Genomic DNA, 53548 nt, shown 5'->3' on the forward strand with positions numbered 1-53548 from the left:
TTTTTATCCTTATAATTAAACCCAATACAAACCCTCCATATCCTTCTGACAACAGAAAATCCTGATTTTGATTTCTTCCTTATATAATAAAACAAGCCAATTGTTATTGATAAACATAAAATAAAAACCATTTCTTTGTTAAAGATTGATGATACATAAGATATTGATGTCTCAAATGAAATTGGCATTTTATTTATCATCCGCTAGTTAAATTGAGAATAAATTTTAATAAAAATTATGGCTGTAAACAATAGTGTTGTTACCTTTTATATCTCAATTTTTTATCAGCGATAACCTTCATCAGGATGATTTTACTATCTGCATCATTGTTCCGTGAATTTACGGAGATTAGTTACTGCTTTCAAAATCTTTGACCCGGGTAAAAGATATTATTTGTCACTGCGGTACATTGACCCTGTGCTTAATAGGTTCTATTAGTCAGGAGATAACATCTCCATAACGGAGTCATATAATGTCCGCAACAAAAATAATTATCATCATTTCCGGTATTATTATAGGGATCAGTGCTGTAGTCCTTGGTATATACGGAAACCCGCCAAATATGGGTGTTTGTGTCGCTTGTTTTATCCGGGATAGTGCAGGCAGTATGGGATTGCATAATACCGAAACCGTCCAGTATCTTCGTCCTGAAATTTTTGGTTTTATTCTCGGCTCATTCGGGGCTGCGGTTATTTTTAAAGAATTTCAGTCCAAAGCCGGTTCTGCACCGGTGATCCGCTTTACACTCGGTTTTCTGATGATGGCCGGTTGTCTGGTTTTTTTAGGATGTCCGCTGCGGATGATCCTGCGGATTGGTGCCGGTGATTTAAATGCGGTTGTCGGGTTATTAGGCCTGGTCGCCGGTATTGGTATCGGCAGTCTGTTTATTAAGAAAGGATTTTCATTACCGCGTAATTATCAGCAGTCTGCCGCTGAAGGCTTAATATTACCGGCGGTGTGCCTGGTCTTATTTGTGCTGTTTATTATCGACAGTTCCATTTTCAAATCCAGTGTCAAAGGGCCGGGAGCCGCTCATGCTCCGGTCTGGATGGCAATAACCGCCGGGCTTATTATCGGGGTGATTATTCAGCGTACCCGTTTCTGTTTTATCGGTATGGCTAAAAATATCTTTCTGTCCCGCAATTACACGATGGCAATCGGCGTTCTCGCCCTGCTGCTGGTTGTTATTGCCGGTAATATGCTCACCGGAAAAATCAATATCGGGTTTGATAATCAGCCGATTGCCCATAATGACGGGCTGTGGAATTTCCTCTCCATGTCACTGGTCGGATTATGTGGTGTCTTTATTACCGGCTGCCCGCTGCGGCAATTAGCCAATGCCGGACAGGGTAATACCGATGCGGCTGTCAGTGTGCTGGGGATGCTGACCGGCGCGGCTTTTGCGCATAATTTTTCCTATGCCTCAAGCCCTGCCGGTGTGACTGAAAACGGTAAACTGGTTGTTATTATTGGCCTGGTACTGACCATCGCCGTCGGCATTATTTATACCCGGCTTGCCAATAAAAAATCCGGAGCTGAGAATGCCGCATAACGGTCTGTTTCATAACTATCTGTTTCTGTTCCATGTGCAGCACGGATTAAAAAAACTGAAAATCCGTTTGCAGGAAGATTCCGTGGCATCATCCGTTATTGATGCGCCGCGCAGGATCACCACGGAATGTGAAACAGCGCTGGCTGCACAATTTTCCGCTGAAAATGATTATCTGAAGTATACCGGTGAAAATATCCGTGAAATCTGGCGGACGGACGGTTCGGATTATCAGCGGGTGTGGGCTGACGAAACGATGTAATATGGCTTTTTTGTGCCGTTATACTGACAGAAGGCTGCTGCCGGTTGCAGCCTTTTTTGATCCTGCTGCGCTGTTCAGCTGAAAACAATTTACAATCAGCGGCAATCAGTTCACTATCAGCTATTTCGTATTATCTGCTGTTTATTTTAGAAAATCCGGTGGTCATCCTGTGATATCAACCCGTACCCGAGTCATTATCCATCTGAGCAGTTTTCTGATAGTGATTTACAGCCTGACACTGCTATTACCGATGCTGGTTGCGCTTATTGCGCAGGAGCAGAGTTTTTTCGCGTTTGCCGGCAGTTTCCTGATTTTCTTTCCGGCCGGGTTAGTGTGCTGGTACCGCAGTAAAACCACCGGGCTGCAATTACAGACGCGGGACGGCTTCCTGGTTATTGCGGTATTCTGGCTGTTATTTTCTGTTATCAGCGCCATGCCGTTCTGGCTGGATGACCATCTGAATATGGCTTTTGAGGATGCCTTATTTGAAGGTGTTTCCGGTATTACCACCACCGGCGCCTCAGTATTTCACAATGTCACTGATTTGCCCCGCTCGGTTTTATATTACCGCGCCCAGCTTAATTTTATCGGCGGTCTGGGGGTTATTGTCCTGGCGGTGGCGATATTTCCGCTGCTGGGTATCGGGGGAATGCGTTTATATCAGTCTGAAATGCCGGGTCCGTTTAAAGATGAGAAATTAACACCCCGTTTAGCCAGTTCTGCCCGCAATTTGTGGTTCACCTATTTATTACTGGGATTTTGCTGCACGGTTGCTTTTAAACTGGCCGGAATGACCTGGTTTGATGCCTTATGCCACGGGCTGTCGACCGTCTCTCTCGGCGGGTTTTCCACTTACAGTGAAAGTATCGGCTATTTTAACAGCTCCGCGATTGAGTTAGTGGCAGGGGCTTTTTCATTATTATCCGCCGTCAACTTTACCCTTTATTTTGTGGCGCTGGCAAAACGCAGCCTGAAGCCCTTATTCAGTAATACGGAATTGCGTTTCTATTTTGCCGTGGCGGCATTGATTATCGGGCTGGTCTTTTTTGAAGTGTGGCGGGCAAATATGTATTCGTCCGCAGAAGAATCCTTTGTGCATGCTTTTTTCCTCACCAGCTCCATGCTGACAGATAACGGGCTTGCCACCGGTGATTATGCACAGTGGCCGTCTCATATTATTGTTCTCTTATTATTTGCCAGTTTTTTCGGTGGTTGTGTCGGCTCCACCTGCGGCGGAATAAAAGCGATCCGGTTTTTAATTCTCTCCAAACAGAGCTGGCGGGAAGTCTATTCCCTGATCCACCCGAAAGCACAAACCCTGATTAAAGTCGGTGATACCGTTGTGCAGCACCGGCTGATTAATTCCGTCCTGAGCTTTTTCTTCCTTTATGTTATTTGCACCTGCTTTTTTATCTGGTGCCTTAATCTGATGGGGTACGATTTAATGACCTCATTTGCCAGTGTCGCCGCCTGTATTAATAATATGGGGCTGGGGTTCGGGTTAACAGCACCCGGGTTCGGGGAGATCTCTCCGGCGGCAAAATATCTGCTCTGTTTTGCTATGTTATTAGGCCGCCTGGAGATATATACCCTGCTGGTGCTGTTATCGGTCAGTTTCTGGCGTAACTGGCCGTAGTTCACATCACATTCCGGACGCAAACACATTGGTTTTCCCTGTCGTTTTGATTACCGTGATCGGTAGTCAAAATAAGAAACAGGGAAAGCCGTATGTCTTCATCTGATAAGATCCTCCGCAAAATCACCACCCTTCTGGATAATCACCACGCCCGCTATGAAATAATGAGTCACGATGCTCTCGGGTTTACCTCTGATGAAGTTGCTCAGGTACGCGGTGTTGAGCTGGGGCAATGCTCCAAAGCCGTGGTGTTAAAAGTGAAAGGCAATGGCGTGAAGAAAAATGTGCTGGCGGTATTGCCCGGAGATGAAAAAATTGACAGCGAAAAACTGGCCGGTTTTTTCGGTGCGAAAAAGATTTCCTTTGCCACCGCTGAACAGGTGAAAACACTGACTGATTGTGTTCCCGGGGCACTGGCACCCTTTACATTTAATCCGGAACTGGAGCTGGTGATTGACCCGGTTTTGTTTGAACGCTACACCGATATCGCCTTCAATGCCGGGACGCTGACAGAAACCATTGTGCTGAATGCAGAGGATTACCGGACGATTGTGAAACCACAGGAGTTCAGTTTTATTCTGTGATACGTTTCAACAACCGCCGGTAAAAATTACAGTAAAATCAAATAATAAGTAAATCATATCTGTTGCTTGTGTTGTTTTATTTCAGAATTAATATCACCCGCTGATTTTATTTTGTGATTTAAATCACATTAAAGTGAAACAAATTCTATTGTTGCATTATAAACAATCGGTTCAGCGCGATTTTATCGTAAGTCATAAGTATTTTTACAAATGTCAATAAAAATACTTTCCGTATGGCAATAATAAAACGCATGAATTGTTTTTATTTGTGGGTTATTTTGTTAATTTTATGTTTCATTGATATGGTTTCATGTAATTTAATTACAAGCAACGTCAATTAAAACAATTTGGCATCAAGTTGATAACACAATCATATCAATAGTGGGCGCAGATCACATTTTTCAGTTCTTCCTCCCCTTTTTATCATCCCTGCTCCTATAGTCAGGCTTCTATTTGGTCTCCCTGCAACACTCTCTGTATCCATATAAAAAGGGTTATTACCGATGAAGAAATCATTTTTTAAAGTTGCGGCATTATCTGTTGCACTCTTTTCCGCCAGCGTCATGGCAAAAGAATACGAAATCGTCAACGTCGTCAAAGTCTCCGGGATTCCGTGGTTTAACCAGATGGATAAAGGGGTTCAGCAGGCGGCAAAAGATCTGGGCGTCAATGCTTACCAGGTCGGGCCTTCCACGCCGGATCCGGCTCAGCAGGTAAAAATCATTGAAGACCTGATTGCCAAGAAAGTTGATGCCATCACCGTGGTACCGAATGACGTGACTGTTCTTGAGCCGGTCTTTAAGAAAGCCCGCGAACAGGGAATCATTGTGCTGACCCATGAAGCACCGGACGGCCATAACGCCGACTGGGATATCGAAACTATCGATAACGATGCTTATGCCAAAGCAACCATGGATGAACTGGCGAAAAACATGGACGGCAAAGGCGGCTATGTGATTTATGTCGGCTCCCTGACCGTTCCTCTGCACAACAACTGGGCAAACCTGGCAGTTGAGTATCAGAAGAAAACCTATCCGGAAATGTTTGAAGTGACCAGCCGCATGCCGGTTGCGGAAAGCATTGATGCCTCTTTCGCGGCAACCAATGACCTGATGAAAGCCCATCCTGAAATGAAAGGGATTGTTTCTTACGGTTCACTGGGCCTGATTGGTGCCGGTGAGGCCATCAAGAAAAAACGTGCGAAAAACAAAATCAGCACCGCGGGTATCCTGATGCCTGCACAGGCTGCACCGTATCTGAAAGGCGGCGAAATCAAGAAAGGTTTCCTGTGGAACCCGGCTGATGCGGGTTACGCGCTGGTGTCTGTCTCCAAAGATATGCTGGACGGCAAAAAAGTAACTGACGGTGTGGAAGTCAAAGATCTGGGTAAAGCTGAAATCGATACTCAGAAACAGGTGATAAAATTCAATAAAATCCTGGAAGTTGACGGCAATAACGCCACCTCGCTCGGTTTCTGATCCTTCTTTATTTTTTGTTAAAAAGGGCAGCATCTATGCTGCCCTGTCATGGGCTGGTATATGTCAAAAGACGCACTGATTACCTTAAAACAGGTTTCCAAACACTTCGGCTCCGTCATTGCACTCGATAATATAAATCTGACGTTTAACCGGGGTGAGGTTCATTGTCTCGCCGGCAAGAATGGCTGCGGCAAAAGTACCTTATTCAAGGTGATCTCCGGGGTTCATCCGCCGGAAAAGGGCGCAGAAATTATTATTAACGGGCAAAGCTACAACAGGTTAACCCCGCAGCAATCTATTGAGCAGGGTATCCAGGTGATTTACCAGGATCTCTCGCTCTTTCCTAACCTGACCGTTGCTGAAAACATTGTGATTCAGGAACATGTTAAGTGGTACAAAGGGCTGGCTAACCGCCGCCGCCAGATGAAACAGGCGCAGGAAATTATCAGCCGCATTGGCTTGTCCCTGCCCCTGCATAAACGTGTTGAACAACTTTCCATTGCTGAATGTCAGCTGGTTGCTATCTGCCGCGCGATGGCAAATGACGCCCGGCTGGTGATTATGGATGAACCGACAGCCTCACTGACGCGCAGTGAAGTCAATCAGCTGATCCGCGTGGTCGCTGATCTGAAAGCCAACGGCGTCACCGTGGTGTTTGTCAGCCATAAGCTGGATGAAGTGATGGAAATTTCCGACCGGATCTCCGTGATCCGTGACGGGAAACTGATCGGAACATATGATGCGGATAAGATGAACAGTGATGAGCTGGCGTATCTTATGACCGGTCAGCGTTTCGAGTTCACACCGCTTTCTGCGTACAACACCGGGGGACTCTTACGTCTCAGCGCAGAGAAACTGACAAAGCAACATCAATTTTATGATATTGACCTGAAGCTGCATGCCGGCGAAGTGGTCAGCATTACCGGGTTGCTCGGTTCCGGACGCACAGAGTTGTGTCTGTCACTGTTCGGCATGACGAAACCGGACAGCGGCACCCTGCTGATCAACGGTTCACCGGTTAAGCTGCACTCCAACCGGGATGCGATTAACCACGGTATCGGCTATGTGTCGGAAGACCGCATGAGTACGGGGCTGGTGATGGCGCAGTCCATTCACGACAACACCACCTCCGTGATGCTGCCGCGTCTGACCCGCAAAGGCGGACTGCTCGATCACACCCGGGCGCATGAACTGGTCAGCGGACTGATTGAGGCACTGCAGATAAAAGTGTCCGACCCGGCGCTGCCGGTTACCAGTCTGTCCGGCGGGAATGCCCAGCGCATTGCGATCGCCAAGTGGATTGCGGCAAAACCGGATATTCTGATCCTCGATTCCCCGACAGTCGGCGTGGATGTCGCCAATAAAGAGAGTATTTATCAGATCATCAGAATGCTGGCCGCCGAAGGCATGGCGATTTTAATGATCAGTGATGAAATTCCTGAAGTATTCTATAACAGTCACCGGGTCATTGTGATGAAAGAAGGTCGTTTTACCCATGAGTTCAATCCGTTAACCACAACGGAGCAGGCAATCACGGAGGCGGTTAATGCTTAAGTCATGTCGTCATCTGTTTGCACATCATGAGTTCTGGCTGGCGGTATTAATTGTGCTGCTCAGTGTGTTTCTCAGCATCACCAATGTAGATTTTATGACATTGGGCAATGTGTTTGATATGACCACCAGCACCGCCATTCTGGCGATTATGACCTGTGGTCTGTTTGTGGTGCTGGTCTCCGGCGGGATTGATATCTCCTTCCCGGCCACGGCGGCCACCGCGCAGTATGTGATGGCTACTTATGTGCTGTCACAGGGCGGCAATTTCTTTATCGCCTTTGCTATCGCGGCGATTGTTGGTTTACTGCTGGGGCTGATCAATGCCCTGCTGATTTACCGCCTGAAAGTACCGTCTATTATTATCACCATTTCCACCCTGAACATCTTTTTCGGCCTGCTGATCTATTTCACCAACGGCGAATGGCTGTACGGTTTCCCGGAGTGGTTTATGGATGGGGTTGAGGTGATGTCATTTACCGGCAGCGACGGTTATGACTACGGCCTGTCCCTGCCGATCCTGACCCTGATTGCCGTGATTATTTTCACCGGTTTTCTGATGAGCAAAACCCGTATCGGCCGTCAGATTTATGCGGTCGGCGGTAATGCGGATGCCGCGAAGCGTGTCGGTATCAGCATTCTCGGCGTGATGCTGTTTGTTTACGGCTATATGGGCGCGCTGGCGGGGATTGCTTCTGTGGTGCAGACACAAATTACTCAGTCCGTTGCACCGAATGCCCTGATGGGCTTTGAACTGACAGTGCTGGCAGCTGTGGTATTAGGCGGTGTCAGTATGACCGGCGGCAAAGGCTCTCTTACCGGGGTTATCCTCGGGGTTGCCCTGCTGGCAATTGTCAAAAACGGCCTGACCCTGGCCGGTGTCCCGTCTTACTGGCACACCGTACTGACCGGGCTTATCATTGTTATCAGTATCAGTTTCACCGCGTATAACGAAAAACGCCGTGCCGCTGCGGGAGGTCATCTGTCATGATGTCAATGCTGAATCTGCGGAGTGACCGCAACATTATTTACCTGCTGGTGATCATGGCCGCAATCCTGCTGTTGCAGGGGATGTTTAATGCAGGTGCGTTTTTCTCTGTTTCCAACTTCCAGTCAATGACGTCCCAGATGCCGCTGCTCGGTATGCTGGCGCTGGCAATGTCTGTCTGTATGCTGACCGGCGGGATCAACCTGTCCATTATCGCCACCACCAATGCCTGCGGGCTGGTGATGGCGAGTGTGATGGCGATGAGCCCGGGTGATGGCGCCATGTTACTGCCTGCCCTGCTGGCCGGGCTGGTCACCGCCGTGATTATCGGTCTGATTAACGGTTTTCTGATTGCGTTTGTCGGAGTGTCTCCGATCCTCGCCACCCTCGGGATGATGACCTTAATCAACGGCCTGAATGTCCTGATTTCCGGCGGTACCGTAATTTCCGGCTTCCCGCCGTCACTGCTGTGGCTCGGTAACGGTACCCTGCTCGGGATCCCGATGCCGCTGATCCTGTTCCTGCTGTTTGCGTTCCTGCTGTGGGGATTGCTGGAATATACGCCGCTCGGCCGTACCGTTTATCTGATGGGTTCTAATGAAAAAGCAACGCGCTTTTCCGGCCTGAACACACAGAAAACCATTATGGCAGTGTATGTGATTTCATCTGTTCTGTGCTGGGTGGCCGCGATTATTATGATGGCTAAGTTTAACTCTGCCAAAGCGGGATACGGGGAATCTTACCTGCTGATCGCTATTCTCGCCTCTGTGCTCGGCGGCGTGAACCCGGACGGCGGCTTCGGACGCATTATCGGCATTGTGCTGGCCCTGTTTGTCTTACAGATGCTGGAAAGCGGCCTGAACCTGCTGGGTGTCAGCAGTTACCTCATCATGGCACTGTGGGGCGGTATTCTTATCTTATTTATTGCATTGCAGAAAGCCCGGTCATAAGGGAGCGGATTATGAGTGTCTATTTTATTGGTGTGGATGTCGGGAGCGGCAGCGCCCGGGCCGGGGTTTTTGATGCTGCCGGACGCAAAAAAGGCGAAGCAAAGCGGGATATCCGTCAGTTCAAACCACAGGCGGATTATGTGGAACAATCCTCCGATGATATCTGGCGCAGTGTGTGCCTCGCGGTAAAAGATGCGGTGGCACAGGCACGTATCGACCCGATTCAGGTCAAAGGCCTCGGTTTTGATGCCACCTGCTCCCTGGTGGTGCTGGATAAACAGGGTCAGCCGCTGACGGTCAGCCCGACCGGCCGCAGCGAGCAGAACATTATTATGTGGATGGATCACCGGGCTATCAGTCAGGCGCAGCGGATCAATGACACCAAACATCCGGTGCTGGCGTATGTCGGCAACCGCATCTCGCCGGAGATGGAAACACCGAAACTGTTATGGCTGAAGCAGAACATGCCGACCACCTGGGCGAAAGCGGGCTATTTCTTTGATCTGCCGGATTTTCTGACCTGGAAAGCAACCTATACCAACAGCCGGTCACTCTGCTCCACCGTGTGTAAATGGACCTACCTCGGCCATGAAGATCGCTGGGATACCCATTTCTTCCGCCAGATTGGCCTGGAAGATCTTCTGGAAAACGATGCGCAGATTATCGGCCGCGAAATCCGCCCGATGGGTGAGCCGGTCGGTAACGGCCTGACACCAAACGCAGCGGCAGATTTGGGGCTGATCCCGGGCACGCCGGTTGCCACCTCGATTATTGATGCACACGCCGGCGGTATCGGCGTGCTGGGTGCCGCAGATGCCACCGGCGCACAACCGGATTTCAACACCCGGCTGGCGCTGATCGGCGGTACTTCATCCTGTCATATGGCGGTATCCAAAAATGCCCGCTTTATCGACGGGATCTGGGGTGCCTATTACAGTGCTATGATTCCGGGTTACTGGCTGAATGAAGGCGGACAATCCGCAACCGGCGCGCTGATCGACCATATGATCACGTCACACCCGCAGTACAGTGACGCGAAAAAACTGGCTGAACAGAACCAGCAGACGGTGTATCAGCTCCTCAACGACCGCCTGCTGGCACTGGCGGGTTCAAAAGAGGATATTGCCCTGCTGACACGGCATATCCATGTGCTGCCTTATTTCCACGGCAACCGCTCGCCGCGTGCAAACCCGAATCTGCGCGGTGTGGTGACCGGTCTGCGTATGACCCAGACCCTTGATGATCTCGCGCTGATTTATCTGGCGACCATCCAGGCGATTGCGCTGGGCACCCGTCATATCATTGAAGAGATGAATAAAGCCGGATATGCCATTGATACCATCATGGGTTGCGGCGGCGGCACCAAGAACCCGATCTTTATTCAGGAACACGCTAATGCCACCGGATGCGCCATGCTGCTGCCGGAAGAGAGTGAAGCGGTTCTGCTGGGTTCGGCCATGCTCGGCTCTGTGGCTGCGGGCTTTTATGCCTCTATCCCGGAAGCGATGCAGGCCATGAGCCGGATCAGCAAAACCGTGACACCGCAGACAGAGAGCATCAAACAGTTTTATGATGCCAAATACCGCGTATTCCATCAGTTGTATCATGATGATCAGCGTTACCGGCAACTGATGTCCGAAGTATAATATTCTGGTTTTATCTGCAGAGGCGCGTTTTTTAACGCGCCTTTTTCTTTGCCTCTGATTTGACCCTCATCACAAAATCACTGCGCAATCCTGTTGCTTATAACCTGCATGAGTGCACAATTCTGTTGCTTTTCGTGATAATCCTCACAGTTTACAGGGGTAACGCGTGTGTCACCTTCAGGGTTTCCATCGGCACTTCCGTTTTAACGCTTTGAATACTTGGGATTTGTGTCAGATGATCGGCATGAAAGCGGCGGTATGAGGTCAGGTCTTTGGTCACAATGCGGATCATCGCATCGCATTCACCGGCCATCAGATGACACTCCACAATCTCCGGCATTTCATTAATGGCCGCGACAAAATCATTGATAGTCTGTGCGTCCTGCCCCTTAAACCAGATACGGGCATAGAGCATCAGCCCAGCGCCTATCTTGCTGCCGTCCAGAATCGCCGCATAGCGCCTGATAACGCCGGTTTCCTCCAGACGACGTACCCGTCTCAGACAGGGTGACGGAGAGAGCCCCACTTCGCGTGCCAGCTCCACATTCTGCATTCTGCCGTTACGTTGCAGCTGGTCCAGGATCCGCCGATCCATCTTATCCAGTTCAATTGACATTTAAATCACCACCTGATAGTTTCCGCGCAATAATATTGCTAAGAATAGTTTTTTCGGGTCAATTTAACAACCTAATTTCCCGCAAAGCCCCGTATAATTTGCATAACAAATCATGACGTCACAATATTGAATTAAATTCTTAATATTCAACAGATTGTGAATTATTCATATATTTTTTGAACTTGGGGTGTCGTATGGTCATAAATACATTGATGGTGTTTGGCGCAACCGTGTTACCCATTGTATTTGCTCCCGGACCCGATATTTTATTCGTTTCATCACAAGGTCTCGCCAGCGGTTCCCGCGCGGCACTGAAAGCCAACATGGGCGTGCTGCTGGGTTACGGTATGCATTCCATTCTGGCGGCATTCGGGCTGGCAGCCGTTGTGGTGGCATCCCCGGTTCTGTTTAACGGCATGCGCTGGTTCGGCGTGGCCTATATTGCGTATCTGGCTTTCCGTATGGTGATGTCTGCCATGCACAAGAGCGAAATGCCGCCGATGCAGCCGGCAGCAAAATCGGTTATCACCAAAGGCTTTTTTACCAGCTTCCTGAACCCGAAAGGCCTGCTGGTCTACTTTGCTATCCTGCCGAACTTTATTTCCGGCAGTGAGAGTGTTGCGATGCAGTCCCTGTTGTTATCCGGTGTGTATATCGCCAGCTGTGCCATTGTTTACAGCGGTGTGGCACTGATTTTCGGCCAGATGAGCAAAGGGGAATATAACGACAAACGCCGCCGTATCGGTGAAGGCGTTGCCGGGGGATTACTGGCCACCGCTGCAATGAGCCTGGCATTCAGTTAATCTGCGGAAAGTCAGCGTAATCAGCAAAACGGGCACTGAAAAGTGCCCTTTTTTATATCTGTGCCATGACAAATTTGTATTACCCCTGTGTTTTCTTCAGTACATGACACAGCTGCCCCAGCACTTTCATGGCGTTATCCAGCCGCTCATTCCATTCAAATGAGCAGTTCAGGCGGAAGGCGTGATTAAACTGGTCACTGGTGGAAAACATCGAGCCGGGCGCGATACTGATCTGCTCATTGAGTGCCATACGGTACAGTTTGACGGCATCAAACGGCGGTTCAAATTCCAGCCAGAGGAAATAGCCGCCCTGCGGGCAGTTGACCTTCACATCTGACGGGAAATATTCGCTGATGGCATACAGCATCCGGTGCTGGCGCTGCTCCAGTTGCTGGCGCAATTTTTTCAGATGTGCATCATAACCGCCCTGGCCGAGATATTCCGCAATCGCCTGTTGTGTCGGCATACTGGCGGATACGGTACTCATCATCTGTAACTGCTGGACTTTGCGGGCATGTTTACCGGCCGCCACCCAGCCGACCCGGAAGCCCGGCGCCAGACATTTGGAAAACGAGGAGCAGTGGAAGAAATTGTTGTCTTTATCCAGGCTTTTCGCCGGTTGCGGCGCGTCGCTGCCAAACCAGAGTTCACTGTAGACATCATCCTCAATCAGGGCGATTTCATGCCGTGTCAGGATCTCCACCAGCCGCCGCTTGTTTTCCGGCGGCATGGTACCACCGAGCGGGTTCTGGAAGTGCGTCATCAGCCAGCAGGCTTTGATATCATAGCGCCCGGCGACTTCTTCCAGCGCATCAAGGTCAATCCCGGTCTGAGGATCGGTTTTGATCGCCACTGCTTTCAGGCGCAGACGTTCAATCGCCTGTAATGCGCCGTAAAATGCCGGGGATTCAATCACCACCCAGTCACCCGGTTCCGTGACCGCCTGCAGGCTCAGTGACAGTGATTCCATTGCTCCGGCGGTGATAACAATATCATCCGGCGAGACATGGATACCCTGTGCGGCATAGCGGCGGGAAATATTACGCCGCAGTTTTTCATTACCGGGCGGCATATTGACCACCGCGCTCTGCGGTGCGATGCGGCGGGCCACTGCGCCCAGCGCTTTGGAGAGCTTCGGCTGCACCAGCAGCGAAGGATCGGGGAATGCCGACCCGAACGGAATAATGGCCGGGTCTTTGCAGGCCTGAAGGACATCAAACAGCGAGGCGTTGATCTCCACATTTTCACTCAGGTGCATACCCAGACCACCTTTGGCCTGGGCAAACGCCGGGGCGCGTTTGGCGACAAAATACCCGGACTGCGGACGGGCCACCACCCATCCCTGGCTCTCCAGTAACTGATACGACTGTACGACAGTCATCAGGCTCAGTCCCGACTGTCTGGCACTTTCCCGTAATGACGGCAGCCGGTCACCAACCTGCCAGATATCATCTTCGATCTGCTGTTTTATCTGCTCTGCTAACTGTTCGTAGCGTGTCATGGAGCGCTCTCCGTAAAACTGTTATGGACATTTCATGACTAATTGTCACTATTATACTTTAGCAACTCATGGTGTACTGTGCCACACATTTCATCTGCGTAATTATCATTTACATAGCTATAACAACGAGAGGTCACAATGTTTGGGTTAAGTGCCCTTGAGCTTGCGCGAATTCAGTTCGCCTTCACTGTGTCGTTTCATATCATTTTCCCTGCAATCACCATCGGCCTGGCGTCATTCCTGGCGGTGCTTGAGGGGATGTGGCTGAAAACCCGCAATGAGGATTACAAAAAGCTCTTTCATTTCTGGTCAGCCATCTTTGCCGTGAATTTCGGCATGGGGGTGGTTTCCGGTCTGGTGATGGCCTATCAGTTCGGTACCAACTGGAGTTTCTTTTCTGAGTTTGCGGGATCAATCACCGGTCCGCTGCTCACTTATGAAGTACTGACTGCGTTCTTCCTGGAAGCCGGTTTCCTCGGCGTGATGCTGTTCGGCTGGAACCGTGTCGGTGAAAAGCTGCACTATTTCGCCACCTGCATGGTTGCGCTCGGCACACTGATGTCCACTTTCTGGATCCTGGCTTCCAACAGCTGGATGCAGACCCCGCAGGGGCATGAGGTGATCAACGGTGTTGTGGTGCCGGTGGACTGGTTCGCGGTGATTTTCAATCCGTCCTTCCCGTACCGCCTGCTGCACATGACAACTGCGGCATTTCTGGCATCCGCCTTCTTTATCGCTGCTTCTGCCGCCTGGCATCTGCTGCGCGGCAACAAATCCGGTGCCATGAAAAAGATGTTCTCCATGTCATTGTGGCTGATTGTGGTTCTCGCACCGCTCCAGGCACTGATTGGTGATGCGCACGGGCTGAACACCCTGAAACATCAGCCGGTTAAGGTTGCGGCAATGGAAGGTCACTGGGAGAACAAACCCGGGGAGGCCACACCGCTGATCCTGTTTGGTATTCCGGATAATGCTCAGGAAAAAACCCGCTATGCCGTGGAAATTCCCGGACTGGCCAGTCTGATCCTGACACACAGCCTTGATAAGCAGGTGCCCGCACTGACTGAATTCCCGCCGGAAGACAGACCGGACAATGTGTTCGCCGTGTTCTGGTCATTCCGCGTGATGGCCGGCCTCGGCATGCTGATGCTGCTGGCTGCCGCCCTGAGCCTGTGGCTGCGTTACCGGGGGCGTTTATATGATTCCCGGCCTTTCCAGCGCTTTATGTTATGGATGGCACCGTCCGGGCTTATCGCGATTCTCGCGGGCTGGTTTGTGACTGAAATCGGCCGTCAGCCGTGGGTGGTTTACGGGTTACAGCGCACAACGGATGCCGTTTCAGCACACGGTGAGATGCATATGAGCATCAGCCTGCTGATCTTCTTTATTGTTTATGGTTCTGTGTTTGGTATCGGCTACATCTATATGATGAAACTGATCCGCAAAGGTATCGCGCCGGAGGTGTCTCATGGGCATTGATTTACCCCTGATTTGGTTCGTCATTATTATATTCAGTACGCTGATGTATATCGTAATGGACGGCTTTGACCTCGGTATCGGCATCCTCTATCCCTTTGTGAAAAGCAATGCTGACCGCGACCTGATGATGAACAGTGTCGCCCCGGTCTGGGACGGTAACGAAACCTGGCTGGTGCTGGGCGGGGCCGCGTTGTTCGGTGCTTTCCCGCTGGCCTATGCCGTGATTCTGGATGCACTCGCCATTCCGCTGACACTGATGCTGGTCGCGTTAATCTTCCGTGGTGTGGCTTTTGAGTTCCGCTTTAAAGCAGATGAACATCACCGTTATTTCTGGGATCGCGCGTTTCTGATCAGCTCAGTTATCGCCACTTTTGTGCAGGGTGTAGTCGTCGGCAGCGTGATTGAAGGTTTTCCGGTTGCAAACCGCGCCTTTACCGGCGGTGCCTTTGACTGGCTGGCGCCGTTCCCGCTGTTCTGCGGTTTCGGTCTGGTGATCGCGTATGCCCTGCTCGGCTGCGGCTGGCTGGTGATGAAAACGGAAGGTCATTTACAGCAGCAGATGTATAAGGTGCTGAAACCTCTGACCCTGGTGATGCTGGCGGTACTGGCCGTGATCAGTCTGTGGACACCGCTGGCGCATGACACCATTGCGGCGCGCTGGTTCAGCTTCCCGAATATTCTGTTCTTCCTGCCGGTACCGCTGCTGGTGCTTGTCTGTGCCGTTGCGCTGTTCCGCAGTGTCAGCCGTCATCTGCACTATACGCCGTTTTTTGCGGCACTCGGCCTGGTTTTTCTGGGTTTCACCGGACTCGGTATCAGTATCTGGCCGATGATTATTCCGCCGGTGATCGATTATGAAATGGCCGCCGCCCCCGGCGAAAGTCTGAGCTTTATGCTGGTTGGCGCTTTATTCATCATACCTGTGATCCTGGTATATACCTGGTGGAGTTATTATGTCTTCAGAGGAAAAATCACCCATGACCAGGGCTACCACTGAGTCTGCCGCAGCGGCCCCCTGGTGGAAAAAAGCCGCCTGGATGGTCGCTATCTGGGCAGGCAGTGTTCTGGCATTGTTTGCAGTCTCATCGCTTTTCCGCTTATTAATGACGGCGGCGGGAATGAAAGTAAGATAGTCGTCATGTCTCATCAGTAAGTACCTCATCAGTACGTCATGCACTGTGTAAGCAGCTGCATTGCCCGGCACACCGTACCCCCATACGGTGTGCTTTTTTAAATAATTTTATTGATAATGATTACCATTCTTCTGAATTCCTGATACACTCCGCGAAATAGATATAACGAAACTAATAACAATAGAACGGAGAATTGCGCATGAGCCGGGAAAAAAATATCTACCGCCCTGCACCGCCGCGTCTGATTCAGGTGAAATCCTTTACCGACGTCACCCCCAATCTGCGCCGCATCACCTTTACGGCTGAGTCACTGGATACCTATCCGGCAGATTGCGAAGGTGGTCACCTGAAGCTGTTTATTGCCAAAGATGCGCCGAATCCGCCTGCTCTGCCGGTATTGTCCGATAAAGGACCGGTCTGGCCGGAAGATAAACCACGGCCGACCGCCCGTACCTATACCGTGCGTGCGATCCGCCCTGAACTGAAAGAAATCGATATTGAATTCGCTATGCATGATGATGCCGGTCCGGCGGTGGATTTCGCCAGAAATGCCAAACCGGGTGATTATATCGGTATTACCAATCCCGGCGGACCGGATCCGCTGCTGCCGGTGGCGAAACACTACTATATGGCAGCTGATTTAACAGCACTTCCCGCTGTTGCCGCGCTGCTGGAAAAAATGCCTGCAGAGGCTCAGGGCAATGTGGTGATCCGCATCGATCATGCGGATGACCAGCAGGTGCTGAACAAACCGGCGGGTATCACCCTGCACTGGGTGACCGGCGGCACAGAGAAAACCGCTGAAGTCACCGCACTGTTTAAAAGCTGGCCGGTCGCCGATGTGACAGAGTGTACGTTCTGGATTGCCGGAGAAGATGCGATGGTCAGGGATCTGCGCCGCTATGTGCGCCGTGAACTGAACGGGGAACACAGTCAGATGTATGCGATCCCGTACTGGCGTTTCGGTTATGACGAAGAAGGTTATCACCGCCTGCGCCATGATGTGATGGATGCTGACGACTGAGAATAAACAGGCTGCGGCAGTGTCTGCCGCCGCAGCCGCTGTGATCAGTTATACGCCTGCAATGCCCGCAGACAGAGTGACGAACGTACACAGTCATCCTGCGTGAAAGACACCACTGATACCATATCGTCATCCCGGAAACGGCGCAGCACATCGGCCAGCCCGGACGGGACATTGCCCGGTAAATCACACTGACTGACATCACCGTTGACAATCACTGTCACATTCTCCCCCATCCTGGTCAGGAACATTTTCATTTGTGTGACAGTTACGTTCTGTGCTTCATCGAGGATCACCACCGCATTCTCAAAGGTTCGTCCGCGCATGTAGGCAAACGGTGCAATTTCCACCTTACCTATCTCCGGACGCAGACAATACTGTAAAAATGAAGCCCCCATCCGTTTCACCAGAACGTCATACACCGGCCGGAAATACGGCGCGAATTTTTCACTGATATCTCCGGGCAGAAAGCCCAGATCCTCTTCCGCCTGTAACACCGGACGGGTGACAATAATCCGCTCGATTTCCTTATTGATCAGTGCATCTGCCGCCAGTGCGGTACTGATAAAGGTTTTGCCGCATCCGGCCTCGCCGTTGGCAATAATCAGTTGTTTATGCGCTATCGCTCTGATGTATTTATCCTGTGCATCATTTCGCGGTAAAACAGCACTGTTGTCGCGTTTTTCCCGCGCCATGCCGATAGCTTCCACCCCGCCCGCCGGGATAAAAACCGCCACATTATCATCATTAAAACGTGCCCTGCGCGACTCTTTCCGGCTCATTCGTTTTGCCTCTTTGCGTGCTCTGACTACCGCTTTTTGTCTGCCCATAATCTTAATCCTGTTGATTTCTGATGACGGAATAACTGAAACAGTGAGTTGGCAACCGGCGGCTCCCTTCAAGCCATGAGTGAACATTCAGATAAAAAAAAGCCGGTGATAAATCCGCCCTGTTGTTCAGGGTATTTATCACCGGCCGGTACTGTCGTTCGTCTGTATGTCGCATTCGTTATCCTCAGATGACAAACTAAAGCGAACACTAAACTGACTTTGTGACAGTATAATGACAATACTTTCTTTTCAGCAATTAAAATCGGCGGATATTTAACATTTTTGCCACATTTCTGTTATCCGCCGCACATCAGCGTGCTTTGCAGTTCTTCGCCATACTATAGCCTGCGGCCTGTGCAGAAGCGGCATCAGGGAACATTTCAACATTTTTACTGCTGATCCGGTTATAGCCCGGGCAATCCGGAAAGTGGTAAATCTTACTGTTACGGTTACCGCGGATACGCTGATTTTCAGACTTTTTTTCTGCCTGCGGCGGTACGTTTACCGGTGTCACCGGCACGGACGGCAGGCGGGTAAAAATACCGTCAGCACTGTTGATATGCCCCGGCTCCCAGCGGCGTTCGCCGGTCACAAACGGGTTTGACTGCCCGGTAACCGCACGGATACGGCGATCCCGTTCCCGCTCGGCGGCAGACGGCGGAAATTCGCTGTCCCACACCATCAGTAATTTCTGCTGCTGTTCTGACATTGCCAGATCGTAGCGGTCATGCATATAGAACCAGACCCGCGCCACCTCGCCTTTGACTTCATCGCGCGGCTCGAAAACCCGCTGCTTAAAATCCACCCGGCTGGTGCACTGCCCGTAGCTCTGTGAACCGGCGCCGCGTGCGATCCCGTAACGAAAATTACTGCGATCCCCGTTGACTTCGCCGACAGACGGCGCCAGGTTGTGGAGATCTGCTTCCATTGCACGGAAGACCGGGTCCTCACTGACACAGTTTTTGCGCCCGCCGTTCTGCCAGCACTGACGCTGATGCCCGAACACCCAGGCAGGAACAATATGCTCCCACTCAATCCGCTCTGCGCGGGTCAGCTGTGACCGTACACGGTAACCGCAGCTGTTCAGATCCACCCGGCCGCCGGATTTTCCGGTCCACTCCCACTGACAGCCGCAATACAGTGTTCCTTCCCCCTGCGGGTTACGGTTCTGGTCGTAATAAATTTTTTCACGGGCCACTATTTTGGCCTCGTCAAACCGTTCCGGCACAGCTGCAAATACCGCAGACGTAATAACACACAACAAGAATAATGAAACACGAAATGATTGAAAAATACGCATATAAATCATAAACCAACAGAATACCAGGGGTGGCAATTATGCCACGCCGTGCGGGAATTATCGCCACAGATTTTTTATTAATCTGTCAATCCGCCGGATAAGACAATTTCAGGGTGTTTTTTTACAGAATGGTTTTAATTCAAAACGTTATACTACGCAGCCATCAATACGAATTCCGGAGAATAACGATGCATCCGCTGGTCGATGAGATGATAGAAGAAATAGTCGGCACCGCCTGTGCCTACGATGATAATGAGGTTGATGTCCGTGTGCAGGAAAGCCGCAACCGGGTGCAGATTCAGATTAGTGTGACCGATAAACCGGTTATGGACATTATCCTGAATCTGACCCGTATCAGTTAAACGCGCGGACGCTTGCGGTACAACCACAAACCGGGAACAGACAGCCCGATAGACAACGCGCCGACCACAAAGCCCGCCCGCAGGAAATTGCTCACCAGCATCTCCAGCAGTTCCGGGGTAAAACCGGACTGTGACAGTTTGATCACCGCCAGCATTGCCATATAGGCATTAATACCCGGAAACATCGGGATTATGGCCGCTACGGTAAAGACTTTCGGGTGTGCCAGCCACCAGCGGGACCACTGAATACCGATGATCCCCACCAGCACCGATGCCCAGAATGTGGCGGCAACGATGTCAAAACCGGCGGCAATCAGCATAAACCGGCTGCCGTGACCTATCGCCCCCAAAAGTGCGCAATATTTCAGTGCCCGTTTCGGCACGTTAAATACCATAGCAAACCCGGCCGCCGGAATAGCCGCCAGCAGCATATCCTGCGCCAGTGCAGCCAGAAAAGAGAGTACCGTCATCATATCCAGTCCCTCAGGCTGCCGAGTGTGATCGCGGTAAAAATACCGATACAGGTTGCCAGGGTAAGCAGGCTCGCCATCGCCCAGCGGGCAAGGCCGGTGTTAACATGCCCTTTGAACATATCCGCAACCGCGTTGATCAGCGGAAAACCCGGCACCAGCAACAGCACGCTTGCCGCCATAGCAATACCTGACGTTGCCGAAAACAGCGGGATTTTCAGCATCATTCCTGCCACCATCGTGGCAACAAACGCCGTAAAACAGAAGTTAATCAGCGGGTTCATATGCCGTGCGGTCAGCACCTGACGGACATACATCGCACAACCGCTGGCGGCAAAGGTAATCGCCGCCCCGTCCCAGCCGCCGTTATTCAGCTTACAGAAACAGGCACAGGACAGCGCCACCATCAGCACCATCACCCAGCGCGGATAGCGCAGTGGTTTCATATGAGCGAATTTTTTCTGCACCCCTTTGCAGTCAAGATGACCGTGCTCCGCGAGGATCACCACATGCTGCACTTCTGTGACGATATGCATATTAATACCGCGATCGACCACCTTGCGGGTGGATGTCAGGCAATGCCCGTCAATGATCGTGGTCAGCACAATGGCATTCGCCGAGATGGCGCAATCCACCTGGTCAGCTCCCAGAGCCTTCCCTGTCCGTCCCGCCAGCTCCTCCACCAGCATGCTTTCCGCACCGTGCTGTAACAGCAGCAGCCCGCACTCGATACACAGGCGGGTGATTGCCCGCTGCATATCCTGTGTAATCTCTTTCCCCTGTCCCATAATTTTACCGTTAACCGTTGATGGTCCGACTTTCCCGCTATTCTAATTCTTTGTATTAACAACTCACTGGGTTTGATCAATAGTTTGATAATAAATAGTCTTACTATGCCGTAATTGCAGTATGGCAGGGAAACAGGCTATTGAGCAATCCTGCGCGGCGTGGTTAAATCAGGACATATCACTGCCACAGGAGCCTGTATCTGTTATGTCATCCACCCCGTCACCATTAACCCCGAAAGGGCAGCGCCGCCGTCATGCCATTCTCACCGCCGCTGCGGATGTTTTTATCCTTCATGGTTACGAAGGCACGACTCTGGATATGATAATTGAACAGTCCGGCGGGTCACGTTCCACTCTGTATACCTCTTTTGGCGGGAAAGAAGCATTGTTTCTGGCCGTCATAGACCATCTTATCAGCGGAATTTTTGAGGATAATAATGAAGAGGAAAAACCGGAAACAGCGCCCGATGCGGAGACACTGTTATACACCAGCGGCAGACGCTACCTGTACAGTATTGTCCACCCGCAGTCACTCGGCTTATATCAGCTGATTCTGGCGGAATCACAACGCTTCCCGCAAATCAGTGAACAATTTTACCGCGCCGGTCCGCTGCGTGCCGCACAACAGCTGGCGGCCGGACTGAAAGCACTGCCCGACATCACCGCGTCTGAGGACACATTACTGGCCGTTGCCGCCCGTTTTCTGGAAATGCTGAAAGCCGACCTGTATCTGCCGGTTTTCAGTCATCGTCATAACAAGCCAACGGCGGAATTTATTGAAAAACAGCTGCCGTTATCTGTGGAGATAACGGCCTGTTACCTCCGCCACACATTAACACCCCAATGAACAGCGGTTATCATTAACATCTGCCTTCAGGCGGTCACTTCTGCCGCCTTTTCCCGGGCCGCTGCCATGTCATCAGCAACAAACACCGGCACACCGTAGACTGCACCGGCCATCGGCGCGAATTTCTCCAGCTCCGCTTTGTCCCCGGTTTCCTGATTGACGGTCAGGATCATCACACTGCAATATGCCGCCATTTTCTCTTTTCCGGTTTTCAGCCAGCGGCGGACATACTTACGCGCATCCATATCTTCCTGTGTATCCGGCTTTTCCGGCCCGTCTTTCGGCGGGTAAATTAATGCGAATGGTGTCTGCTTGTCCAGCAGCGCATCCAGCTCTTTCACCCACTGTTCTGTTTGTGCCATATTTTCCGGGAATGACTGCATTATCACCACCGGGAAGACGCCTGTATCCATATGAACAAAATTAACTGCTGACATAATAACTCCGTAATCCTTTTTGTATTTATCGGTACATTATTATTCCGGCAGAAACCTGTCAACAAATAAGAATGCGGTTCAATTGCATCAGCACAAATTGCGCATTATCTGCCCGCAGGTGCCGGGCTGTGTTATTCTTATGCATAAAGTAAGTAATTATTCTGAGATTCATCTTATTCTTATATATATTCCATGATATTTCGGGGCATATTGATTAATTATTCATATCCGTTCCTGCCTACAACATAAGGTCTATAATGAAAAAGCTGACACTAATTACCCTGGGATGCCTGTTCTCTGTTACTGCTTTTGCTGCCAATGCCAGCAAAGTCTGTGATGAATATTTCACTGAAATCGACGAAATGGTCAAACTGGCAGAGCAGGAAGCCAAAGGTGATGCTGATGCGACTGCACAGATCACTGCCATGAAACAGCAGCTGGAAACCGCAAAAACACAGATTAAATCTGTACCGGAAGAGACTCAGGACATGGCGTGTCAGCAGGGCCTTGATGCACTGAAGGAATTCAAAGCATCGATGGCGAAACAGTAATTCTGTTTTCACGAAAAAGGTCCGCGTTTGCGGACCTTTTGGTTTTTATCGTTATACTTAATATTCAGCGGACAACCAGTACGGAAACCTGCGCATGTGCCACAATCCCGGAGGCGGTTGACCCCAGCAGATGGGTTGAAATACTCGGGTGACGCGAACCGACAACAATCAAATCAGCATGGATCTCTTTTGCTTTTGCCAGCACTTTATCTCTCGGCGTGCCGTAATCCACAAAATAACTGACCTGCTCTGCCGGTAAATCCACTTTTTCGGCAATCGCTTTTAACTCATCTTTTGAACGGGCAACGGCTTTTTCCGCAAATGAGTTCAGCAATTCATAGTGGTAATTATAGCTTATTGAGAATTTCGAAATATCCGGTACAGAGTGAAACAACATCAGTTTCGCCTGTGACATCTTTGCCAGATAAATCGCGTGTTTCAGGGCATTACTCGTCAGTACATCTTCTGTCACATCAATAGGAACTAATATCGTTTTATACATACCATCCCTCATTGTCAGTTCAATGTGTATTTGAATTAAGTATAGGCAATAAACAGGAAACCGCCGTGCCGGGCATCATAAAATTTCACTGCCTTTTTATGATTTTGTGTTTTCTATCCGGAAAAAAATCCGGCTATACCACGTATTATTCCTCTGTATTTTCGTATGAGACAGGCAGATAACCAGCAAGAAGAGAATGATTCTTTTATGAGTAGCGGGGATGACGGCAGGAAGAACAAAAAATACCGGTGGCATCATCGATACCACCGGATACAGATTACATCAGCGGACAACCATTACTGAAACCGGTGCGTAACGGACAACACCGCCGGCAGTCGAGCCCAGCAGATGAGTGGAGATATTCGGACGGCGGGAGCCGATAACAATAATATCGGCTTTTACCTCTTCCGCTGCCTGGATAATTTCATCACGCGGCGAACCGAACGTAATCGTGTAAGCAAGACGCTCCGGCGGCAGATCAATAGAATCCATCAGCATATGAAGATCTTCTTCCGCTTTAATGGTCGCTTTATCTTTTATCTCCATATAACCCAGCGCATACGCATTAATAATCGCGGATGAGATCGGCAGGACATGGACAATATGCAGCTTAGCCCCTGTTTCTTTCGCCAGATAGAGTGCATGGCGGACAGCCTTACTGGTCAGTTCTTCTTCTGAAATATCGATAGGAACCAAAATTGTATTATACATACTGCCTCCTTGAATAAATCATGCGATATATTGTCACTATATTAAACAGAGCGAAAAATATCTGTGAGATTGATACCGTTAACTCTTATTACCCGGCATTTCTGTTATCAGGCGGTTACGGATTAACCGCACATAATCAATAATTTCATGAGCAGTTAATCCGGCAGGGCCGATACCGGCGGCCACACATTCATCTGCCGCCGCGCCGTGCAGCCAGACCCCGCCACAAACCGCTTCCTGCACCGGCAGCCGTTGTGCCAGCAGACTACCGATAATACCGGATAGCACATCCCCGCTGCCGGCAGTCGCCAGCCCGCGGTTACCACTGTGATTACACCATAGCTCACCGTCCGGTGAGGCAATCAGGCTGCGGTGCCCTTTCAGCACCGCCCAGCAGTGATACTGAGCTGCCAGCGCCAGCACTGCCGCCGGGCGATCCGCCTGAATATCCGCCACGGTGGTATGCAGCAGACGGGCGGCTTCCTGCGGATGCGGGGTTATCACACAGTTATCATCCAGCGCGATACCCGGCGTGGCGGCCAGAATATTCAGTGCATCCGCATCCAGCACCTGTGGTTTACCGGTCTGCATAAATGCCGCTTCCGCCAGTACCCGGCTCTCTGTACTCTGCCCCAGTCCCGGACCGGTAACCTGTGCGGTCAGCGCCGGGTCATCCGCAAGGGCGCGGGCAGTACGCAGCATCAGCTCCGGTGCATTCTCAACAAACGGCACCGGCAACTGCGGCTGATTAAATCCCAGGATCACTTTGCCGCACCCGGTTTTCAGTGCGGCGCATCCGGCCAGAATAATCGCACCGGTCATTCCGGCAGCCCCGCCGGTGATCCCGAGGGTACCGAATGTACCTTTATGGCTGTCCTGCGGATCCGGCCTTTTTAATACCGGGTAATCGCGGGTTATGGCATTGATATCAATAATATTCATCTGATTATTTTGCCTTTTTCAGCGGATAATGAACGCACCCTGTTTATCAGCATAACGGGAAAATAAAAAAGAAGGTAGAGCAGTGACGGGCAGATCTGGTATTCTTTGCGGCTGATATATCCGGGACTGATAAATATAACGGTTGAGGTTGACCATGAATAACGCATTTAAAACTGAAAACGATACTGAAACACTGGCTGCGGAAGTGACCTGCTTAAAAGCACTGGTGACATATTTACTGAAGGCGGTGGGTCAGGCGGATGCCGGCCGTATTATCGTCAATATGGAACGCCAGATCAGCGAAATTGATGATGAGCATCTGTCAGGTACCTTTAAAAATACCATTGCCCAGATTAAAACTGAGTACCGGAAATAATTTCCGGCCTGGCAATTAATGCTGTCCGGGGATAATGCAACGAATCGCTAAAGAGAGAGGCCGCTGTTTGTGTCAGGATAATGTTCCTGTACTAAATACCCTTTCTTTTTTATTTTCGTTTCTGTCCGCACGCTGTTATACAACGTGCGGACTTTTTTTATGCTGTACGGTTATTTCTGTTCCGTTTTCATTTCTTTCAGCAGGCGGACAGCAAATAATCCGAGTATTACCACACCAGCCACCAGCACACCCCATAACAGCCAGGTTTTCCAGGCAAACGGCGGCGGGGCTTCCGGTTCAGGCAGTAACTTCGCTTCCCCGCCCAGTGTGACCACTTTTTCTGACACATCAGCCCGCGGAATCGCATCCTGACTATTCAGATTATTGCCCGGCAGAAGCTGGGACAGCGGTAAAAATACCGCATTGGCATCATGCGCCCCCCATACCAGCAGATACGGCGCAGAGCCCTGGGCGTTGAAGGTCAGATATTGTGCATATTTAACCCCGGTGACCTTCGGTGGTGTCCCGCGCCAGCTGCTGTTAATCGCGGTCAGTCTGACCTGGCGGACCGGCAGATCATTCAGCCGGATGTTACTGTTGCGGTTTTCCGCATCATCCGACACCAGTGAATAAAGCACTTTATTATCCAGCGGCAGCCAGTTCCCTTCTGTACCACTCCGGTATTCTATCCGTACCGGCAGCACCGTATTTTCCCGGTCAATATGAAAATCCAGACGGCTGAGACTCTGGGTATTCGGCAGACTGTAAATCATACTGCCGTCAGTGTCCTCCGCAGGCACAAAATCAAAACGGTTCACCTCACGGCGCTCCACAGTCCGGGAACTCATCCCTTCTGCGGTGGTGATCTGCGGTGGTGCCTGATTGTTATCTCCGGTCACGGAAAGCAGCCAGTATTTCGCCCTGCTTTCATCACCGCTGATATAGCCCGGAATTTTTATCTGCTGCGCCAGCAGTGCATCCTCACCGGATTTCAGATCCATCAGCGGCACATCGAGGATCACCGGCGACCAGTTCTGTTTGTCATCACTGCTGAACAGTGAGGCTTTGGCCTGCATATTACCGGTCTGCTGCGGCCAGTTCAGAGTGACTTCCCGCAGCGGCAGCGGGAGCTGCTGTTTGTTATCCGGCACCAGCAGGTAAGTCGCGGTGGACGGACGCGCCAGGCTGTCCGCACTATCATTGTAAATCGTCAGTTCTGTACCGTTATCCGCTTTCAGGCGGATTTTGCGGTTGCCATCCTGCTCTTCCGTCCGGCTTTGTGACAGCGGATAAATAACGAAGCGAACACGCGCGCTTTCATCTTGTACCTGCTTCGCCGCCGTCAGTGACATCGGCACCGGCGTACCGGAGCTGTCAAAGATACGGATATCCCGCAGATCCGGCCAGGCACTGTTGAGCCAGACATTATCCGGGACTGTCAGCCGGTAAAATGGGGCATTCTCCGCCCGGAGCTGTAATTCCGCCCCCTGATTAAAATCATTCAGTGTCTTCGCCGGGGTATCCGCCCGCGAAAGGGTCGTCACCGATGTCAGCACCGCCGCCAGGAGCACAGCCCCGGTATGCCATTTGCGGCGCAGTGCCGCCTTTTTACCTGTGATCATCAGTTATCTTCCTTATTATTCTGTATGTCAGTGCCTGTTTTCGGCGGTAAAGGCGAGAAATATCCCACAACCAGTATCAGCAGTGCCACCCCGATAAATGCACCGGCTCTGGCAAGCCCGCTGCTCTGGTTCATATCAACCACAAAGAGTTTAATAATCACCACGGCAAAGACGGCCGCCCCGGCCAGCCACAGATGGCGTTTATGCCGGCGGGTTGCGGAGGTCATCAGGATCACGGCCGTCAGTGCCCAGACAATCGCCAGCGTGGTCTGAATAAGACGGGACTGCAGCAGCCCGACGGTTGTCCATGTGGTGCCGTCCACAAAAAAGGCCAGGGCGCGGATCAGAATACCGTTCGCCCACCAGATACCAAGCACAGCGATGGCAATACCCAGGCCGCGCACCACATCTGCCCGGAAATGCATTGCCGGTGTGGTCCGTATCAGCGCATCACGCAGACACCACAGTGCAGCAAGCCCGAACAGCCCGGCTTCATCCAGCGGGTTCAGCAGCGGCACATACTGCCAGAGCGACAGCTGACCATCCTGCATATTTCCGGTAAACAGCGCCAGCCCCAGTAACACAGCCAGTGGATAGGCACTCTGCCAGTACAGCGCGGCATGATTGTCCATCGGCGGCCGGTGCAGGTGCTGCATGGCGTAAAGCACGAAAATCACGCCGCACGCCGACAGCATGGCAATAAAGTAACCCCACTCTTCCATACCCCACGGCAGCTGCATTTCTGCCCACATCACTTCGGCGGCGACCAGGCCGATGACGGTCCAGAGTGATGCGCCGTGCATCAGGTTGCTGACAATGCGCGGTGCCTGTTCCGGCAGCAGCCGGATAAAGGTGATCATACTGCCGATAACCAGCAACCAGATAAAGCCGCCGTACAGCGAACCGGCCGCATGTGTTCCGGTAAGGATATAGTCACACAGTATCAGCAGGCTCACTATCCACAGCGCACTGATGCAGTAATACAGCTGAGTCCACTGCACTTTGCGCGCCAGGAAGAACCAGCTCCAGACCGAGATCACAAGCCCGGTCAGCACATATTCCTCACCGGACAGTAATTCACCCGCCGGTGATAACCACGGCAGCATCCACAGCCACGAGAGCCAGGTGATCATGGCCGGGATAATCAGCAGTCCGGAAATCAGTTTGCTGCGATTCATCAGACGAAAATGGTGATGAAGCGCCCCGGCAACCAGCAACCCGCCCCACTGGAAGATATACATCCAGGCGCTTTGTTCTGACCAATAAATAAAGTCCATGCTGTAGAGCAGAGACGCAAACCCGAGCAGCACCAGCCCGGTGGCACTCCAGCCGACAATCCGCTGTTTTTGCAGACAGGCGAACCACAGTATCGCCAGCCCTTCAATCGTCCAGGCCACGGATGTCCACTGCGGCGACAGTGCCAGCGGTACCGCCAGCGAGATAAAGCCGATACTGAGCAGCAGGAAACCGAGCGACAGGCGCTGCCCGTCAGCACGGAAGCGACGCAGACTGACCACCGCCAGCAGCAGATAAATCAGCCCGAAGGCCAGCGATGACATTGCGGTACCGAGATAGAACGGCTCCGTAATGGCATATTGCAGGGAAAACGCCAGCACCGGCGGCGCAAACAGCAGCACCGAGTCCACCATCAGCTGTTTTCGCCCGTCATCTGTCCGGACATGATGCCGTGCATATTGCTGCGTCAGCAGCCCGTAGACCACCAGATTCAGAATAATGAAGATCTGACAGTTCAGGTAATACTCCGGCTGATAGTTATCCACGCCCCAGATCACACCGACCACAAAGGTAAAGGCGAAACCGGCGATATTCAGCACCCGCCAGCCCTGCCAGTAGTTCATGATCAGAATGGAGACGGAAAGCATCAGATAATAGGAGAACAGCGCGATATAGTTACCGCTGCCGGTGGAGAGCAGCACCGGTGCCGCATAGCCGCCGATCACAGCCAGGACCGCCAGGCTGACCGCGTTCTGTATCACCGCAAAGAAAACAGATGCCAGGCAGATAACCACCATCAGCGGCAGTGCAAAGGCCAGCGGCAGGAACTCATAAAGCTTATAGGCGGCAAATATCGTGATATAAAACGCACCGAGGCTGCCGCCCTGAACAATCAGGCTGTACAGCCGGTTTTTATGGCGGACACACCAGCCGACAACAAAGAGTGTTACTGACAGGATTGCCGCGCCGATCAGACGGACTTCCGGTGTCAGGATATTATTTTCGATACTGAATTTCAGCAGATAGGAGAGGCCGATAAACAGCAGCAGAATACCGATTTTGGCCGGGAGATTGCCGTTAAGCAGCCATTCGAGAATATTGGCCGCCGGGCTTTTGCGCTCCGCCGCTGCAGTATCCGCCGGGAACGGCATTGCCGCCGCCGCGATGACGGGTTCCGGTTCAGAAACAGGATCAGGTTCCGGCACCGGTTCATACTGCACTTCCGGCTCCGGCTGCAGCGGGATCACTTCAGACAGCGCAGCGGCCTGAACGGTGGCCTCCGCTACCGGCTGACCGCCGGTCAGGGCATCCAGTTCGCGGCGCAGTGATTCCGTTTCCTCCGTCAGAACACTGACCTGCAACTTCAGCAGCGTTGTGCGCCGCAGCGCCGCAACAGCAATAAACGGCGTCACAACAATGAGCGCCACTAACACAAAACCCCAGAAGAGTAATGAATCCATGTTTATCCTGTTTTTCAGTCTTTAACTTAGAGTGTAGACAATTTTTAATTTCCGTTATCTCACATACTGCCTGTTATGCTGCTAAAAATCAGGTGAATAAATCCGGGTATTTAACAAATACCATAAAATGCTGTTTTATCCCGTTAATCCGTTGTTAAAACACCGGAAACATCTGCTGATACGCGGGATTCACACCTGTTTTGACTGAAAATCATTTTTCTGGATTTTAAATATTGACTGTTATCACAAAAAGGGGCAATTTTGAGATACAGATCACAACAATAAAAGGACACTCACTATGCGATTTTTAGCCCGCTTCTTAAAAGAGTTAGACAACGTCACCGCGTCCTTCTGTGTGGTCGCATTTTACCGTAACCGTCTCTGACGGACAGACTGAGCATTTTTGAGCTGTATCGGTTCAAATCAAATTTAGTTTAAATGTTAAATTTAATTTGTGAGAAAGATTGACACTCATCAACAAAGTGCTAAAGTTATGTCATCGAATTGTGAGAACGCAATAAACAAGAACGCAATTATGTTACCTGCAATAAAAAATATCAGACGTTTTATCTCAGAGCTCAATAAAATCGCCCGTATTATATTCTGAAGATAAACGCACATCGTTTTCAGGCTCCCTCTGCGGAGCCTTATTTTTTTCTGCCTGTACCCCATCCTCCTCTGAAAGGTTTATACTGACCGCATTATTTTTTGTGAAATAAGGAGCAACTGTCGTTATGCAACATGACATCCAGCGTCTCAGAAGAATTCGTCAGACCCCGCAGATGCGTGATCTGTTCCGGGAAACCTCATTAAGCCTCAATGATCTCGCGTTACCGATTTTTGTCGAAGAAGGCGCTGATGACTATAAAGCCATCGACAGCATGCCCGGCGTTATGCGCATTCCGGAAAAGCGCCTCGCTTACGAAATCGAGCGGATCGCCAAAGCCGGTATCAAATCCGTCATGACTTTCGGTGTTTCACATCATCTGGATGCAACCGGCAGTGATGCCTGGGCGGAAGATGGTCTGGTTACGCGGATGTCCCGTATCTGCAAAGAGACCGTGCCTGAAATGGTAGTGATGTCCGATACCTGTTTCTGTGAATACACCAGCCACGGGCACTGCGGTGTGGTGCATGACGGCGTGGTCGATAACGACGAAACCCTGCATAACCTCGGGTTACAGGCAGTGGTTGCCGCACAGGCAGGGGCTGATTTTATCGCGCCTTCCGCAGCCCAGGACGGCCAGGTACGGGCTATCCGTCTGGCACTGGATGCCGCCGGGTTCCATCAGACCGGGATTGTGTCCTACTCCACCAAATTCGCCTCTGCCCTTTACGGCCCGTTCCGTGATGCAGCCGGTTCCTGCCTGAAAGGCGACCGCAAAACCTATCAGATGGATCCGATGAACCGCCGCGAGGCTATCCGTGAATCCCTGATTGATGAGCAGGAAGGTGCGGATATGCTGATGGTGAAACCGGCCGGAGCTTATCTGGATATTCTGCGCGATGTGCGCGAGCGTTCAAATCTGCCGCTGGCGGCCTATCAGGTGAGCGGTGAATACGCGATGATCAAACTGGCTGCACAGGCCGGTGCTATTGATGAAACCCGCGTTGCACTGGAGACTCTCGGCTCCATCAAACGTGCCGGGGCAGATTTAATTTTCAGTTATTTCGCCCTGAGCCTGGCAGAGAATAAGATCCTGAGCTGATACGCTGAATTATCTTCTTTGCTGAAAAATCCCGGTTCGCCGGGATTTTTTGTGCTGTGACGCTTCCGGTACAGGCAGACAGAACGAAAAAACGCTGTAAATACATCCCTGTACGCTCGGATCGCGCCATCCGTGGCGCTTACGTTTTCCGTTCGCCTGTCTGCCTGTACCTGCGCGTCAGTCAGGCCGCCGATATGTCATCAGGATAATTTTTCTTCCAGAAATGCCTTCAGCACTTTAGCCTGGTTATGTTCTTTATCTTTTGCCGCAAACAACAGTGTCAGATTGCCCTGCACCGCTCTGGCCACCAGCGGTTGCCAGCTTTGCGGCCTGCTCTCCAGCTCTTCACGGTAACGCCGTTCAAACTCCGGAAACTGATCACTGTTAGCGTGGAACCACTTGCGTAATTCCGTATCCGGCGCAACATCCTTATTCCATTCATCGTAATTCAGATCGGTTTTTTTAATTCCGCGCGGCCACAACCGGTCAACCAGTACCCGGTAACCGTCACTTTCCGCGACCTCATCATAAACCCGTTTACAGAAAATCATGCTGATGCTCCTTTAACCTGTTTTTCATGAGCCAGTAACCAGGCTTTGCGGTCCGTTCCTCCTGCATAGCCGGTCAGTTCGCCGTTTTTGCCGGTAACGCGGTGACACGGTACCAGCACGGAAACCGGATTCATCCCGTTGGCCCGCCCGACAGCCCGGACAGCGCGCGGTGAGGATAATGACACCGCCAGCATACTGTAAGTAACGGTGCTGCCAAACGGCACAGACAATAATGCATCCCAGACTTTTTGCTGAAAAGGCGTTCCCGGCAGCACCAGCGGAACGGTAAATATCATCCGTTTACCGGCAAAATAGTCCTGCAGTTGTGACTCCAGCAACGCCAGTTGAGGATGATTTCCGTCTGTTACCGCCATTTTCAGCCGGGAAGAAACCAGCTGTAAGGTATCTTCACGGCGGTTGTCTTCTGTAAATTCCAGAAAACAAACACCCTGCTCTGTTGCCGCGGCCGACATTTCACCCAGTACCGTGCTGAATTGTGTACGAAATATCATCAGAATTCCTTTATTTTCCGTGTATCACTGTCAGGTGTACCGTTTTCTTTACAAAATCGTATATTTTATGAGTTAAAATTGATTTTATTGCACTCAACTTCTTTTGAGTGAAAACTTGATTGAACTCACACTAATGAGTAAAGTACATCCCAACGATACAGCACATTAACTGTACCAGTTTAGATTAACAGATAAACACGTTCACCTGAGTATTGAACATTATTTTCAGAAATAATGGAGGAATTGTTATGGCTAAATTAATTAAATCCACAAAAACAACTTTTGATCGTATTACCACTGCAGTTATGACAATTTCTGTACCGCGCTTCTTTTAATTAATACGCGACGAATTGCCGGTGCCGCTGTGTTTATGCGGCACAAAAAAAATCGACAGCCTGAATGCTGTCGATTTTTTTATTGATGTTATTCCGTAAAATAACAGGTTATTGCGCACTCTTACTGATATCCGGCACTTTTGCCAGATCTGCTGCAATCTTAACGGTTTCATCAAGATACGCGTCCGGCCCTTCATAATCTTTCGGCAGTGCCTCGAGATTTGCCAGCGGTTTCTTGCCTTCACGGGCATAACGTTCATTAATCCGTTTCAGCTTAATCCCTTCCAGCTCTTTATCTTCTTTATCACGCTTCGCGTAATTCAGGGAAATAATATACTGAGTCGGTTTATTGGCTTTAAACCGTGCCAGGTCTTCGTAAATATAAGCGAATTCCGGATCGGTTTTTGAACGTTCCTGATATTTCTGAGTCAGTTCAGGTACCGCTTTGCGGATAATATCTGTCTGTGAATACTGCGCCGGGGCAATGCTGTCCCACGGTAATGCATTATCCTCAAAGCTTTCACCGATATCGTCGTTATCAAAGCCGGTCGGCATAATGATATCCGGCGTTACCCCTTTACGCTGGGTACTGCCGCCGTTAATACGGTAGAATTTCTGGATAGTATATTGCACAGAGCCCAGATCCGGCCATTCAGGGCGCAGCATCTGGTCATAAATACGGCTGACAGGGCGATGCTGCTGCACAGTACCTTTACCGAAGGTCGGTTCACCGACAATCAGTGCACGGCCGTAATCCTGCATGGCTGCTGCGAAAATCTCAGACGCGGATGCGCTCAGGCGGTCAACCATCACCACCAGCGGACCTTTGTAGTAGATAACATCATCGCTGTCCGCATCTTCACGGACACGGCCGTTGTTATCCCGCACCTGCACCACCGGACCACTGGTGATAAACAGGCCGGACAGATCAACCGCTTCTGTCAGTGCACCGCCGCCGTTACCGCGCAGATCGATAATCACCGCATCCACTTTCTCTTTGGCCAGTTTCTGCAGCTGGGTTTTGGTGTCATTGGTCAGACCCACATAGAAACCCGGAATATTGAGCACTGCGACTTTCTGGTCGCCGACCTGTTTGATGGTCATTTTCACCGCTCTGTCTTCCAGACGGATCTGCTCACGGGTCAGGGTCACAATACGTGGTTTGGCCCCTTTGGTATCACCCAGCACTTCCAGGCGGACTTTACTGCCTTTGGCACCTTTGATTTGTGATACCACATCATCCAGGCGCCAGCCGACCACATCCACCATCGGCTTGCCGGTCTGACCAACAGCCAGAATTTTATCCCCGACCGCCAGTTCCTTGCTCTTCAGCGCAGGACCACCGGCGACCAGTGAATTAATCACAGTGTAATCATCATCCATCCGCAGCACGGCACCAATGCCTTCCAGAGACAGGCTCATTTCTGAGTTAAACTGCTCGGTATTGCGCGGGGAGAGATAACTGGTGTGAGGATCGATCTCGCGGGCAAACGCGGTCATGATCAGCTGGAAAACATCCTCACTTTTCGTCTGTGTCAGACGCTTCAGAGCATAGGTATAGCGCTTGGTGAGGGTTTCTTTGATTTCATTGTCATCTTTGCCGGACAGTTTCAGGGTCAGCCAGTCATACTTGACTTTGGCATCCCACAGTTTATCCAGCTCGGCTTCTGTCTGCGGCCACGGTGCTTTGCTCCGGTCCACATCAATGACATCGTCGCCGTCAAAATTCATCGGCTGCTTCAGGCGGTTCAGCGCGTACTGAAAGCGCTCAAAACGGCGTTTTTGTGACAGATTAAACAGATCGTATAACGGCTGTAATTCCCCTTTGCGGAGATAATTGCCGACATCTGCTTTGTTCTTACTGAATTTCGCCACATCAGACGCCAAAAAGACGTTATGGCTGTAATCCAGCAGATTCAGATAACGCTCCAGAATTTTCGCTGAAAATTCGCCGTCCAGCTGAAACTGACGGTAATGGGAATGCAGAAACCGGGACGTCACACGCTCACTGACCGTAGAGTGCTCCGGTGCCTGCTGAGTATCCGGCAGCTGGCTGATTTTGACATCCGGCAGCACAGAGGTGCCGGTTTTTGCCATCGTATTGCCGGTTAAACTAAATCCGATGAGCAACGCCAGGGGTAAAAATTTGTTCATGCCTCGGTTGACTCCGTATCAGAATTTTAAGTGTTCCGCACGCACGATCATTGCCAACCCTGAAGGCAGCTGAACACGTACACCGTCTTTGGTGATCTCGAGAACCTGCGCATCCATAACGCCGGAACCGACTGTCACCTTCAGTTGCTGCCCCACCTTCAGTGCCTGAATATCAGTGATTGGTGTCAGTTCAGACTGAGATTCGGGACGTGGTGCACGTGGTTTACGTGGTGCATCAGCGGATTTCGGCGACGGAGCTTTACCGGTACGCGGCGCTTTAGGCTTATCCGTACGGCTGCGGCGGGAGTCAGCGGCGGCTTTATCTGCCGGACGCGGTTTTTTCTCACCGTCCTGCTCACGTTTCTGCGCGCGCTGCGCCTGGACTCTGGCTTTCGCTTCCGCTAACTGGGTACGGGCATGTTCAACATGTTCCGCTTCCAGATCGCCGCAATCGTTACCATCCAGGTCAACACGTTTGGCCCCTTCTTTGACGCCGTACAGATAGCGCCAGCTGGAGGTGTACATCCGCAGTGCGGTACGTAACTGTGTTTTACTGATACCATCTTCTTCAGTGATACGACTGACGATATCGCGGAAGATGCCGATTTTCAGCGGGCGGGCTTCGCCTTCTGCCACAAAGCATTGCGGGAAGCGCTGAGCCAAAAATGAAATAATTTCTTTACTGCTATTCAACTTGGGTTGATTTTCCATGAATTTTCCTGATTACAACGGTGCTTTGCCAACCAGCAGGCATGAACAGGCGTCATTATAATAGTGTTACAGACAAATGCTATGCTCCCGGAGGCCTAACTTGCGATCATTTCACGATATTTCGGCATAAAGCACGTTGCCAGATGTGCGCAGAGCACGTCATTCAAGGCTTTGAGACCAATTTCATCATTATTATCAAAACGATTAAAAACCGGGCTGTCGATATCCAGTACGCCGATAATCTGACCATTTACCACGAGCGGCAACACTATTTCTGAGTTACTGGCCGAATCACAGGCAATATGTCCGGCGAAATCATGCACATCATCCACACGGATAACCTGCCCCTGAGCAACCGCAGTTCCGCAGACACCACGACCAACCGGAATGCGGACACAGGCCACTTTCCCCTGGAACGGCCCCAGCACGAGGGTATCCCCCTGAAGGAGATAGAATCCGGCCCAGTTTATCTGTTCCAGCTCGTCAAAAAGGACGGCACTGACATTGGACAGTGTCGCGATGACATCTTTCTCATCACTGATAAGCGATGTTAAACGGCGGGTTAAATCCTGATAAAACGCGAGTTTATTCATGTGTCACACTACAGTTACGGGTTAATTATCCGGTTAAAGTAATGTTTAATTTATATCAAATAACGGGGCAGCCCTATAGGATTATTACAAATCCTTTCGCATTTTTCGTGAAAATGAGGGAGAAGAACGGCGGGAATAAAAAAGAGACCGGATAAAGTCCTCTATCCGGTCCAGGGAAAAAGGCTCATAGCGAGCCGTGCGCTAAAATTGCCATTGAAAATATCGTACAACCTACATGATTAAGATTAGTCGGTTTGGTTACATATGCAAAATATTTATTTATCAAATCGTTAACATATATCTGATTTAAATGGCTTATATTTCAGCTGGTTAATTAATAACCGAATATTAATCGTTAAATTTCATAATTAATATGTGTTATTTATCACCACACAGCGCACCGGCAGCCTCAATGATCGGGGTAAGATCCATGCCTTTTTCCGCGTCTCCGGTTTGTTTTAATGTGATAACTGAGAGGTCAGTCACCTTTATTTTCTGCTCTTTTGCCTGTTGTGCCGCCACATCATTCAGCGGATACGACATCAGTGTGGACGGATTAATCACCCACAGTGCATTTCCGTCCCGGCAGTTGATCATCACTTCCTCACGGGTAAACGGCCACTTTTCACCAAACTCAAACTTGCTGATGGTTTTCAGCGGCGCAGCCTGTGCCGCACCTGCCAGTAAAAGAGGAATTAATGCCAGAGCTTTCTTCATAGTGTGTCCCGGTTGTCAGCCTGTCCGGAGTTATACAGGCTGATAAGTTGCAAAAATCGCCACCATTAAAATGGCCAGTGTGCCGAGAATTATCTCAACCCAGCTGTTAATCATCAACAGGCGGAAGCGGCCTGATTGTGCGATTTTCGGTACCACCGCATAACGGTTTATCACCGCCAGCAGCACCATCGTCAGCACCAGCCCTGTTTTCAGCCATAACAGTGCCTGATAATCACTGCCGCTCCACTGCGGCCAGTCCGGCAACAGCAGCATAGTGCTGATAAGGCCGGTTGCCAGTACCAGAAAGACAGCAAAATGCCCCAGGTTTGAAAAACGGATCAGGGTGGCCACCACTTCTTTCGGCAGCCCCTGCGCGAGTGTGTCACGCCGCAGCAGGATCAGAAGACAAACCAGGAACGGCCACAATCCACCGAACCAGTAAGCGGCACTGAGCAGGTGAACAACCTGATTAAACTGATAGAGCCGCCCTGTCCAGCCGCTGTGCAGCATGCCGTGGCCAGTAAAGGCGTGCAGCGCCAGCATCGCCGCTGCACAGATCAGAAACAGACTGCTTTGCACCCGTCCGGACGGCAGCAGCAGTCCGCCGCAGAGAATAACGGCAAGCACCAGCTGCCAGCGCCAGATCTCCCCGAAAGAAGTGGAAAGCACCGCGAGGATAATATCCGGATCCTGCATATCTGCCCAGCCGTCCCCCATCAGTGCCGCCTGTAACAGCAGCCAGAGGAACGTTGTCAGGACCGTAAACACAGCTGCACTGCAGGCGGTAGAACGCAGGCGGGCCCGTAGCAGCAGTGCCACCCGGTCGCCGGGCAGCAGAACAGAGAACAGGCCGCAACCCGCAAGGAGCATCACGGCCGTAAAATGAATGAAGCGGCAGATAATCAGCAGCGCTTCCGGTGTCAGTTCCATAACCGGTTTATTTTACCGTAAACTGATAGTCACCATTGGTTTTGTGCCCGTCGACAGAAACCACTTTCCATTCAACGTGATAGATACCGGCTGGCAGCGTTTCTGTCAGCGGCAGGATCAGACGGGTATCATTTCCTTCCGCCAGTTCCGGTTTTCCGGCTGCAACAGGTTTATTCTGTGCATCTTTCACGCTGATTTTACTGAATTTCAGTTCAATCCCTTCCGAAAAATCCAGAGAGATATTTTCCGGTGAACCGGTCACTGCCGCATCTGCCGCCGGAACCAGCGTTTTGACATGAGCGTGAGCGAACGCCTGCTGGCCGGATAAACCGACAAATAAAACAACAACAGCAGATAATTTGCGCCAGTGCGCGGTCAGGTTGGTTAACATAATGGTATGCCTCATTTTTGCAGGTGATGTAATTATGCGGGACATACTAGCGCAACCGGGGGCATTGCGGAAACCTTCACAGGCCGGAGAGTGTTTTTTGTGATCGGCAACACAAATAAAAACCACACAAATATCAGTATATTATGATAATTGTGTGGTTATATTATAAATAATAATGCTGTTAAAAATGATCAGCTTGCGGATGGTTCGCTTGCCATACGGCCCAGATCTTTATCCAGCAGGAACAACGATTTGCCGCTGTCACCCACCATTGCGAATTTATCCAGCACAGATTTAAACAGTTTTTCTTCTTCGTGCTGCTCAGCCACATACCACTGCAGGAAGTTAAAGGTGGAATAATCCTGTGAGGTCAGCGCAGCATGAACCAGCTTATTAATTTCATCAGTAATTAATTTTTCATGTTCCAGCGTCAGGGTGAAAATATCACTCACTGAACTGAATTCTGACGGCGGTGCATCAATGGCCCCGAGCAACGGCATCGCGCCGGTATCGCTGAGGTAATTAAACAGGCGCTGCATATGCTCCATTTCTTCCGCTGCGTGCGCTTTCAGAAATGCGGCAGCACCTTCGTAGCCTTTATCAGCACACCATGCGCTCATCTGCAGATATAAATTTGAGGAATAAAATTCAAGATTCAGCTGGGCATTCAGTTGGTTGACCATATCCGGCTTTAACATTTACAGGCTCCTGTCAGTCGTTTATTTCATCATCTGCGGTCATTATGCACACTCCTGCCGGGAAGAAAAGTGCTATTTAATAAATTCACAACATATTGAAAACAAAATGATTTTGTAAGGATAATCAGAATTAATCGCATTCTCTTTACAGAGGGGCCGAATACACGTCAATCCGGGCTTGCAGTCCGGCGGCAGCTCAGTTAAGTTAAGGCCGTCAGCCGTTACAGGAGCATATCGTGAGTTATAATCTTGCCGAACTCAGCCAGGAAGAGATGGATAAAATCAATGCGGACTTAGCCGCATCCGGTGTCGCCTTTAAAGAGCGCTATAACATGCCGGTGATCGCCGAGCAGGTGCAGCAGACACTGCCTGAATCCCTGCGCGCCTATTTTGCCGAACGTCTGGTGTTTTACCGCCAGCGCAGTGCCGGGCTTTCCCGCCTGCCGTATGAGCCGAATGCCAAACGCTGAATATAATAAAGGCGTGCCTGAGCACGCCTTTTTACGGTTTAACAGCCAGTATCATTACTGCGGCAGACTGTATGTCATGGTCTTCGCCGCACAATTGATATCAACGGTGTAACTGACCTGTTTTTTCGAGCCGCGCACAACCAGCGGCACACTGTAATTACCGTCTTTCTCAGTCACTTCCGCCACATTCACCCAGGCAACCGGCTTGCTGCCCAGCAGCGCTTTATCATCCTGCCAGCGCGGGTAGCGGCTCTGCACAAAGTCATATTTTACCTGTGCCGCTATCTGATCTTTATTCAGCGATTCACACGCCGGGAAAGTCACCATACGCTCATTTTTGACTTCCGCCGTGGCCGGAGCCTGTGCGCTGACGGTGAATGCCAGCAGAATACCTGCACCTGCCAATCCGGTACGGGTGAACAGATTCATTGCCTTCATAAAACCTCCTGTTTTAATCCCGAAAGAGACTAAATGTCATTTTTATACAATAGCGCTTAATTAAATTTCACTTAATGCTTATTGCTGCAAAGTAACATATTTATTATCAGGAAATTGTGACACTTGTTAAATATTTGTTTCTATTCTTCGCTGTCGTCATCTTCCTCATCAAACAGCGCGCGGATCTGCTCACCGCCGTGATGCCGTTCGCGTAACTCCGCCGCGACCTGTGCGATAGCCTCACCACTGCTCATACCTTGCTGCATCAGGGTGTGGATCCGCTCAACTGCGGCCTGCTGTTCTTCATGACTTAACGCGGGCATTCCGGTAAACATAATCACCTTCTATAACATTTCAGTAAAAAACACATTATACTCATAAAGATGGCGGGACGCATCCGCCTGTTTTCCGATAAGATAACCGGCAGTTTCCGGACACAGATTACTGACAGACTGAATTATGACATCACATTCCGTACCTGTACTGACACCACTTGATTATCATCCCGGTCTCGCCCTGACCCTGTTTGCCCCGCTGTCGCATCAGCCGTGGGCCATGCTGCTGCACTCCGGCAGTGCTCAGCATCAGCATAACCGCTTTGATATTCTGACCGCCGATCCCCTGATGACACTCACCACCAGAGGCGATGAGACCTTAACTGAAGATAGCCGGGGGCAGCGCCTCCGTCAAAATGATGATCCGTTTCAGTTACTGGATGCGGCGCTGACACAGTGCGGACTGGATCCGCAACCGCACGATGACTATCCGTTTGCGGGCGGCGCGATGGGATTATGGGGCTATGATCTCGGGCGGCGTACCGAGTCTCTGCCGTCACTGGCACGTAATGAGCTGTCGGTGCCGGATATGGCCATAGGCATTTACGACTGGGCGGTGATTGTTGACCACCAGCGCCGCTGCGCCACATTAATTACCTATACCGATCCCGCCGCGCGTCTGCACTGGCTGGAGAATCAGAAGGCACCGGAGAGTCTGCCTTTCGCCCTGACCGGCCGCTGGCAGTCCGATATGACCGAAGCGGAATATCACGAAAAAATTGCCCGTATTCATAACTATCTGCAGGCCGGTGATTGTTATCAGGTCAATCTGTCACAGGGTTTTTCCGCCCCGTATGAGGGGGATGAATGGCAGGCGTTTCTGCGGCTGAATGACGAAAACCGGGCACCGTTTTCCGCGTTTCTCCGTCTGCCGGAAGCCGCCATTCTGTCGGTTTCACCGGAGCGCTTTCTGTGGCTGAAAGACGGCACCGCAGAAACCCGCCCGATTAAAGGCACCCGTCCGCGTCATCCCGCTGATCCGCAGGCCGACGAAGCAGAAAAACAGGCGCTGGCCGCGTCAGAGAAAGATCGCTCGGAAAACCTGATGATTGTGGATCTGATGCGCAATGATATCGGCCGGGTGGCACTTCCCGGCTCGGTCAGTGTGCCGTCACTGTTTGCGGTCGAGCCGTTCCCGGCAGTCTGGCATCTGGTCAGCACCATCACCGCACAGTTACCGGCGGCATGCCGGGCAGCACAGTTACTGCGCGCCTGCTTCCCGGGCGGTTCGATTACCGGTGCGCCGAAAATCCGCGCGATGGAAATTATTGAAGAGCTCGAACCTGTCCGCCGCCACACCTATTGCGGCTCCGTCGGTTATATCAGCGCCTGTGGCACCATGGATACCAATATCGCGATCAGAACCCTGATTGCGGAAAATAATCACCTTTATTGCCGGGCAGGCGGCGGGATTGTCGCAGACAGCCGTGCCGCAGATGAATACCAGGAAACGTTCGATAAACTGGGCCGCATACTGACGGTACTGCCGGAGAAAATATTATGAGTCCGCTTGAGCGCTTTATTCCCCGGTTTCAGTTAACCCGCCCTTCCGAAGCAGAAATTGCCGGTGAGCGGGATCGCCGGGCCGCCGTTTTGCTGCCTATCACCAATAAAGCCCGGCCAGGGATCCTGCTGACACAACGGGCGGTATCGCTGCGCTCTCATCCGGGACAGATTGCCCTGCCCGGCGGCGCGGCAGATCCGGGCGAGATTTCCCCCATCGCCACCGCACTGCGCGAAGCGCGTGAGGAAGTCGGCATTCCGCCACAGGCCGTGCAGGTACTGGGACAAATGGCACCGGTGGACAGTGTGACCGGCTTCCGGGTCACCCCGGTGGTCGGGATTATTCCGCCATATCTGCCTCTGGCCGGTAACCCGCAGGAAGTGTCAGATATTTTTGAGCTGCCGCTGGATGCCGCCCTCGATCTGAGCCGCTACCGCTACATTGATATGACCCGCAATACTGTGGAGCGCCGCCTCTATTTTTACTTATATGAGGGACGGATGATTTGGGGGTTAACAGCGGGTATTTTATATCGCCTCGCAACGCAAGTGAAAAATGATTGATTTGTAACCGAATTCACACTTCTGCCCTATTTCCCCCTGCTTTTTTTCATCAGGTATGCCCGAATTTTATCCGAAAGCGCTGTTCCGCAGTGAAAAATGCGATAAACTACTTTATCCGTGTGAGCAAATAACAGTAAAGTAACGCGCTTTACGATAAATCACTATTACATTGTTTTTTAAGGAGTCTGACGTGATTAGCGTTTTTGACATGTTTAAAGTGGGGATTGGTCCTTCCAGCTCCCACACCGTAGGGCCGATGAAAGCCGGGAAGCAGTTTGCTGATGAGTTGGTTGAAAAAGGTCTGATTTCCCGCGTGACCCGCGTTTCTGTTGATGTCTACGGATCACTCTCCTTAACCGGGAAAGGTCACCATACCGATATCGCTATCATTATGGGTCTGGCCGGTAACTTGCCGGCAACTGTCGATATCGATGGTATCGCCGGTTTTATCCGCGATGTCGAAGAGACTGAGCGTCTGTCCCTGGCCAATGGTCAGCAGACTGTGGACTTCCCGCGTGAAGGCGGCATGAATTTCCACACCGGTAACCTGCCGCTGCACGAAAACGGCATGAGTATCACCGCATTTGCCGGTGATGAAGAGCTGTACACCAAAACCTATTACTCCATCGGCGGCGGGTTTATCGTCGATGCCGAGCATTTCGGTCAGGATAACGCCAACGAAACACCGGTATCCTACCCGTATGCCTCAGCGGAAGAGCTGCTGAATCACTGTCATCAGACCGGGCTTTCCGTCTCCTCCCTGATGCTGAAAAATGAGCTGGATATGCACAGCCGTGAAGAGATCGACGCGTATTTCGCCGATGTCTACAAAACCATGACTGACTGTATCGCTCACGGTCTGGAAACCGAAGGCATTCTGCCGGGGCCGCTGCGTGTGCCGCGCCGTGCCGCTGCACTGAACCGCCTGATCAACTCCGCCGGTAAACTCTCCAAAGACCCGATGAACGTGGTTGACCTGGTCAATATGTTTGCTCTGGCTGTCAACGAAGAAAACGCAGCGGGCGGCCGTGTGGTTACCGCACCGACAAACGGTGCCTGCGGGATCGTCCCTGCGGTACTGGCGTATTATGATCACTGCATCGAGAAAGTGACACCGGAAACCTATCTCCGCTACTTCCTCGCCTGCGGCGCGGTCGGCATTCTGTACAAAATGAACGCGTCTATCTCCGGTGCGGAAGTTGGTTGCCAGGGCGAAGTCGGTGTGGCCTGCTCAATGGCGGCAGCCGGTCTGACTGAAATCCTCGGCGGCAGCCCGGAACAGGTCTGTGTGGCCGCTGAAATCGGTATGGAACACAACCTGGGCTTAACCTGTGACCCGGTTGCCGGTCAGGTTCAGGTACCGTGCATCGAACGTAACGCGATTGCCTCAGTGAAAGCGATCAACGCCGCCCGTATGGCTATGCGCCGTACCAGCGCACCGCGCGTTTCTCTCGATAAAGTCATCGAAACCATGTATGAAACCGGGAAAGACATGAACGCCAAATACCGTGAAACATCACGCGGCGGTCTTGCAATCAAGGTTCAGTGCGACTGATTTCGTGATTTAACTCACAAAACATAATTCGCTGACATTAATATCCCTGCAACATTGCAGGGATATTTTTTACCTGAAGCGCATCAGCACCGGTCACTTTTCAATCAATTTGTGATATTTTCAGATGTAAATGTTTATAATATGTAAAATATCATAGTATATAACTCTGTAAAATAATCAAACAACACCTCATCACTCTGACAAATAGCTCATTCAACACAATAATTAACTATAATTAAGTGTTTAATGTTTCTGTTTTGTTGTTTTCTGACGGAAAGCAAGTTTTTTTACCTTCATAGAATGTTAACCTTCTATTTAATTAGTGCCCCGAAATTAATTATCGCTGTTTAAACGTAAATAATTAGCGGTATCACGGGCCTGAGACTATCTTTACACCGGAGTCTTACGGTTTTTTCCTGACCCATAAAAGATTCTGTGTAATACACAAGAACCATCCTGACTGATGTTAAGGGGGAACAGAGGTGAGTATAGCCATTATGATTGGCACCCACGGCAAAGCCGCTGAGCAGTTACTGCGCACGACGGAAATGCTGATCGGTGAACAGGAGAACGTCTCCTTCATCGATTTCGTACCGGGGGAAAATGCCGACACACTATATGCGAAGTACAATGAGAAGCTGCCCGGTTTATCAACCGCTGACGGGGTATTATTCCTCGTTGATACCTGGGGCGGCAGCCCGTTCAACGCAGCAAACCGTATTGTGACTGAGCAGGATCAGGCCGCAGGCGGCAACAGCAATTATGAGATAGTCACAGGCGTTAACGTGCCGATGCTGGTCGAGACCTTTATGTGCCGTGATGATAATCCGTCATTGCAGGAACTGGTTGCGGTGGCGCTGGAAACCGGCCGTGAAGGGATCCGCGCCCTGAAAGCACAGGACGAACCAGCTCCGAAAGCGGCACCTGCACCAAAACCGGCCGCACAGCCGGCGGCACCGGCAGGCCCGGGCGGACACATGACTATCGCTCTCGCCCGTATCGATGACCGTCTGATCCACGGCCAGGTCGCCACCCGCTGGACCAAAGAAACCAACGTCAAACGCATTATTGTCGTCAGTGACGAGGTTGCCAAAGACACCGTCCGCTCAACACTGCTCAAGCAGGTTGCTCCTCCGGGTGTAACCGCGCACGTGGTGGATGTGGCGAAAATGGTGCGTGTCTGGAATAACCCGAAATACGCCAATGACCGCTGCATGCTCCTGTTTACCAACCCGGCAGATGTTCTGCGCCTGGTGGAAGACGGTGTGGAGATTAAATCAGTCAACATCGGCGGGATGGCCTTCCACGAAGGTAAAAAACAGGTTAACAATGCGGTTTCTATCGATGAAAACGATATCGTGGCATTCAAAGCGCTGAATGACCGCAACATCGAGCTGGAAGTCCGCAAAGTCTCCACCGATTCAAAAATAAAAATGATGGATTTAATCAGCAAAGCTGAAAGTTAATTTGACCCATTACTCAATACAAAATTTGTTGTCTGCAAAATGACTGGTTAAAGGAGAAACACAATGGAACTTTCCGTTGTACAAATCGTCCTGGTCTTCATCGTTGCCTGTGTTGCAGGTATGGGGTCAATCCTCGATGAATTCCAGTTCCACCGCCCGCTGGTCGCCTGTACGCTGATGGGGATCGTACTGGGTGATATGAAAACCGGGATCATGATCGGCGGTACGCTGGAAATGATCGCACTCGGCTGGATGAACATCGGTGCGGCAGTGGCACCGGATGCGGCGCTGGCATCCATCATTTCCACTATCCTGGTTATCGCCGGGGGCCAGAACATCGGTGCCGGTATCGCGCTGGCTATTCCGCTGGCGGCTGCCGGTCAGGTGCTGACCATTATCGTCCGTACCATCACCGTGGCCTTCCAGCACATGGGTGACCGTGCGGCTGATAAGGGAAATCTCACCGCGCTGGGGATGATCCACGTCGGTGCCCTGCTGTTACAGGCAATGCGTATCGCTATTCCGGCGGTTATTGTGGCCGTGTCTGTCGGTACTGATGTTGTCCGTGAAATGCTTGACTCGATTCCTGACTGGGTCACCAACGGTCTGAATATCGCCGGGGGCATGATTGTTGTGGTCGGTTACGCGATGGTTATCAACATGATGCGTGCCGGCTACCTGATGCCATTCTTCTATCTGGGTTTCGTTACCGCGGCATTTACTGATTTCAACCTGGTTGCGCTGGGTGTCATCGGTGCGGTTATGGCTGTGCTGTATATTCAGCTCAGTCCGAAATACAACAAATCGGAAGTCGTTGTCGCTGCCGGCAGCAAAAACGACCTGGATAACGAGTTAGACTAAGAAGGTGAGCAACATGGTTGATACTACAAGCAACGTAACCGGCAGAAAACAGTTAAGAAAGAGCGATATCCGGGGTGTCTTCATCCGCTCAAACCTGTTTCAGGGTTCATGGAACTTTGAACGTATGCAGGCAATGGGCTACGCCTTCTCCATGGTACCGGTGATCCGCCGTCTTTATCCGGAAAATAATGAAGAACGCAGACAGGCTATCAAACGCCATATGGAGTTCTTTAACACCCACCCGTATATGGCTGCACCTATCCTCGGTGTAACCTGTGCGATGGAAGAGCAGCGTGCTAATGGTGCGGCTATCGACGACGGTGCCATCAACGGTATCAAAGTCGGTCTGATGGGGCCGCTGGCCGGTGTCGGTGACCCGATTTTCTGGGGTACCGTGCGTCCGGTCTTTGCCGCCCTCGGTGCGGGGATTGCCATGACCGGCAGCCTGCTCGGGCCGTTACTGTTCTTCTTCCTGTTTAACCTGGTCCGCCTGGCAACCCGTTACTACGGCGTGGCTTACGGCTACAAAAAAGGCCTGGATATTGTTCAGGATATGGGCGGCGGCTTCCTGCAGAAACTGACAGAGGGGGCGTCAATCCTCGGTCTGTTTGTCATGGGTGCGCTGGTGAACAAATGGACAAAAGTGAATATCCCGCTTGTGGTGTCGGAAATTAAAAACCCGACCACCGGCGAGATGGAAATCACCACTGTTCAGACCATCCTCAACCAGCTGATGCCGGGCCTGATGCCGCTGCTGCTGACATTCGGCTGTATGTGGCTGTTGCGTCATAAAGTGAATGCCCTGCTGATTATTATCGGCTTCTTTGTGCTGGGTATTCTGGGTTATGTCTTTGGTTTCCTGGGACTGTAACCGGTAAAAAACACGTTCTGACGAACGCGTATTTTCAGAAAGAGTATGGTAGTTTAAACGGGAGGCTCGCCTCCCGTTTTCTGTTTCACTTCAGGGGAAAAGAACCACAATGAGTGTAAATGATATTGTTCTGCTGGCTGTGATTGTGCTGATGCTGCTGTTTGCCGTCTACGACGAATTTATTGTTAACACACTAAAAGGCAAAACACAGCTGCGGATAAAACTGCGCCGTAATCACCGCGCTGACGCTGTGATCTTTATCCTTCTTATCGGTATTGTTATTTATAATAATATAACCGGACACGGCAGCCCGTTAACAACTTATTTACTTTCCGGCTGTATTATCATTGCTATTTATCTGGCTTTTATACGTTCACCGAAGTTATATTTTAAGCAGGACGGATTTTTTTACGCCAATGCATATATTAAATATGACAGAATAAAAACAATGAATTTATCAGAAGACGGTATTCTTCTTGTGGGTTTGGAAAATCGTAAAATTTACATCAAAGTCACGCATCTTGATGATTTACAAAAAATTTATAATTTTATGATTAATAATAAATAATAACCCCTTCTTTTTATCCCCCTACAGAAATAAAGACTAATGATGATATTAGTCTTTATTATCTTATTAAAATATCATGTAATGAAAATCATTCTCATTAGCATCTTTTAAAACTAAAATATATATTCTTGCCTTTTTTATTTTCTGTGATATCTTTCCGGTCACGTCATTGGGGAGTAGCCTGTTCTGTTATTAACCTCTCAGGAAAATAACAGAAAATCCGTATCAACATACTTGCGTGATATTATATCAGCATGGTGCGGATGCCGTTTCGGTTGGCAAGACCATAGACACGCAGTTCACCGGAGGTCGGGGTTGGATTGTGTGTATATGGATAAGCTACCCGACCGAGACTGAGTTTATGAGTTTTTACGCCACCCTCGTCCTTGCCCTGGCCCTGTCTATGGATGCCTTCGCCGTTGCTGTCTGCAAAGGCGCTACCCTGCACAAACCACCTTTACGCGAAGCACTGCGTACCGGATTTATCTTTGGTGTGATTGAAGCCCTGACACCGCTGATCGGCTGGGCTATCGGTATTTACGCCAGCCGCTACGTGATGGAATGGGATCACTGGATTGCCTTCTCACTGCTGTTTATTCTCGGCGCCCGCATGATTTACAACAGCGTCACCGCCGGTGATGACTGCTGCGCCCGCCATGAAAAACCACAGCGCCACAGTGCATTACATCTTGCCACCACAGCGGTTGCCACCAGCCTGGATGCGATGGCGATTGGTGTCGGCCTTGCGTTTCTGGAAGTCAATATCGTCCATACCGCGATGACTATCGGGCTGATGACCATGATTATGGCCACCACAGGGATGATCCTCGGGCGTTATATCGGCCCGATGCTGGGTAAGCGTGCAGAAATTGTCGGCGGGATTGTACTGATCCTGATCGGATTTACCATTCTGTATGAACATATTGGTTAATCGCTTAATCACTTCTGATGACCCGCTCCGGCGGGTCTTTTTGTTTCTGAATCAGGCTTCCCGGCGGTAAACCCGGATCAGAAAATCTGTTTCGCAGGAAAAGGCGGTTTCTGCTGCCAACTGATGTTTCACAGCCTCTGTCGCTTTCCAGGCAAACGGTGTCATTGAAAGCAGCGCGAGTGCGTCCGCACCGTTCAGCAACATCGGGTAAGCCACCTGCTGCTCTTGTGCCGGACCGAATCCCGGGAAATGCTCTTCCTTCAGCGGGTGCAGATGAACTTCATCATAAATAAGGGATTTCAGCTGATACAGATGACGCGGCCCCGGGGTCACGGTAATCACAATGCCGCCCGGTTTCACCACACGGGTTAACTCATCCGGATTACACGGCGCATAGATCCGCAGCACCCCATCCAGACTGTTATCCTCAAACGGCAGCCGCTGGCTGGATGCCACACTGAAGCTGACCTGCGGATAGCGTTTTGCGCCGTAGCGGACAGCAACCTTCGCCACATCCAGCCCGTACACCGTCACCTGCCGTGCCGCAAGGCTTTCCGCCAGTGCGCCGGTGTAGTACCCCTCGCCGCAGCCGATATCCAGTACCTGCTCCGCCTGTGCCGGTAAATACTGCTCAAATGCCGCGATTACCTGATCCCGCATCGGGCGGTAATGGTGATTATCCAGAAATGCCCGGCGCGCCTGCATCATCTCTTTACTGTCACCCGGCTCTTTCGAGCGCTTGAACTGGACAGGCAGGAGATTAATATACCCCTCTTTCGCGAGATCAAACTGATGGTGGTTTTCGCAGCTGTAACTGCCGGAGCGGTGCGTCAGCGGGTGCTGGCAAAGCGGACATTGGTAAGACATAATCATTCACTGTGAAATAATGTAAGGGTGCAACCGGCAACGGCCTGTGCCGGTGACGGAAAATCTGAGGCGAAACCATACCATGAAAACCTACTGGTGGCAGGATAAAATTGATGATTATCAGCAATGGCACAGCCTGCTTGTCAGGGTTAATCCTGAAGCGGTAAATGACGATGCCCCTGCGCTGCTCAGCGGCCATAACAGCCGGATGCAGCTGCAGCTGCGTGGTTATCCGCTGTTCTGGGCAACCGTACTGCGAGATCACTGTGGTGTCTGGCTGATTTATAATCAGGACCATCCGGCTCAGCAGAATCTGTTATCGCCGCTCCGCTCACAACAGGCTGAGAAAATCGCCGCTCTGCCGGCAGAAGAACAAACCCCGCAGTGGTGCCGTTACTTCGCCCGTGATTTGCAGGAGCGCCCTTCCCCGCTGCTTGCGGCCGGAGAGTGGCTGCTGCGCCCGATGAATATCAGACCGCCGTCCGCCCCTTATGTTGTCAATGCCCCCAGTCCCCGGGAAAAATGGTGTTTCCGTTCACCGTCCTCCAAAGATATCAGTAATGCGGACTGGCTGTTATACAGCGAAGACCTGCCGGATCTGCAATCCCCCGGACGGGTTATATTTGCGGACTGGTGGTTCGGCGGTTACCAGCTGCTGCCGCGTTACGCGGTTGAACCGCAGAGCAGCCGCCTGAAATACTGGCGTAAAGTTGCCCGCGAAGGCAAACTGCCGCCGGTGCTGATCTGGTACATCAGCGGCCTGGCATCCTACATTATACTCGATGGCCATCTGCGGTTGCAGGCGGCGTATGACGAAAATATTCCGCCTTCCTTTATTGTGCTCAGCCAGTACCATGAATGCAGCTATGAGCCGGATCCTGCCGCGATTGCAAAAGTGCAGCAGGCAATAGCGCATCAGATGGATAAAAATCCGCATCCGGATATCCGCGGGATCAACCAGACATTAATCAGCCTGTATCAGAACCGCTACGGGCGGCACTCCACCCGCAGCCGGGCAATACTGGGCGACGGCCGTTCATGGGAAGAGGATGTTTCCCGTTATCTGCGCCGCCACGGAGACACCGGGCACCTCACTGCTATTTTGCAGCGGACGGAAGAAACCGCGTGATAGTTAATCAGATAAATCTGCTGTGAATATTTTTTGTTCACCTCAGAATACATCATTATCCGTCGTATAACCCTGTCAGAAATAGTATAAGGAATATCTATGTTCAGGCTCTCCCGCACCTTTATTGCACCACTCCTGCTGTTATTTTCCGCCTCGCTGTTTGCGGCAGCCGAAACCAAGCCTGCGGCACCGGCAGATTTGGATCTGGTTTTTGTTCTGGATAAAAGCGGTTCCATGTCCGGTTTTGAACAGGACACCATCGGTGGTTATAACTCCGTTCTTGCCGAAAACCGTAAAAAAGAAGGCAATATTTACGTCACCACCGTTTTATTCAACCACGAAAACAGTACGCTGCATAACCGCGAGCCTATCAGCAAAGTCAAAAACCTGACACTGGATGATTATTCTGTCGGTGGTAATACCGCGTTACTGGACGCTGTCGGTATTACTATTGATAAAATCCGTGAAAACCGCAAAATTACCAAAAATAATAATGTGTTATTTGTGATTATTACTGACGGTGCAGAAAACAGCAGCAATGAATATAGTCGTGATAAGATTAAATCAATGATTAATTCTGCAGAGAAAGAAGATAAGTGGGACTTTATTTTCCTCGGCGCCAATATTGATGCTATCGCAGAAGCCGGTAATATCGGGATTAAAAGTGACAACGCCACCGGTTATGTGCAGGATAAAGCCGGTTACGGCAAAGCGTATGACGCCGTAAATAAAGCAGTTGAAGTAAAACAGCAATCAAAACCAATTACTTCCGAATGGAAATCTGAAGTCGAAAAAGATAACAACGAACGCAGTAAAAAATAACAAAACACCTCTTATTTATTCACCAAAACAGTACGGTCCGCCGTACTGTTTTATTTTCTCATCCCGCCGTTCTTTTTTCCCCGCAACTCTGCTTACCATGAACATCAAATGACTGAAGTTCAGCCGGATAAATACGCCAATTTGACTATATTAATGCTAACACCACGGCGCAGAAAGCCAATAATACCGCGAATAATGCGTATAATCTGGCAACACACAACTCGGCCCGTATTGATAAACTGGAGCTGCGTTATGATGAGCTGAATGACAAGATGCAGCGCGGCTTTGCAATGTCAGCCGCCACGTCAAACCTGTTCCAGCCGTATAATGTCGGTAAATTTAACCTCAGTGCAGCTGTCGGCGGATATAACTCCGAAAATGCGGTTGCTGTCGGCAGCGGCTACCGTTTCAATAAAAATGTGGCAGTTAAAGCCAGCCTGGCAACCTCAACATCAAACGGCGGTGATGTCATGTATGGTGCCGGTATGAACCTGGAGTGGTAACACACCGGCATATACGGGATAACATATTTTTATAGTGAAGAGCCGGTAAGGTATTACCGGCTCTTTTTCTATCGGGTGATAATCATATTCACTATGATATTAATAAAAAAGCTAAAAACAATCCTCTTGCCGGATTTAGCATATTCCGAAAGTTAGTCATAATAACACCATTAGAAAGCATAGCGATATTATGAAAATCAGAAACGACGACACCACAGCATTCACCACGGGACATTATATGAGTAGCCAGTTCCGAGTTTTTATCTTCAGCATAATCCCTTATACTCCTTGTACCCCAAAATCCGGCTGCAATGCTGGTAAAATTAATTGTCATCCATTCAGTATTGCCTCTGTAGGCTGCAAAACTCCATGCATTTTCTATTGCATGCCATTTTTTGACTTCATCTGTTTGATTATATTCATCCTGTACATGTATTCTTTCGTCAATATCAAATGTTGCATTATCTTTCCAGGACGTTTGTATTCCGTGGGGTCCGCCAAAGCGGCTGAAAAGAACAATTTTGCCTCTGACTTCCTCCAGCAGAGGGAAACGGTCCTCCCCAAACCACCAATAAGAATCATAATATTCCTTCTCAAAGGTTTCCTGAAAACTCCGGGTACATTGCTCTTCTGTATGTTCACGTTTAACTGACATAAGAATAAATTCACTCGGGTTTTCCTGCAAAAAACGCTTACATTCATTCAGGATATCACCAAACATTTTATTTAAGTATATTATTCCATGATGCATGGCAAATGAATTACTTATATGACGACAACGTGCATCAATAAACCGGATCCCTGAATTAAGTTGCTCATAAACAGAATCATCCTGTGTTTTTACCATCCCGCCTTCACCTATCCCTTCACTATATGTACCTGTCGCTGAATCATGTGTACCGGGTAATGATATCTGGTTAATAGGCAATTTTCCATCAATGAACTTCAGCCAACATTTTTTTTCAAAGGTCCCATATAGTGCCAATAAGTATTATCCTGTCCATTTTCCGGAAAATACCAGTTAAAAGAAGATGGCTTACCATTTTTTTTAAAAATAAAAAAAGAATTCAGTCTCGCACTATAGAAATAATCACCTTCCTGGCCTTCATCTACATCCCAAGATTTAGGATCCACAGGATTACCTGCCCTAAAGTCGATAAAATCCCAATATTCATTTGAGTTGCCATCAGATGGAAAATACCATTTATGTTCAGACGGATTACCGTCTTTTTTCAAACGTAAATAACCATATTCCGGCTCATAGTAAATGCAACCCTCGATTCCGGGTTCACGCCAAGTTTTGGGCTCTGACATCGTTCCGGGGTAATACCCAACCCAATCCCAGAACTGATTATTGACTTCTTTTTTCGGATAATACCAGTTTTTATCAGATGGACTGCCATTATATTTTAATCTAAAGAATAAAGTATAATCCGGATAGTAGTAGATATCACCGATAACACCATCAACACCCCAATATTTTGGTCGTTCATACGTTCCTAACTTCATTTTTATACCAATCTCCAATCATTGAGGGAGTCTGCCATATTTATATTTGGCAGATTACATTAAATCATTCATAGAAATAATGTTAGCACCAATTATTATGCGCTCCATTAGAAATGGTCTGTTTTTTATTAAAAAAAGTCAATAAGATAGAATTAAAATATTTTGACATATGTTTTCATTAGTGAATTTTAACGCAGGGGTAATAAAACAGAATATAATAA

At 50.4% G+C, this 53548-nt stretch carries 58 protein-coding genes and 1 riboswitch; of the genes, 31 read left to right on the forward strand and 27 right to left on the reverse strand.

All coding sequences use genetic code 11. The annotated features are described in order from the left end of the window. A partial coding sequence (locus GN208_RS13565) for a DUF6216 family protein (protein ID WP_347881005.1) occupies positions 1–200 on the reverse strand: 200 nt, incomplete at its 3' end. 272 nt (positions 201–472) lie between these two features. Between GN208_RS13565 and yedE the strand changes: the two genes are divergently transcribed. The 9 genes from yedE (at position 473) to GN208_RS13610 (ending at position 10644) form a co-directional block, all read left to right on the forward strand. Further along, a complete protein-coding gene (gene yedE, locus GN208_RS13570) occupies positions 473–1552 on the forward strand; it encodes a YedE family putative selenium transporter (RefSeq protein ID WP_004237334.1) in 1080 nt (359 codons plus the stop codon). Next, positions 1542–1811 carry a hypothetical protein gene (locus tag GN208_RS13575; protein ID WP_004237335.1) on the forward strand — a complete coding sequence of 90 codons (270 nt, stop codon included), beginning with the start codon at positions 1542–1544 and terminating at the stop codon, positions 1809–1811. The genes yedE and GN208_RS13575 overlap by 11 nt, the downstream gene beginning before the upstream one ends. A 169-nt stretch (positions 1812–1980) precedes the next feature. Then, on the forward strand, positions 1981–3447 hold the full coding sequence (locus GN208_RS13580; RefSeq protein ID WP_015422674.1) for a TrkH family potassium uptake protein: 1467 nt from the start codon (positions 1981–1983) through the stop codon (positions 3445–3447). Positions 3448–3539: 92 nt separating this feature from the next. Continuing rightward, positions 3540–4031 (forward strand): YbaK/EbsC family protein, encoded by a 492-nt coding sequence (locus GN208_RS13585; protein ID WP_004237337.1) that lies wholly within the window; start codon positions 3540–3542, stop codon positions 4029–4031. A 503-nt stretch (positions 4032–4534) separates the two neighbouring features. Further along, positions 4535–5509, forward strand: coding sequence for a substrate-binding domain-containing protein (locus GN208_RS13590; RefSeq protein WP_004237338.1), 975 nt, complete (start codon positions 4535–4537; stop codon positions 5507–5509). Between the two features lie 60 nt (positions 5510–5569). Continuing rightward, positions 5570–7063, forward strand: coding sequence for a sugar ABC transporter ATP-binding protein (locus tag GN208_RS13595; protein ID WP_036417601.1), 1494 nt, complete (start codon positions 5570–5572; stop codon positions 7061–7063). Continuing rightward, complete coding sequence (locus GN208_RS13600; protein ID WP_243828444.1) at positions 7056–8051, forward strand: ABC transporter permease; 996 nt, start codon at positions 7056–7058, stop codon at positions 8049–8051. The genes GN208_RS13595 and GN208_RS13600 overlap by 8 nt, the downstream gene beginning before the upstream one ends. Continuing rightward, complete coding sequence (locus GN208_RS13605) at positions 8051–8998, forward strand: ABC transporter permease (RefSeq protein WP_197708807.1); 948 nt, start codon at positions 8051–8053, stop codon at positions 8996–8998. Before GN208_RS13600 ends, GN208_RS13605 begins: the two co-directional genes overlap by 1 nt. Before the next feature lie 11 nt (positions 8999–9009). Beyond that, positions 9010–10644 (forward strand): FGGY-family carbohydrate kinase, encoded by a 1635-nt coding sequence (locus GN208_RS13610; protein ID WP_004237342.1) that lies wholly within the window; start codon positions 9010–9012, stop codon positions 10642–10644. Positions 10645–10795: 151 nt separating this feature from the next. Here GN208_RS13610 and GN208_RS13615 read toward each other — a convergent pair whose 3' ends face one another. Beyond that, complete coding sequence (locus GN208_RS13615; RefSeq protein ID WP_004237343.1) at positions 10796–11260, reverse strand: Lrp/AsnC family transcriptional regulator; 465 nt, start codon at positions 11258–11260, stop codon at positions 10796–10798. A 194-nt stretch (positions 11261–11454) separates the two neighbouring features. Here GN208_RS13615 and GN208_RS13620 point away from each other — a divergent pair, with 194 nt between their 5' ends. Next, positions 11455–12063, forward strand: coding sequence for a LysE family translocator (locus GN208_RS13620; RefSeq protein ID WP_004237344.1), 609 nt, complete (start codon positions 11455–11457; stop codon positions 12061–12063). A gap of 79 nt (positions 12064–12142) precedes the next feature. Here GN208_RS13620 and GN208_RS13625 read toward each other — a convergent pair whose 3' ends face one another. Beyond that, positions 12143–13564 carry a PLP-dependent aminotransferase family protein gene (locus tag GN208_RS13625; RefSeq protein WP_004237345.1) on the reverse strand — a complete coding sequence of 474 codons (1422 nt, stop codon included), beginning with the start codon at positions 13562–13564 and terminating at the stop codon, positions 12143–12145. A gap of 138 nt (positions 13565–13702) precedes the next feature. Here GN208_RS13625 and GN208_RS13630 point away from each other — a divergent pair, with 138 nt between their 5' ends. The 4 genes from GN208_RS13630 (at position 13703) to GN208_RS13645 (ending at position 17200) form a co-directional block, all read left to right on the forward strand. Then, positions 13703–15043 carry a cytochrome ubiquinol oxidase subunit I gene (locus GN208_RS13630; RefSeq protein WP_004237346.1) on the forward strand — a complete coding sequence of 447 codons (1341 nt, stop codon included), beginning with the start codon at positions 13703–13705 and terminating at the stop codon, positions 15041–15043. Further along, a complete protein-coding gene (cydB, locus tag GN208_RS13635) occupies positions 15033–16040 on the forward strand; it encodes a cytochrome d ubiquinol oxidase subunit II (RefSeq protein ID WP_004237347.1) in 1008 nt (335 codons plus the stop codon). The genes GN208_RS13630 and cydB overlap by 11 nt, the downstream gene beginning before the upstream one ends. Then, entirely contained in the window at positions 16021–16176 is a 156-nt protein-coding gene (locus GN208_RS13640) for a DUF2474 domain-containing protein (RefSeq protein ID WP_004239496.1), read from the forward strand. Before cydB ends, GN208_RS13640 begins: the two co-directional genes overlap by 20 nt. Positions 16177–16375: 199 nt before the next feature. Further along, positions 16376–17200 (forward strand): siderophore-interacting protein, encoded by an 825-nt coding sequence (locus GN208_RS13645; protein ID WP_004237349.1) that lies wholly within the window; start codon positions 16376–16378, stop codon positions 17198–17200. 44 nt (positions 17201–17244) lie between these two features. On the opposite strand, the gene phoH is transcribed toward GN208_RS13645, so the two are convergent. Both phoH and GN208_RS13655 read right to left on the reverse strand, forming a co-directional pair. Continuing rightward, positions 17245–18030 (reverse strand): phosphate starvation-inducible protein PhoH, encoded by a 786-nt coding sequence (phoH, locus tag GN208_RS13650; RefSeq protein WP_004237350.1) that lies wholly within the window; start codon positions 18028–18030, stop codon positions 17245–17247. A gap of 310 nt (positions 18031–18340) precedes the next feature. Then, positions 18341–19339 (reverse strand): endonuclease, encoded by a 999-nt coding sequence (locus GN208_RS13655; RefSeq protein ID WP_004237351.1) that lies wholly within the window; start codon positions 19337–19339, stop codon positions 18341–18343. A gap of 179 nt (positions 19340–19518) precedes the next feature. On the opposite strand from GN208_RS13655, the gene GN208_RS13660 reads away from it, so the two are divergent. Then, entirely contained in the window at positions 19519–19692 is a 174-nt protein-coding gene (locus GN208_RS13660; protein ID WP_004237352.1) for a hypothetical protein, read from the forward strand. On the opposite strand, the gene GN208_RS13665 is transcribed toward GN208_RS13660, so the two are convergent. Continuing rightward, positions 19689–20162 carry a threonine/serine exporter gene (locus tag GN208_RS13665; protein WP_024472934.1) on the reverse strand — a complete coding sequence of 158 codons (474 nt, stop codon included), beginning with the start codon at positions 20160–20162 and terminating at the stop codon, positions 19689–19691. The two genes, GN208_RS13660 and GN208_RS13665, sit on opposite strands and share 4 nt — an antisense overlap. Then, a complete protein-coding gene (locus tag GN208_RS13670; RefSeq protein WP_243828445.1) occupies positions 20162–20950 on the reverse strand; it encodes a threonine/serine exporter ThrE family protein in 789 nt (262 codons plus the stop codon). The genes GN208_RS13665 and GN208_RS13670 overlap by 1 nt, the downstream gene beginning before the upstream one ends. A gap of 205 nt (positions 20951–21155) precedes the next feature. Here GN208_RS13670 and GN208_RS13675 point away from each other — a divergent pair, with 205 nt between their 5' ends. Further along, a complete protein-coding gene (locus tag GN208_RS13675) occupies positions 21156–21797 on the forward strand; it encodes a TetR/AcrR family transcriptional regulator (protein ID WP_015422673.1) in 642 nt (213 codons plus the stop codon). A 26-nt stretch (positions 21798–21823) separates the two neighbouring features. On the opposite strand, the gene GN208_RS13680 is transcribed toward GN208_RS13675, so the two are convergent. Beyond that, the gene (locus GN208_RS13680; protein WP_004237357.1) at positions 21824–22234 is read right to left on the reverse strand and encodes a hypothetical protein; all 411 of its coding nucleotides are present in this window, start codon (positions 22232–22234) and stop codon (positions 21824–21826) included. Between the two features lie 257 nt (positions 22235–22491). Between GN208_RS13680 and GN208_RS13685 the strand changes: the two genes are divergently transcribed. Continuing rightward, a complete protein-coding gene (locus tag GN208_RS13685) occupies positions 22492–22785 on the forward strand; it encodes a DUF5339 domain-containing protein (RefSeq protein WP_004237358.1) in 294 nt (97 codons plus the stop codon). Positions 22786–22849: 64 nt separating this feature from the next. Here the strand turns inward: GN208_RS13685 and GN208_RS13690 are convergent, their stop codons facing one another. The 3 genes from GN208_RS13690 to GN208_RS13700 all read right to left on the reverse strand — a co-directional run bounded on the left by GN208_RS13690 (position 22850) and on the right by GN208_RS13700 (position 24940). Continuing rightward, positions 22850–23287 carry a universal stress protein gene (locus tag GN208_RS13690; protein WP_004237359.1) on the reverse strand — a complete coding sequence of 146 codons (438 nt, stop codon included), beginning with the start codon at positions 23285–23287 and terminating at the stop codon, positions 22850–22852. Between the two features lie 282 nt (positions 23288–23569). Further along, on the reverse strand, positions 23570–23998 hold the full coding sequence (locus GN208_RS13695; protein ID WP_004239509.1) for a universal stress protein: 429 nt from the start codon (positions 23996–23998) through the stop codon (positions 23570–23572). 78 nt (positions 23999–24076) lie between these two features. Beyond that, a complete protein-coding gene (locus GN208_RS13700) occupies positions 24077–24940 on the reverse strand; it encodes an NAD(P)H-hydrate dehydratase (protein ID WP_004237361.1) in 864 nt (287 codons plus the stop codon). 154 nt (positions 24941–25094) lie between these two features. Between GN208_RS13700 and GN208_RS13705 the strand changes: the two genes are divergently transcribed. Continuing rightward, positions 25095–25316: a DUF2594 family protein gene (locus GN208_RS13705; protein WP_004237362.1), complete on the forward strand. Its 222-nt coding sequence runs from the start codon at positions 25095–25097 to the stop codon at positions 25314–25316. Between the two features lie 170 nt (positions 25317–25486). Here the strand turns inward: GN208_RS13705 and GN208_RS13710 are convergent, their stop codons facing one another. Both GN208_RS13710 and GN208_RS13715 read right to left on the reverse strand, forming a co-directional pair. Next, positions 25487–26938 (reverse strand): DUF3999 domain-containing protein, encoded by a 1452-nt coding sequence (locus tag GN208_RS13710; protein ID WP_004237363.1) that lies wholly within the window; start codon positions 26936–26938, stop codon positions 25487–25489. Continuing rightward, positions 26938–29634, reverse strand: coding sequence for a DUF2339 domain-containing protein (locus GN208_RS13715; protein WP_004237364.1), 2697 nt, complete (start codon positions 29632–29634; stop codon positions 26938–26940). Before GN208_RS13715 ends, GN208_RS13710 begins: the two co-directional genes overlap by 1 nt. A gap of 734 nt (positions 29635–30368) precedes the next feature. On the opposite strand from GN208_RS13715, the gene hemB reads away from it, so the two are divergent. Then, a complete protein-coding gene (gene hemB, locus GN208_RS13720; protein WP_004237365.1) occupies positions 30369–31343 on the forward strand; it encodes a porphobilinogen synthase in 975 nt (324 codons plus the stop codon). Between the two features lie 200 nt (positions 31344–31543). Here the strand turns inward: hemB and GN208_RS13725 are convergent, their stop codons facing one another. The 9 genes from GN208_RS13725 to ftnA form a co-directional block, all read right to left on the reverse strand. Next, the gene (locus GN208_RS13725; RefSeq protein WP_004237368.1) at positions 31544–31894 is read right to left on the reverse strand and encodes a DUF488 domain-containing protein; all 351 of its coding nucleotides are present in this window, start codon (positions 31892–31894) and stop codon (positions 31544–31546) included. Beyond that, entirely contained in the window at positions 31891–32406 is a 516-nt protein-coding gene (locus tag GN208_RS13730) for a methylated-DNA--[protein]-cysteine S-methyltransferase (RefSeq protein ID WP_004237369.1), read from the reverse strand. Before GN208_RS13730 ends, GN208_RS13725 begins: the two co-directional genes overlap by 4 nt. Before the next feature lie 443 nt (positions 32407–32849). Next, positions 32850–34895, reverse strand: a complete 2046-nt coding sequence (gene prc, locus GN208_RS13735) for a carboxy terminal-processing peptidase (RefSeq protein ID WP_015422672.1) — start codon at positions 34893–34895, stop codon at positions 32850–32852. Positions 34896–34913: 18 nt separating this feature from the next. Then, complete coding sequence (proQ, locus tag GN208_RS13740; protein WP_004239523.1) at positions 34914–35606, reverse strand: RNA chaperone ProQ; 693 nt, start codon at positions 35604–35606, stop codon at positions 34914–34916. Positions 35607–35701: 95 nt separating this feature from the next. Beyond that, positions 35702–36199, reverse strand: coding sequence for a GAF domain-containing protein (locus tag GN208_RS13745; protein WP_004237372.1), 498 nt, complete (start codon positions 36197–36199; stop codon positions 35702–35704). Between the two features lie 378 nt (positions 36200–36577). Further along, positions 36578–36916 (reverse strand): YebY family protein, encoded by a 339-nt coding sequence (locus tag GN208_RS13750; protein WP_004237373.1) that lies wholly within the window; start codon positions 36914–36916, stop codon positions 36578–36580. A 30-nt stretch (positions 36917–36946) separates the two neighbouring features. Beyond that, positions 36947–37846, reverse strand: coding sequence for a copper homeostasis membrane protein CopD (gene copD / locus GN208_RS13755; protein WP_004237374.1), 900 nt, complete (start codon positions 37844–37846; stop codon positions 36947–36949). A gap of 7 nt (positions 37847–37853) precedes the next feature. After that, positions 37854–38237 carry a copper homeostasis periplasmic binding protein CopC gene (copC, locus tag GN208_RS13760; RefSeq protein ID WP_004237375.1) on the reverse strand — a complete coding sequence of 128 codons (384 nt, stop codon included), beginning with the start codon at positions 38235–38237 and terminating at the stop codon, positions 37854–37856. A 191-nt stretch (positions 38238–38428) separates the two neighbouring features. Further along, the gene (gene ftnA, locus GN208_RS13765; protein ID WP_004237376.1) at positions 38429–38935 is read right to left on the reverse strand and encodes a non-heme ferritin; all 507 of its coding nucleotides are present in this window, start codon (positions 38933–38935) and stop codon (positions 38429–38431) included. 236 nt (positions 38936–39171) lie between these two features. Here ftnA and GN208_RS13770 point away from each other — a divergent pair, with 236 nt between their 5' ends. Then, positions 39172–39405 carry a DNA polymerase III subunit theta gene (locus GN208_RS13770; protein WP_004239531.1) on the forward strand — a complete coding sequence of 78 codons (234 nt, stop codon included), beginning with the start codon at positions 39172–39174 and terminating at the stop codon, positions 39403–39405. A gap of 54 nt (positions 39406–39459) precedes the next feature. Here the strand turns inward: GN208_RS13770 and yebF are convergent, their stop codons facing one another. Both yebF and GN208_RS13780 read right to left on the reverse strand, forming a co-directional pair. Further along, positions 39460–39843, reverse strand: coding sequence for a protein YebF (gene yebF, locus GN208_RS13775; RefSeq protein ID WP_004237378.1), 384 nt, complete (start codon positions 39841–39843; stop codon positions 39460–39462). Positions 39844–39983: 140 nt separating this feature from the next. Beyond that, on the reverse strand, positions 39984–40178 hold the full coding sequence (locus tag GN208_RS13780) for a YoaH family protein (RefSeq protein WP_004237379.1): 195 nt from the start codon (positions 40176–40178) through the stop codon (positions 39984–39986). Positions 40179–40302: 124 nt separating this feature from the next. On the opposite strand from GN208_RS13780, the gene pabB reads away from it, so the two are divergent. The 8 genes from pabB to mntP all read left to right on the forward strand — a co-directional run bounded on the left by pabB (position 40303) and on the right by mntP (position 48497). After that, positions 40303–41682 (forward strand): aminodeoxychorismate synthase component 1, encoded by a 1380-nt coding sequence (gene pabB / locus GN208_RS13785; protein WP_004237380.1) that lies wholly within the window; start codon positions 40303–40305, stop codon positions 41680–41682. Continuing rightward, positions 41679–42245, forward strand: a complete 567-nt coding sequence (locus GN208_RS13790; protein ID WP_004237382.1) for a CoA pyrophosphatase — start codon at positions 41679–41681, stop codon at positions 42243–42245. Before pabB ends, GN208_RS13790 begins: the two co-directional genes overlap by 4 nt. Positions 42246–42435: 190 nt before the next feature. Beyond that, entirely contained in the window at positions 42436–43800 is a 1365-nt protein-coding gene (locus tag GN208_RS13795) for an L-serine ammonia-lyase (RefSeq protein WP_015422671.1), read from the forward strand. Positions 43801–44282: 482 nt separating this feature from the next. Beyond that, positions 44283–45266, forward strand: a complete 984-nt coding sequence (gene manX, locus GN208_RS13800; protein ID WP_170927072.1) for a PTS mannose transporter subunit IIAB — start codon at positions 44283–44285, stop codon at positions 45264–45266. Positions 45267–45329: 63 nt separating this feature from the next. Then, a complete protein-coding gene (locus GN208_RS13805) occupies positions 45330–46127 on the forward strand; it encodes a PTS mannose/fructose/sorbose transporter subunit IIC (protein ID WP_004237385.1) in 798 nt (265 codons plus the stop codon). 13 nt (positions 46128–46140) lie between these two features. Then, positions 46141–46998 (forward strand): PTS mannose transporter subunit IID, encoded by an 858-nt coding sequence (locus GN208_RS13810; protein ID WP_004237386.1) that lies wholly within the window; start codon positions 46141–46143, stop codon positions 46996–46998. Positions 46999–47107: 109 nt separating this feature from the next. Next, a complete protein-coding gene (locus GN208_RS13815) occupies positions 47108–47566 on the forward strand; it encodes a DUF986 family protein (protein ID WP_004237387.1) in 459 nt (152 codons plus the stop codon). A gap of 157 nt (positions 47567–47723) precedes the next feature. Further along, positions 47724–47882: riboswitch (yybP-ykoY riboswitch) on the forward strand. Positions 47883–47927: 45 nt separating this feature from the next. Beyond that, positions 47928–48497 (forward strand): manganese efflux pump MntP, encoded by a 570-nt coding sequence (gene mntP / locus GN208_RS13820; RefSeq protein WP_004237389.1) that lies wholly within the window; start codon positions 47928–47930, stop codon positions 48495–48497. A gap of 51 nt (positions 48498–48548) precedes the next feature. Here mntP and rlmA read toward each other — a convergent pair whose 3' ends face one another. Next, complete coding sequence (rlmA, locus tag GN208_RS13825; RefSeq protein WP_015422670.1) at positions 48549–49364, reverse strand: 23S rRNA (guanine(745)-N(1))-methyltransferase; 816 nt, start codon at positions 49362–49364, stop codon at positions 48549–48551. A gap of 82 nt (positions 49365–49446) precedes the next feature. Here rlmA and GN208_RS13830 point away from each other — a divergent pair, with 82 nt between their 5' ends. From GN208_RS13830 to GN208_RS13840, 3 genes are all read left to right on the forward strand, one after another. Further along, the gene (locus GN208_RS13830) at positions 49447–50493 is read left to right on the forward strand and encodes a hypothetical protein (protein WP_004237391.1); all 1047 of its coding nucleotides are present in this window, start codon (positions 49447–49449) and stop codon (positions 50491–50493) included. A gap of 99 nt (positions 50494–50592) precedes the next feature. Then, positions 50593–51315 (forward strand): vWA domain-containing protein, encoded by a 723-nt coding sequence (locus tag GN208_RS13835; protein WP_004237392.1) that lies wholly within the window; start codon positions 50593–50595, stop codon positions 51313–51315. A gap of 290 nt (positions 51316–51605) precedes the next feature. Then, on the forward strand, positions 51606–51818 hold the full coding sequence (locus GN208_RS13840; RefSeq protein WP_197708805.1) for a YadA C-terminal domain-containing protein: 213 nt from the start codon (positions 51606–51608) through the stop codon (positions 51816–51818). A 91-nt stretch (positions 51819–51909) separates the two neighbouring features. On the opposite strand, the gene GN208_RS13845 is transcribed toward GN208_RS13840, so the two are convergent. Further along, positions 51910–52803, reverse strand: coding sequence for a phosphatidylinositol-specific phospholipase C (locus GN208_RS13845; RefSeq protein WP_004237394.1), 894 nt, complete (start codon positions 52801–52803; stop codon positions 51910–51912). After that, positions 52764–53327 (reverse strand): hypothetical protein, encoded by a 564-nt coding sequence (locus GN208_RS13850; protein WP_015422669.1) that lies wholly within the window; start codon positions 53325–53327, stop codon positions 52764–52766. Before GN208_RS13850 ends, GN208_RS13845 begins: the two co-directional genes overlap by 40 nt. Between the last annotated feature and the right edge of the window lie 221 nt (positions 53328–53548).

The sequence above is a fragment of the Morganella sp. HSTU-ASny43 genome, assembly GCF_022819185.1.
Lineage (GTDB): Bacteria > Pseudomonadota > Gammaproteobacteria > Enterobacterales > Enterobacteriaceae > Morganella > Morganella morganii.

Bases quoted from the DNA above. Each gene is read 5' to 3' on its own strand.
- GN208_RS13605 (WP_197708807.1), top strand. From the start codon at position 8,051: ATGTCAATGCTGAATCTGCGGAGTGACCGCAACATTATTTACCTGCTG.
- GN208_RS13815 (WP_004237387.1), top strand. From the start codon at position 47,108: ATGAGTGTAAATGATATTGTTCTGCTGGCTGTGATTGTGCTGATGCTG.
- prc (WP_015422672.1), bottom strand. From the start codon at position 34,895: ATGAACAAATTTTTACCCCTGGCGTTGCTCATCGGATTTAGTTTAACC.
- GN208_RS13615 (WP_004237343.1), bottom strand. From the start codon at position 11,260: ATGTCAATTGAACTGGATAAGATGGATCGGCGGATCCTGGACCAGCTG.
- GN208_RS13715 (WP_004237364.1), bottom strand. From the start codon at position 29,634: ATGGATTCATTACTCTTCTGGGGTTTTGTGTTAGTGGCGCTCATTGTT.
- GN208_RS13640 (WP_004239496.1), top strand. From the start codon at position 16,021: ATGACCAGGGCTACCACTGAGTCTGCCGCAGCGGCCCCCTGGTGGAAA.
- pabB (WP_004237380.1), top strand. From the start codon at position 40,303: ATGACATCACATTCCGTACCTGTACTGACACCACTTGATTATCATCCC.
- GN208_RS13575 (WP_004237335.1), top strand. From the start codon at position 1,542: ATGCCGCATAACGGTCTGTTTCATAACTATCTGTTTCTGTTCCATGTG.
- GN208_RS13645 (WP_004237349.1), top strand. From the start codon at position 16,376: ATGAGCCGGGAAAAAAATATCTACCGCCCTGCACCGCCGCGTCTGATT.
- GN208_RS13660 (WP_004237352.1), top strand. From the start codon at position 19,519: ATGCATCCGCTGGTCGATGAGATGATAGAAGAAATAGTCGGCACCGCC.
- GN208_RS13680 (WP_004237357.1), bottom strand. From the start codon at position 22,234: ATGTCAGCAGTTAATTTTGTTCATATGGATACAGGCGTCTTCCCGGTG.
- yebF (WP_004237378.1), bottom strand. From the start codon at position 39,843: ATGAAGGCAATGAATCTGTTCACCCGTACCGGATTGGCAGGTGCAGGT.
- hemB (WP_004237365.1), top strand. From the start codon at position 30,369: ATGCAACATGACATCCAGCGTCTCAGAAGAATTCGTCAGACCCCGCAG.
- cydB (WP_004237347.1), top strand. From the start codon at position 15,033: ATGGGCATTGATTTACCCCTGATTTGGTTCGTCATTATTATATTCAGT.
- GN208_RS13700 (WP_004237361.1), bottom strand. From the start codon at position 24,940: ATGAATATTATTGATATCAATGCCATAACCCGCGATTACCCGGTATTA.
- mntP (WP_004237389.1), top strand. From the start codon at position 47,928: ATGAGTTTTTACGCCACCCTCGTCCTTGCCCTGGCCCTGTCTATGGAT.
- GN208_RS13705 (WP_004237362.1), top strand. From the start codon at position 25,095: ATGAATAACGCATTTAAAACTGAAAACGATACTGAAACACTGGCTGCG.
- GN208_RS13610 (WP_004237342.1), top strand. From the start codon at position 9,010: ATGAGTGTCTATTTTATTGGTGTGGATGTCGGGAGCGGCAGCGCCCGG.
- GN208_RS13835 (WP_004237392.1), top strand. From the start codon at position 50,593: ATGTTCAGGCTCTCCCGCACCTTTATTGCACCACTCCTGCTGTTATTT.
- GN208_RS13620 (WP_004237344.1), top strand. From the start codon at position 11,455: ATGGTCATAAATACATTGATGGTGTTTGGCGCAACCGTGTTACCCATT.
- GN208_RS13690 (WP_004237359.1), bottom strand. From the start codon at position 23,287: ATGTATAAAACGATATTAGTTCCTATTGATGTGACAGAAGATGTACTG.
- GN208_RS13780 (WP_004237379.1), bottom strand. From the start codon at position 40,178: ATGTTTACCGGAATGCCCGCGTTAAGTCATGAAGAACAGCAGGCCGCA.
- ftnA (WP_004237376.1), bottom strand. From the start codon at position 38,935: ATGTTAAAGCCGGATATGGTCAACCAACTGAATGCCCAGCTGAATCTT.
- copC (WP_004237375.1), bottom strand. From the start codon at position 38,237: ATGTTAACCAACCTGACCGCGCACTGGCGCAAATTATCTGCTGTTGTT.
- GN208_RS13595 (WP_036417601.1), top strand. From the start codon at position 5,570: ATGTCAAAAGACGCACTGATTACCTTAAAACAGGTTTCCAAACACTTC.
- GN208_RS13745 (WP_004237372.1), bottom strand. From the start codon at position 36,199: ATGAATAAACTCGCGTTTTATCAGGATTTAACCCGCCGTTTAACATCG.
- GN208_RS13830 (WP_004237391.1), top strand. From the start codon at position 49,447: ATGAAAACCTACTGGTGGCAGGATAAAATTGATGATTATCAGCAATGG.
- GN208_RS13840 (WP_197708805.1), top strand. From the start codon at position 51,606: ATGTCAGCCGCCACGTCAAACCTGTTCCAGCCGTATAATGTCGGTAAA.
- GN208_RS13810 (WP_004237386.1), top strand. From the start codon at position 46,141: ATGGTTGATACTACAAGCAACGTAACCGGCAGAAAACAGTTAAGAAAG.
- GN208_RS13695 (WP_004239509.1), bottom strand. From the start codon at position 23,998: ATGTATAATACAATTTTGGTTCCTATCGATATTTCAGAAGAAGAACTG.
- copD (WP_004237374.1), bottom strand. From the start codon at position 37,846: ATGGAACTGACACCGGAAGCGCTGCTGATTATCTGCCGCTTCATTCAT.
- GN208_RS13730 (WP_004237369.1), bottom strand. From the start codon at position 32,406: ATGATATTTCGTACACAATTCAGCACGGTACTGGGTGAAATGTCGGCC.
- phoH (WP_004237350.1), bottom strand. From the start codon at position 18,030: ATGGGCAGACAAAAAGCGGTAGTCAGAGCACGCAAAGAGGCAAAACGA.
- GN208_RS13630 (WP_004237346.1), top strand. From the start codon at position 13,703: ATGTTTGGGTTAAGTGCCCTTGAGCTTGCGCGAATTCAGTTCGCCTTC.
- GN208_RS13655 (WP_004237351.1), bottom strand. From the start codon at position 19,339: ATGATTTATATGCGTATTTTTCAATCATTTCGTGTTTCATTATTCTTG.
- GN208_RS13805 (WP_004237385.1), top strand. From the start codon at position 45,330: ATGGAACTTTCCGTTGTACAAATCGTCCTGGTCTTCATCGTTGCCTGT.
- rlmA (WP_015422670.1), bottom strand. From the start codon at position 49,364: ATGTCTTACCAATGTCCGCTTTGCCAGCACCCGCTGACGCACCGCTCC.
- GN208_RS13665 (WP_024472934.1), bottom strand. From the start codon at position 20,162: ATGACGGTACTCTCTTTTCTGGCTGCACTGGCGCAGGATATGCTGCTG.
- GN208_RS13685 (WP_004237358.1), top strand. From the start codon at position 22,492: ATGAAAAAGCTGACACTAATTACCCTGGGATGCCTGTTCTCTGTTACT.
- GN208_RS13710 (WP_004237363.1), bottom strand. From the start codon at position 26,938: ATGATCACAGGTAAAAAGGCGGCACTGCGCCGCAAATGGCATACCGGG.
- GN208_RS13625 (WP_004237345.1), bottom strand. From the start codon at position 13,564: ATGACACGCTACGAACAGTTAGCAGAGCAGATAAAACAGCAGATCGAA.
- GN208_RS13670 (WP_243828445.1), bottom strand. From the start codon at position 20,950: ATGGGACAGGGGAAAGAGATTACACAGGATATGCAGCGGGCAATCACC.
- GN208_RS13675 (WP_015422673.1), top strand. From the start codon at position 21,156: ATGTCATCCACCCCGTCACCATTAACCCCGAAAGGGCAGCGCCGCCGT.
- yedE (WP_004237334.1), top strand. From the start codon at position 473: ATGTCCGCAACAAAAATAATTATCATCATTTCCGGTATTATTATAGGG.
- GN208_RS13750 (WP_004237373.1), bottom strand. From the start codon at position 36,916: ATGAAGAAAGCTCTGGCATTAATTCCTCTTTTACTGGCAGGTGCGGCA.
- GN208_RS13790 (WP_004237382.1), top strand. From the start codon at position 41,679: ATGAGTCCGCTTGAGCGCTTTATTCCCCGGTTTCAGTTAACCCGCCCT.
- GN208_RS13600 (WP_243828444.1), top strand. From the start codon at position 7,056: ATGCTTAAGTCATGTCGTCATCTGTTTGCACATCATGAGTTCTGGCTG.
- GN208_RS13725 (WP_004237368.1), bottom strand. From the start codon at position 31,894: ATGATTTTCTGTAAACGGGTTTATGATGAGGTCGCGGAAAGTGACGGT.
- GN208_RS13585 (WP_004237337.1), top strand. From the start codon at position 3,540: ATGTCTTCATCTGATAAGATCCTCCGCAAAATCACCACCCTTCTGGAT.
- GN208_RS13590 (WP_004237338.1), top strand. From the start codon at position 4,535: ATGAAGAAATCATTTTTTAAAGTTGCGGCATTATCTGTTGCACTCTTT.
- proQ (WP_004239523.1), bottom strand. From the start codon at position 35,606: ATGGAAAATCAACCCAAGTTGAATAGCAGTAAAGAAATTATTTCATTT.
- GN208_RS13850 (WP_015422669.1), bottom strand. From the start codon at position 53,327: ATGAAGTTAGGAACGTATGAACGACCAAAATATTGGGGTGTTGATGGT.